The sequence below is a fragment of the Falcatimonas sp. MSJ-15 genome (genome assembly GCF_018918265.1).
In the GTDB taxonomy this organism is placed as follows: Bacteria; Bacillota; Clostridia; order Lachnospirales; family Lachnospiraceae; genus Falcatimonas.
Window position 1 is genome coordinate 115,344 of the sequence record NZ_JAHLQC010000003.1, and the last position, 57,671, is coordinate 173,014.

Below are 57,671 nucleotides of genomic sequence, written 5' to 3' on the forward strand. Positions count from 1 at the left end.
CAAAAGGAATCATAGGATTTGAAGAATGTAGACATTTCGTGTTGATGCATGGAGATGACGGTGAGAAAGAACACTTAATTAAGTGGCTTCAATCAGTAGAAGACGGAGAACTTGCATTCCCGGTAATAGATCCGTTAAAAGTTAACGAGAACTACAATCCGATAGTAGAAGACGAACTGTTAAAAGTAATAGGACAATTTGAACTTGAAGATCTATATGTATTAACAGTAGCCACAGTTCCAAAAGACATAGAGAAGATGACAGTCAATCTTAAAGCACCGGTAATAATCAATACAGCAACAATGAAGGGAATACAGCTTATAGTAGACAACGAGGAATATAGCGTCCGCCAATCTGTATATAACCTGATAAAAGCTAGAAAAGAGAAGGCGGGTGAATAACTATGTTAGCGTTATCAAGAAAGAAAGACGAATCAATAATAATTAACAACAATATTGAGATAACAATACTAGAAGTAAAAGGTGATCAGGTAAAAATCGGTGTAAAAGCACCAAAATCTGTACCGGTATACAGAAAAGAGATATATGTACAAATGGAAGAATCCAACAAAGAAGCAGCCAAATCAGCATCCCAGGACAATGTTGAAATTCTTAAAAAACTATTAGATGTATAAATTATAAGTCTGTATTTCCGATATAGTGGTAGGTAACAAATGAAGAGGAAGAGTGTAAACTCGTATTAGTCACATGGAGGTGATAGGGTATGGCAATGGAAGGAACCGGAGTCAGTATGTCAAGAAACAGTAAATTAATGACATACACATCTTCAAAGTCAGCTTCCATAAGTAACACACAAAAGGCTGACATACAAACAGATACAGCAAAAATAAAAGACGACGAAATCGGAAATCAGACAGAACTAAAAATTAAAAATACCAATAAAGCATTAAAAGAAGCAGTAGAGAAGATAAATGAGAATATGAAAGACACCAGATGCGAATATGGTATTGATGATGAGACAAATCGTGTAACAATAAAAATAGTAGATAAAAAAACAAAGGAAATACTCAGAGAATACCCACCGGAGGAGACACTTGATATAATCGCAAAAGTGTGGGAACTTGCCGGCATTAATGTCGACAGGAAACTTTAGGAGGTAATAGTATGGGAGTAAGAGTAACAGGGCTTAACTCTGGAATGGATACAGATTCAATCGTTGAAGCACTCGTATCTGCCCAGAGAACCAAAGTAGATAATCTGAAAAAGAAACAGACAAAACTGTCATGGACACAGGATGCATGGAAATCACTTAATACCAAGATATATTCATTCTATAGTAAGACACTTAATAATGCGTGGCTTTCAACAACATTCAACCTTAAGAAAAATGTTGTATCAGACACATCGATAGCAACAGTATCAGGAGGTTCAGTTAACGGAACGCAGTCACTTGAAGTTAATAAACTTGCACAGAATGCATATCTTACAGGTGGCAAGATGACAAGAGCAGATGGTGCTGCACTTACAGACGCCACTAAATTATCAGAACTTACAGGATATGCAGGTGGCAGCAGTACAATAACAATTAATGGCAAAGACATAGAACTTACAGATGATATGACTCTGTCATCACTTACAACTAAGATGAAATCAGCAGGAGTTAATGTAAGCCTTGATGTTAATAACGGAAGAATGTTCGTATCAGCGAAAAAAGATGGCGAATCAGGTAACTTTACAATAAGTGGAGATACGACAGCACTTGCAGCATTAGGACTTGAGACAATAGATAGCACTACAACATCACATGATGCGACAACATCAACAGGAGCTTCATTCATAAGAGGTCAGGATGCAGAGATTAAGTTAAACGGTGCGATATTCACATCAGATACTAACAACTTCTCAGTAAATGGAATGTCAATAACAGCACTTAAAGAGACTAATGGAACATCAGTATCAGTATCTACTAATACAGATGTAGACGCCATCTACGATAAAGTAAAAGATTTCTTCAAAGAATACAATTCACTTATAAAAGAGATGGAAAAACTCTACAATGCAGATTCAGCAAAAGGATACGAGCCACTTACAGATGAAGAAAAAGAAGCACTCTCAGATGATGAAGTAGAGAAATGGGAGACTAAGATAAAAGATGCACTTTTAAGAAAAGACACCACATTATCAGACATAACAACTACACTAAAGACAGCAATGATGCAGTCAGTTACAATCGGAGGCAAAGATTATAACTTAAGTTCATTTGGAATTAATACACTTGGATATTTTGAAGCATCAGACAATGAAAAGGGAGTATATCATATAGATGGCGACAAAGATGATGAATCAACAAGTGGTGAAACAGACAAACTAAAAGCTGCAATAGCATCAGACTCAGATACATTCATAAGTTTCTTCAATAAACTTGCAAAAAGCGTATATGATGACCTTGGCAAGAAGATGAAAGCCATTAAGAATGTAAGAAGTGCATATACTGTATACAATGATAAAGAGATGCAAAGACAGTATGATGACTACGCAGATCAGATAAGCACATGGGAAGACAAACTAAAAGATCTTGAAGATAAATACTACAAACAGTTCTCAGCAATGGAGACAGCACTTGCAAAGATCAATTCACAGTCATCATCACTTGTAGGATTACTAGGAACAGGAACATCAGCATAAAGCATAGAGAATTCATAAGAAATATAGATATATGTATAAGAGATGAAAGAGCCTATGCGATTATATAGTTATATCAAAGATTAATATAAAAATACAGATTTAATTTAAGTCATAAGTTCATAATAGGAGGAATTAAGGACAGTATGATAAATAGAAACCCATATGCAACATACGCTAATAACAAAGTAATGACAGCATCACCGGCAGAACTTACACTTATGTTATACGAAGGTGCAATCAAATTCTGCAATATTGCGGTAAAAGCAATCGATGACAAAGATACGACTACAGCACACAATAACATAATGAAAGTCGAGAACATAGTAAGAGAATTAAGAGGTTCACTTAATCATAAATATCCTGTAGCCAAAGACTTTGAAGCTGTATACAAATATGTTGAGCAAAGACTTATCGAAGCTAATATAAAAAAAGATAAAGAGATACTTGAAGAAGTACTTACACATCTTAGAACAATGAGAGATACCTGGAAAGAAGTTATGAAAACAGGCAGAAGTGCAGTATCATAACATCCCCCTGTATTGATATAATACAGAATTCTTAATAGATATGCCTAACAGTCTGATTGTAATACAGTCAAACTGTTAGGTTATTTTATCTCTGGTTTTAGAACTTTTAGTATAATATGCAGCCCCCACTTCTATAGATAGAAATATCATCAATAGAGGTGGAAATATCATCAATCATAGAATATACGAATATGTTCGGGAGGAATAGACATGGACAATAATAATAATTATGTAAATATACTAGTAGATAGCCTTCAGAAGAAGATGGAGATACTAAGCGAGATAATAGAGCTTAATGAACAGCAAAAAGAGATAATAACCAAAGAAAAACTCGATATGGATAAGCTTGATGAGAATATGCGTGACAAAAGTGAACTTATAAGCCGTCTTAACATGTTAGATGATGGTTTTCAGTCAGTCTTTGACAGAGTAAAAGATGAACTTACTACTAATAAAGACAAGTATCAGGAAGAGATTATAAGAATGCAAAACTGTATCAAGAAGATAACTGAACAAAGCATGAATATACAAGTAGAAGAACAGCGTAATAAAGTTGCACTCGAAAAACAGTTTAAGAATACAAGAGATGGAATTAAGAAAGCCAGAATGAGCAGCCGGATGGCATCAGACTATTACAAAGGAATGACAGGAATGAAAGCACCGGTAGAACCACAGTTCTTAGACTCCAAAAAATAGAAGAAACCGAACAGAATATAATTAAAATGTATCAAAAATAGCTAAAACATAAATAATATAAACAAAAAATTAAATAAAGAAAAGTCACTAAAGTAACAAAAGTCATCGCCGATATAATAGACAAGTAAGCAGAATGCTTACATACTTATAATGGAGTTTGGGAGCGTACGGCCCGGTAGACTTCATTACATATCGGAAGACTAAGAGAAAAATAATAACAATGTCACAAGTAGCAAGGAAGCTACTTCGAATTCAAGGAGGAAATTAATTATGGTAGTACAGCATAACCTTACAGCGATGAACGCAAACAGACAGTTAGGAATCACAACTTCAGCTCAGGCTAAGTCAAGCGAGAAGTTATCATCAGGATATAAGATTAACAGAGCAGCAGATGATGCAGCAGGTCTTGCAATATCTGAAAAATTAAGAAGCCAGATCAGAGGCCTTAACCAGGCATCAGATAACTGCCAGGATGGTATCTCACTTATTCAGACAGCTGAAGGTGCTTTAAATGAGACACATTCAATCCTTCAGAGATTAAATGAGTTAGCAGTTAAATCATCAACAGATACTAATACAACAGAAGATAGAGGATACATTCAGCAGGAAGTTACTGCTCTTACAACAGAGATTACAAGAATATCAACAGATACAGAGTTCAACAAGATGAAACTCTTAAGTGGTGGTATTAAGAACTTCAAACTTCAGGTTGGTGCTAATGCAGGACAGGAGATACAGTTTGATATCTCAAATATGTCAGCAGGTGCATTAAAAGTAAGTGGTCTTTCAATGTCAACACAGGCTAAAGCAAGTACAGCTATTACAACACTTGCAAGCGCAATTAAGAGCGTATCAAATCAGCGTTCACAGTTAGGTGCTTTACAGAACAGATTAGAGCATACAATTGCTAACCTTGATACAGCAGCAGAGAATGCACAGTCATCTGAATCAACAATCCGTGATACAGATATGGCATCAGAGATGGTTAACTACAGCAAGAATAATATTCTTGCACAGGCAGGTCAGTCAATGCTTGCACAGGCTAACCAGTCAAGCCAGGGTGTATTATCATTATTACAGTAGTAATAATAGTAATAGATAAGTTATTTTGTTTGAATCTTCAGACAAAGACTAAATTTAATCAAATAATAACAATGTAATATAATAACAATATCACAAGTAGCAAGGAAGCTACTTCGAATTCAAGGAGGAAATTAATTATGGTAGTACAGCATAACCTTACAGCGATGAACGCAAACAGACAGTTAGGAATCACAACTTCAGCTCAGGCTAAGTCAAGCGAGAAGTTATCATCAGGATATAAGATCAACAGAGCAGCAGATGATGCAGCAGGTCTTGCAATATCTGAAAAATTAAGAAGCCAGATCAGAGGTCTTAACCAGGCATCAGATAACTGCCAGGATGGTATCTCACTTATCCAGACAGCTGAAGGTGCTTTAAATGAGACACATTCAATCCTTCAGAGATTAAATGAGTTAGCAGTTAAATCATCAACAGATACTAATACAACAGAAGATAGAGCATACATCCAGCAGGAAGTTACTGCTCTTACAACAGAAGTAACAAGAATATCAACAGATACAGAGTTCAACAAGATGAAACTCTTAAGTGGTGGTATTAAGGACTTCAAACTTCAGGTTGGTGCTAATGCAAAGCAGGAGATACAGTTTAGTATCTCAGATATGTCAGCAAAAGCATTAGGAATAAGTAAACTTTCATTATCATCACAGGCAGGTGCAAGTGGTGCGATAACAACACTTGCAGATGCTATTAAATCAGTATCAAATCAGCGTTCACAGTTAGGTGCTTTACAGAACAGATTAGAGCATACAATTGCTAACCTTGATACAGCAGCAGAGAATGCACAGTCATCTGAATCAACAATCCGTGATACAGATATGGCATCAGAGATGGTTAACTACAGCAAGAATAATATTCTTGCACAGGCAGGTCAGTCAATGCTTGCACAGGCTAACCAGTCAAGCCAGGGTGTATTATCATTATTACAGTAGTAATAATTAGAATTAAAAATTATAAATAAATAGTTTTTTGGGGCTGTTGCTTTAACGATTAATAAATCGTAAAGTAGCGGCCTCGTTTTGTATATTTTGGAATATTAAGAAAAAACAATCTTCACCGATATATTATTCGGATAAGTTAACATAGGATATATCCGTCAAGTCAGAGTGTATTATCATTATTACAGTCTTAATTAATAATATTCATAAGCACTTGATATCGGGTGCGGTATGATAATTGGCCGGTCCCAGACAGGGATCGGCTTTTTGAATAGGGGGAAGAATAAGAATGGTATTAGCTAAGAAGACAATGGAGAATATAGAGAATACAGCGGCATTATATTATAAAGGCAGAGATGAAGAAGGCAATCAGGCTATGAGTGAACTTATTAAGAATCTGTCAGAATTAATCGGTACATTAGGTGATGAACAGAAAGTTAATGAACTTCTTAATATACTTAAGACAGCACTTAAGGCAATGGAAGAGAAAGATTATGTATATCTTGCTGATATATTGAATTATGAGATAGCAGGAAGAATTGAGGAATATGTTAAGAACAAATAATCTGAATAAAATGCTAAAAATGTTGTGGTAGAAGATATCAGATATTAATATTTATAAACTGTAATATTAACAATAATATTGAATAAAAACAGGAGAAAAAATATGAACAGTATATTAGAAAAAAATATTAAATTATTATCAGAAAAACAGGATAAAAAATTTGGCGAAGTACTTAATGATTATACCGGACAAAATGAAAATTGTGCAGTAATTAAGAATCTAAGTAATGAAGATATAGTAGGATATATAAAAGATGGAAAAGAAATATATCTTAATAGCAGATATAATGCGGAATATGAGACTGAATTATGGGTAAGTGACAGAGTTGATGAAGTTAACAGACCTTATTTTATATATGGATTTAGTAATGGTATGGCTGTTAATAAATTCAAACAAAAAGTCAGTAACAAATCAGTACTAATAGTATATGAACCAAGTTTTGAGATATTTTACAATGTTATATCTAATATTGATCTTACAGATATATTTGAGAATAGCAGAATAATTCTGTATGTTAATGGAATTAATGATAATTATTTAAAATCATCACTTGAATATATTGTAGGATTTGAAAGTATACAAAAGGCAAGATATATAATATTAAGACAATATGATTTGTTATTTAATGAAGAATATGAAAGGTATATAGATATGCTTAGACAGGCTGTTGATATTATTGTAGCAGATGCTGTATACTTTTCGCAGAATTCAAAAAAAATTCAGAATATAATAGCAAAGAATATGAGTGAATTTCGTAATTTTAGAACAGTTAATCAATATATAGATAAGTTTGAAGATAATAGTATTGCTATACTCGTAGGAGCAGGTCCATCGCTTTCAAAAAATGTGGAATTATTAAAGCAGGCAAAAGGAAAAGCATTTATTCTTGCAACAGACTCAGCAGTTAAGAAGATGGCAAAATATAATATAAAACCGGATGCGTTTATGTCAATAGATACTGACAAAACTGGTATAGAGTATAATGAAATATTAATTAATACACCACTAATTATGGATATTGATATTAAACCTGAATTATTAGAACGCAATAAGTCTGTTAAGATAATATCATCAAAAAATGCATTATTAATATCACAGATATATCAGAAGATGGATATCCCGTTAGATTCGGCAGAGTCCGGTGGATCTGTAAGTTGTTCTGCGTTTTCGGTATTGAAATTGTGGGGATTTAAGAAAATAGTATTAATAGGACAGGACTTCGCATATACAGATGGGATGATACATGCAGAAGGAATATTTGATATAAATAATGCACAACAAAGAAAAAAAGAAGTATGTTATGTGGAAGACAATAATGGAAATCTGATAGAAACAGGATTTGATTATGAAGTATATCTGCGTTGGTTTGAGAATGCCATAGCAAAATGGAAAGATGGTGAAGTAATTAATGCTACAGAAGGTGGTGCGAGAGTAAAAGGAGCAACCGTTATGACATTACAACAGGTTATAGATAGATATCTTAAAGATAAGAATATAGTTGATTATGAAGCTCTAATGAAGAATATGCCACCGGTGCTTGATGATATGCAATATGAAAAGGCTAAAAAACTCATAATTGAAAAAGACAAAAAGATTGAAGAATTATTGCAGAAGATAGAAGATGGAATCAGTATACAAAGTAAATTAAAAAAAATACTGAGAAAAGGAACTTCTAATCAGATGTTATTAATATCATTGCAGGCAAAGATGAAAAATATAACAACGTATATAGATAATTATCCGGATTTGGAAATTCTTTATTTTTATAAAGGCGAATTAGTGGATTCTATGAATACGGAAACAGATGAGACAGATACGTTTGTAATTATAACCAAATCAATAGAATGGCTTACAGCAATGAAGCAGGCAGCACAGGAATATAAAAAAGATATGGAGACTATAATTCTAGGATTATAAAAGGGAGTAAGGAAGAATTAATCATTATCTGAAAAGGATGAGAGAAAATGAACGAATTATTTATTGCGAATACAAGTGTGATTGATAGTGCAAGAGTAATAATAGCTGCAGCAAGGCATCAGGATTATAGAAAAGCAATGGTCGAGCTTACCAAAATTACAAGAATGTTGTTAAAAAGCAGTGACTTCATATTGCAAAATATAGAATATTATAACCAATATGGCATAATAGTTACAGAAGATAGTTATATTAGTCTTATTAAGATTATAACAGATGCCCAGGAAACCGAAGATTACCTTTATCTGGCAGACATTCTTCAGACAGAACTTATACCACTCTTTGAGAAGATGCAGGATGTTATTAAAAAAACCGAAGCTAATCTATATGATGAATATGATTATATGCAGAGTAATAAGATGCATTTAGAAGTGTTATTAGAGTCATTACAGACAGAATATAGTAAGATGGATGATACTGATAATAATGAATCACAAAAGATATTATCAAAGATAAAAAAAGTCAAAGAATTGCTGACAATAATAGAATCATATAAAATCGATAATATAGACTATTCGGAATACATTATTCAGTCTGCGATTAATGGTGAACTTACTATGCAGATGGGAACGACAGGAATTCATATACATAGCACAGTTAATCCGACAGCTGAGGGGCGTAACTTTGCACAGGAATACTACAGAATAGAATATAATAGCTATATAGTATTAGGAATTGGTCTTGGATATCATGTAAAAGAACTGCTTAATATGTATGCACCACAGATAATAGTTGCAGAATCAGATATTAATATGCTTATGCTTGCACTTATTAATATGGAATTTGAAGAATTAGAGGACGGCAGGCTGCAGATAATATATGACAAAGACTATACAGAGCTTGCAACTTATATAACCGGAGAAAGAGATGAGAAGATAGTAATCTATGCACCGGAATTAAAGAATGCAATGAAGATAAATGAACAACAGTTAAGTATATTATCAGACATAAAATCAGAGAATGATATCTCAGATATTTTAAAAGAAGAATTATTAAAAAAGAAAAGAATATACGAAAAAATTAAGCAGATATTTATTAGAGAAAGCTCTGTTAGAAACAATGAGAAGAGAATGAATCTTAACTTTAAATACAATATAGCGAATTGTACACACTATGTGGATGAGATTGAAGACAGATTCAAGGGTAAGAAAGTAATAATAGTAGCAGCGGGTCCGTCTCTTGATAAGAATGTGGAACAGCTAAAAACAATAGATAGAAAAACTGATGAATATGTAATTCTTGCAGTAGGAACAGTATATAAGAAATTATTGAATATGGGAATAAAGCCGGATTATGTAATAATAATTGAGGCAAACGAGAATATAATAAGTCAGATAAGCGGTGTAGAAGATAAGGAAGTACCTTTATTAATTCTTTCAACAGCATATAGAGAGCTTGCGAGAAAATACCAAGGGAAAAAATATCTAATAGATCAATATGAATATGACCATGCAGAAGACCATGCCCAAAAATATGGCTATAAATTATATTCAACCGGAGGTTCAGTGACTACAACAGCAACAAGTGTAGCAATAACATTAGGAGCAAGAACTATTATATTCATAGGATTTGACTTATCATATCCGGATGGCATAAGTCATGCAGATGGGACATTAGGTAAGAAGAAACTTGACACTACAGGATTCGTTGGAGTTGAAAGTATAGATGGTACGATAGTATATGCTACGAATGTATTCATCATCTACCGCAATTGGATAGAAAACGAGATTAAAAAGCACCATGATATCGAATTTATAGACGCAACCGAAGGTGGTGCAAAGATTGCCGGAACAAAGATAATGTCACTTGAGAATGCACTTAAGAAAAAATAGAATGTATAAAAATTACCTGAAAGGTTAAATTTATATTGACTAATATTGCTCTGAATGATATTCTAAAATTACCTTTGAGGTAAATTTAGAAAGAGGTGATGTGTTGGAAATTTCGTACAAAAATAACAAGATTAAAAAGGTTTGTACGGATGCCAAAACTTCAGATAGAGCTTATGGCAAAGAAATGTCAGAGAAAATACAGATGAGAATTGATGAAATCAGAGCAGCTGATACAGTTGAAGACATGATTAAATTTAAGATAGGAAGATGTCATTCTTTGCACAATAATCGAAAAGGTCAATATGCAGTCGATTTGGTTCATCCGTACAGATTAGTATTTGAAAAACATGGTAATGAGATACAGGTAGCTCATATCATGGAAATAGTTGATTATCATTAAGAAAAATAGATAGGAGGTAGCACTATGGTGAGAAGTCGCAGTTATATCGCAACACCACCTGGAGCAACAATTAAGGAGCAGCTTAATGACAGAAAAATGAGCCAGAAAGAATTTGCAGCTAGGATGGATATGTCGGAGAAACATATTAGCAAATTGATAAATGGAGATGTACAGCTGACTCCGGATGTAGCTGTAAGATTAGAAATGGTACTTGGAGTTCCAGCAAAATTTTGGAATAATCTAGAGGCTATTTACAGAGAAAAATTAATTAAAGTCGAAGCTGAGAATAAAATGGAAGAAGATGAGAGGTTAGTAAAACAACTTCCATATAATGAGATGGCAAAATATGGATGGGTTAAAGAAACACGAGATTCAAAAGAAAGAGTAGTAAATTTGAGAAAATACTTTGAAGTGGTTGAATTATCTTTGCTTGAAAATAGTCAAATTACAAGAATTGCATGTAGGAGACTAGCAGTTACAGAAAAGGGAGATTTCGCATTATTAGCATGGGCACAAGAAGCCAAGTTAATAGCAAGAGATATTCAGACAGAAGCTATAGATATTAAGAGTATGATAAAAGTTATTCCACAGATTAGAAAAATGACATTATTAAAGCCAGAAGAATTTGCTGTGCAACTTAAATCATTATTAGCTAAATGTGGAGTAGCACTTGTTTTTTTACCTCACCTGAAAGGCTCTTTTTTGCAAGGAGCTTCCTTTATAGATGGTAGCAAAATAGTAGTTGGATTAACCGTTAGAGGAAAAGATGCAGATAAATTTTGGTTTAGTCTGTTTCATGAGTTAGCACATATTGTACTAGGACATATTGGTAAACCTAATGGTACAAGTGAGGAAGATGAGAAAGATGCAGATATATGGGCAAGAGATATTTTGATATCAAAGGAAGAATTTGAAAAGTTTAAGCAAAAAAAAGATTATTCTCAAACAAGCGTTTACAAATTTGCAAAACAGCAAGGGATAGCATCGGGAATTGTTGTTGGGCGCTTACAAAATGAAGGCTGTATAAAACATAGTATGTTAAATGATTTAAAAGAGCATTATGAGATTGTCATATAATAAGTAAAGATGTTAATAACTTTAAAAGTATGGTAAAAATAATTGTTTATATATTTTTAATCATATCAATAATGACAAAAGACTCAACATATTGTATACTATATTTATAAGGCGTAGTGTCACTGTCAGTAATTCTATATTTATAATATAGAGATATAGGCATGTACACTACAATGGTAAGGTGTAGGTCCCTAAAGAAAAAACCGTCTTTGGGGTGAGTTATTTGGTTCCACATGGAGGTGGATAGAGTTATGATTAGCAGTGTATATAATTATTATATGGATACATATTATGGAAAGAGATATAATACCCGTAATGTGTCCACAAGACCGGAAGAGCTTAAGAAACTCTGTGTTTCAATTGCTAAGAATAATCAGAACTCTTTTTTATATAGATTTGAACCATCAGAATCTTTTTGCAAGTATGCAATAGATCTAAAAGAATGTGGAATAGGATTAAAAGCACTGACTAATGAACTTAACACAAGTAACCCGGACTATGTGATGCAGAAGTACAAGGCATTTTCTGGTGATGAAAGTGTAATAGAGGCGGTTTTTACAGGTAATGACAGCGAACAAAGTGATGACATAAGTGTAAGAGTAGAACAACTTGCCACAAGCCAGGTTAATACAGGATATGTGTTAAAAGATGATGAACTGGATTTTACACCTGGTAAGCACAGTTTCAAAGTAGAATGTGGAAGTTCGATATATGACCTTCAGTTTACTGTTAGGGAGAATGAACGTAATCAGAATATACTTAACAGAGTCGGTGCACTTATAAACCGTAACCATATAGGAATTAAAGCGAGCGTTGTTCATGGTGAACAAGGTTCAGCATTACGGCTTGAATCGGAGAATACAGGCACAGGAATAACAGAACCATATCTTTTTGGTATTAATTATGAAGACGATGACGAAGCAGATATACTTGGAATAGACTATATAAGCAGATATCCGTCAAACAGCTCATATTATATTAATGGAGAACACTATACATCTTCTGATAATATAGTGCATTATAGAGATATGTACATTCTGAAACTTAATGGTATATCACAGGATGCAATCGATATACACACATCGTATGATTCAGAATCAATACTTGGTAACATAGGAAGTCTTATAGGAAGCTTCAATCATTCTGTGCAGCTTGCAAAAGGTAGTGAAGATACATCATTAAAATCATCGTTACTTCTTAAGAATCTTACAGACATAGCAGATGAATCGCTAAAGACAATGGATATATATGGAATTGATGTAGATGATGCAGAGGGTATTAAGATAGACAGCGATAAGCTTAAGAGCTATCTTGACAGCGAAGAATGTAAGAATATTCTTGCAAAGCTTGACCAATTCAAAGAGCAGCTTTCCAAAAATGCAGATAACCTGATTATAGATCCACTTAATTATGTTAATAAAGTGCTGATATCATATAATAATCCATCAAAACCATACTTTTCAGCTTATAAGATATCACTGTATGCAGGAATGATGTTTAATTATTATTTATAGATATGGAATGACAAAATAGCTATGAGTTTGTTGCTCATAGCTATTTTGTCTGATATGGAATTCGTATTATAAAACAATTATAAACTCTACTTACAAGACTTGACGATGCTTGCAATGTATGATATATTAGACTAGCATTGGAAGAAGTCTTTTTTTTATGCCCAAAAATAGAGGCATGGAAAAATTGCAAATTTGAATTAAAGCGGAGGTGGAAGTTGTGCGCGTAAAGATAACATTGGCATGTACAGAATGTAAACAGCGTAATTACAACATGACAAAGGATAAGAAAACTCATCCAGACAGAATGGAGACTAAGAAGTATTGTAAGTTCTGTAAGTCACACACATTACACAAAGAGACAAAGTAATAATCTTATTATTTAATTACGAGGTGAGAATATGAGTGAGACAGCAGCAGCTAAGGAAAAAGCTCCAAAAAAGAGCTTTTTTAATGGCCTTAAGGCTGAATTTAATAAGATAATTTGGCCTGATAAGAAGTCACTTACCAAGCAGAGTATAGCAGTAACAGTTATCTCAGTAGTACTTGGTCTGATTATCGCACTGTTAGATTTGGTAATTAAATTCGGTGTAGAAATTTTAGTAAAATAAAAGAAAAGGTGATTTTATGTCAGAGGCAGCTAATTGGTATGTAGTTCATACCTATTCAGGCTACGAAAACAAGGTTAAGATTGACATTGAGAATACAATTAGAAACAGAAAACTTGAAGACCAGATCTTGGAAGTAACCGTACCAATGCAAGATGTGGTTGAAGTTAAGAACGGTGCTAAGAAGCAGGTTCAAAAGAAGATGTTTCCGGGATACGTTCTTATCAATATGATAATGAACGATGATACATGGTATGTAGTTCGTAACACAAGAGGTGTTACAGGTTTCGTAGGACCTGGGTCAAAACCGGTTCCCCTGACAGAAGCCGAGATGAAGCCACTTGGTATCAAGACAGTCCGAGATGCAGAAGTTGATTATGGTGTTGGTGACAGCATCCTTGTTACATCTGGGGTATGGAAAGATACAGTTGGAATCGTCACTCGTATTAGCCAGGAGAAACAGATTGTTACAATCAATGTCGATATGTTTGGTCGTGAAACACCAGTAGAATTAAGTTTCACAGAAGTTAAGAAAATGTAGAGTGTATATTCACACAAGGCAATGCGTCCGGATAACGGAACGTGGGAGGGAAATCCCCGCCAATACCACATAATTTAGGAGGTGCCTAAAATGGCAAAGAAAGTTACAGGTTATATTAAATTACAGATTCCTGCAGGAAAGGCAACACCTGCTCCACCAGTTGGTCCAGCATTAGGTCAGCATGGTGTTAACATTGTACAGTTTACAAAAGAGTTCAATGCTAAGACAGCAGATCAGGACGGAATGATCATTCCTGTTGTTATTACAGTTTATGCTGATAGAAGCTTCAGCTTCATCACAAAGACACCACCTGCAGCAGTTCTTCTTAAGAAAGCTTGCAACATCAAATCAGGTTCAGCTGTACCTAACAAGACTAAGGTAGCTACAATTTCAAAAGCAGAAGTTCAGAAGATCGCTGAACTTAAGATGCCTGATTTAAATGCTGCATCATTAGAAGCTGCAATCAGTATGATTAGCGGTACTGCAAGAAGTATGGGAATCACAGTAGAAGAATAATCTACTGCCCGGTATAATTAACTATTAACAACAAAAAAAACGTGGGAGGGTTTACTCCCGATAATACCACTAGGAGGTTATTTAATTATGAAACACGGTAAAAGATATGCAGAAGCTGCTAAATTAGTAGATCGTGCAACTCTTTATGAAACAGCAGAAGCAATTTCTTTAGTTAAGAAATCAGCTGGTGCTAAATTTGATGAAACAATCGAAGCTCATATCAGAACAGGTCTTGACGGACGTCATGCTGATCAGCAGATTCGTGGTGCTGTAGTACTTCCACACGGAACTGGTAAATCAGTTAGAGTTTTAGTTTTCGCTAAAGGTGATAAAGCAGCAGAAGCAGAAGCAGCTGGTGCAGAATTCGTAGGCGGAGAAGAATTAATTCCAAAGATTCAGAACGAAGGATGGTTCGATTTTGATGTTGTTGTTGCAACTCCAGATATGATGGGTGTTGTTGGTCGTTTAGGTCGTGTACTTGGACCAAAAGGCTTAATGCCTAACCCAAAAGCTGGTACAGTAACAATGGACGTTACAAAAGCTGTTAACGATATCAAAGCTGGTAAGATTGAATACAGACTTGACAAGACTAACATTATCCATGTGCCAATCGGAAAAGCTTCATTTGATGAAGAAAAATTAGCGGACAACTTCCAAACGCTTATGAATGCAATCGTTAAAGCTAAACCAAGCACAGTTAAAGGTCAGTACTTAAAGAGTATTACTTTAACATCAACAATGGGTCCTGGTGTAAAACTTAACCCTAATAAGTTTCTTGCTTAATTAGTAAAAAACGATTGACAAATAGAGATTAATATGCTAGAATAACATAGCATTATGACTGCCGTAGACAGTAGGTGCCGCAAGGCTTAAGGTGAGAACGCCTACCGAGGAATGATTGATATGCTCATTTAATTATGATATATATCAGCCTCTCTGTCTAAGGACAGAGAGGTTTTTTTGTGCTATTCATGTCAGACATGAACACATATATCGGCGTCACGCAAATATATAAGGAGGTGCACAATAATGGCAAAAGTAGAATTAAAGAAACCAATAGTTGAAGAGATCAAAGAAGCTCTTAATGGAGCACAGGCAGCTGTAGTAGTTGACTATCGTGGACTTACAGTTGAACAGGATACAGCTCTTCGTAAACAGTTAAGAGAAGCTGGTGTTGTATACAAAGTATATAAGAACACAATGATCAATTTAGCTGTTAAAGGTACAGAATTCGAAGCTTTAGTTCCACATCTTGAAGGACCTACAGCTATCGCAATTTCTAAAGAAGACGCTACAGCTCCAGCAAGAATTTTATATAACTTCGCTAAGACAGCAGAAGCTCTTGAATTAAAAGCTGGTGTGGTAGACGGTACTTACTATGATAACGATGGAATCAAAGTTATCGCAACTATCCCATCAAGAAACGAATTACTTTCAAAATTACTTGGAAGTATTCAGTCACCAGTTACAAACTTTGCTCGTGTTATTAAGCAGATCGCTGAGAAGAACGAAGAAGTTGCATAATCTAAGTTTATGCATGTAACAAAACTATAAGAACAATAAGTAAATTATCGTAGATATACGAAATTTTGAAATGGAGGATATTAATAATGACAACTCAGGAAATTATTGAAGTAATCAAAGGTTTAACAGTATTAGAATTAAATGATTTAGTAAAAGCATGTGAAGAAGAATTCGGCGTATCTGCAGCAGCAGGTGTTGTAGTTGCAGCAGCAGGCGGTGCAGCAGCAGCTGAAGAAAAGACAGAATTCGATGTTGAATTAACAGAAGCTGGCCCTAACAAAGTTAAAGTTATCAAAGTAGTTCGTGAAGTAACAGGACTTGGCTTAAAAGAAGCTAAAGAAGTAGTTGACGGAGCTCCTAAGGTAGTTAAAGCTGGTGCTAGCAAAGAAGAAGCTGAAGAAATCAAGACAAAACTTGAAGCTGAAGGCGCTAAAGTTACTCTTAAATAATTTTAGTTATAAAGTTAATAAAGAGAATTCCAGGGGATATGCGAAAGCATATCCCCTTTTTGAACTTAAATCTCATATCTTGGCTCTTTGCGGGGAGTGGGGTAAAATCCATTTTTTATAAAACTTCTGCAAGAAGTATTGACACTACAAAAAACTTGTGTTAATATGGAAAATGCACTATTGTGGTAATGTGTGCCTGTTTGTAGAAAGATATTCATAATTCAGTTGTATATCATTAGTTTCAAAAATGATATATTGCTGAGTTATGAAGTGATTTATAACAAAATTGTACCAATAATTAGTGCAAGAACCTAATATTAATAATAAATTTCAATATCAAATAAGGGGTGAAACGTCAATGGAGAAAAACAGAATGCATCCAGTCAAAGTTGGAAAAAGTATCAGGATGAGTTACTCTAGACAAAAAGAGGTTCTAGAGATGCCGAACCTGATTGAGGTTCAGAAGAACTCATACCAGTGGTTTCTGGATGAAGGTTTAAAAGAAGTATTTGAAGATATATCTCCAATTGCTGATTACAGTGGTCATTTAAGTCTTGAATTCGTAGATTTTACACTTTGCGAAGACGATGTTAAGTATTCTATTGAAGAATGCAAGGAAAGAGATGCAACGTATGCTGCACCTTTAAAGGTTAGAGTTAGACTCTATAATAAGGAAAGCGATGAAATTAGTGAACATGAGATATTCATGGGCGATTTACCTCTTATGACTGCAACAGGTACATTCGTTATCAACGGCGCAGAGAGAGTTATTGTTAGCCAGTTAGTTCGTTCTCCTGGTATATACTACGAGATAGGTCATGATAAGATTGGTAAGGAATTATATTCATGTACAGTTATTCCTAACCGTGGTGCATGGCTTGAATATGAGACAGATTCTAATGACATATTCTATGTGCGTGTAGACAGAACAAGAAAAGTACCTGTAACTGTTCTTATTAGAGCATTAGGTTATGGTACTAACGAGCAGATTATCGACCTGTTTGGTGAAGAACCTAAGATTATGGCAGCATTTGCTAAAGATCCATCAGATAATTATCAGGATGGTCTTCTTGAATTATATAAGAAGATTAGACCGGGCGAACCACTTTCAGTAGATAGTGCAGAGAGCCTTATCAATGCGATGTTCTTCGATCCAAGAAGATATGATCTTGCCAAAGTAGGTAGATACAAATTTAATAAAAAGTTACATCTTAAGAATAGAATCAGAGGACATGTTCTTGCTGATGATGTTATAGATGAGACAACAGGAGAGGTTCTTGGCGAGAAGGATGCAATAGTAACAGAAGAGATGGCTATTGAGATCCAGAATGCGGGAGTTCCTTATGTATGGGTTAAGAATGAAGAGAGAAGAATTAAAGTTCTTTCTAACGTTATGGTTGATATTAAGCATTGGATTCCTGAACTTACAGATGAAGATCTTGTAACTCTTGGTATTAATGAGAACGTATTCTATCCTGTATTAAAACAGATCTTAGAAGAAAATAATGGATTAGAAGAGATTAAGGAAGCAATCAAGAAGAATATTGCTGACTTAATTCCAAAACATATTACAACAGAAGATATTATCGCTACAATCAACTACAACATTCATCTTGAACATGGAGTTGGTACTAAAGATGATATCGATCACTTAGGTAACAGACGTATCAGAGCTGTTGGTGAATTACTTCAGAACCAGTATAGAATTGGTCTCTCAAGAATGGAAAGAGTTGTAAGAGAAAGAATGACAACTCAGGATTTAGATGGAATATCACCACAGTCATTAATTAATATTAAGCCAGTAACTGCAGCTGTTAAAGAATTCTTCGGAAGTTCACAGTTGTCACAGTTCATGGATCAGAATAACCCTCTTGGTGAGTTAACACATAAGAGACGTCTTTCAGCATTAGGACCTGGTGGTCTTTCACGAGACAGAGCCGGATTCGAAGTTCGAGATGTTCACTATACTCACTACGGAAGAATGTGTCCTATCGAGACACCTGAAGGTCCTAACATCGGTTTAATTAACTCTCTTGCATCTTATGCAAGAATTAACCAGTATGGATTTATCGAAGCACCATATCGTGTTGTAGATAAGACAGATCCTAAGAATCCTAGAGTAACAGATGAAGTTAGATATCTTACAGCAGATGAAGAAGATAATTATTATGTAGCACAGGCTAATGCCGCTATTGATGAAGAAGGACATTTTGTTCGTAATTCAGTATCTGGACGTTTCAGAGAAGAGACAACAGAATTTGAGAAGAGCAAGATTGACTTAATGGACGTATCTCCTAAGATGGTATTCTCAGTAGCTACATCAATGATTCCTTTCCTTCCTAATGATGATGCTAACCGAGCACTTATGGGATCTAACATGCAGCGTCAGGCGGTACCACTTCTTACAACAGAAGCTCCTGTTGTTGGTACAGGTATTGAAGCAAAAGCAGCTGTTGACTCAGGTGTATGTGTTGTTGCCAAGAATGCAGGTGTTGTTGAACGTTCAACATCCAAAGAGATTGTAATCAGAAGTGTAGATGGTAACAGAGATGTGTACAAACTTACTAAGTTCTCACGTTCTAACCAGAGTAACTGCTACAATCAGAGATCAATTGTATTCAAAGGTGATAAGATTGAAAAAGGTCAGGTTATCGCAGATGGACCTTCAACATCTAATGGTGAGATAGCCCTTGGTAAGAACCCACTTATCGGTTTCATGACATGGGAAGGTTATAACTATGAAGATGCTGTATTACTTAGCGAGAGATTAGTAGAAGATGATGTATATACATCAATTCATATAGAAGAATATGAGGCAGAATCAAGAGATACTAAGCTTGGACCAGAAGAGATTACAAGAGATGTTCCAGGTGTTGGTGATGATGCACTCAAAGACCTTGACGAAAGAGGTATCATAAGAATTGGTGCTGAAGTTCGTGCAGGTGATATACTTGTAGGTAAAGTTACACCAAAGGGTGAGACAGAACTTACAGCTGAAGAAAGACTCCTTAGAGCAATCTTTGGTGAAAAAGCAAGAGAAGTAAGAGATACTTCACTTAAAGTACCTCATGGTGAATATGGTATTATCGTTGATGCTAAAGTATTCACAAGAGAGAACGGAGATGAACTTCCACCAGGAGTTAACCAGACAGTTCGTATCTATATCGCTCAGAAGAGAAAGATCTCAGTTGGTGATAAGATGGCTGGTCGTCATGGTAACAAGGGTGTTGTTTCAAGAATACTTCCAGTAGAAGATATGCCATTCTTACCTAATGGACGTCCTCTTGATATAGTACTTAATCCACTTGGTGTGCCTTCACGAATGAACATCGGACAGGTCCTTGAGATTCATTTAAGTCTTGCTGCAAAAGCATTAGGATTTAATATATCAACTCCTGTATTCGATGGTGCAGATGAAGATGCAATTATGGATACACTTGATTTAGCTAATGATTATGTTAATCTTGAGTGGGATGAATTCAAAGCAAAACATGAAGATACACTTAATCCAGAGATTATGGAATATCTTGGTAATCACCTTGAACATAGAGAATTATGGAAAGGTGTTCCAATCTCAAGAGATGGTAAAGTAAGACTTCGTGATGGTAGAACAGGTGAATATTTTGACAGTCCTGTTACAATTGGTCACATGCATTACTTAAAACTTCATCATCTTGTTGATGATAAGATCCATGCACGTTCAACTGGTCCTTACTCACTTGTTACACAGCAGCCACTTGGTGGTAAAGCACAGTTTGGTGGTCAGCGTTTTGGTGAGATGGAAGTTTGGGCACTTGAAGCTTATGGTGCATCATATACTTTACAGGAGATTCTTACAGTTAAGTCTGATGATGTAATCGGACGTGTTAAGACATATGAAGCTATTATTAAGGGTGAGAATATCCCTGAACCAGGTATTCCTGAATCATTCAAGGTACTCTTAAAAGAACTTCAGTCATTAGCACTTGATGTAAAAGTACTTAAAGATGGCAACACAGAAGTTGACATTATGGAATCTGTTGATTATTCATCAGATGACACAAGAACTAACTTCGATGAAGATATGAAGTATGATGATAATTCACTTGCTGACAATGGATTCACACAGCAGGAATTTGACGGTGAAGAACTTGTTGACATAGATGATGATAACACAGACGAAGATTTATTTAGTGATTTTGAAGACGAATTTCCAGAAGAATAGTTAGAAGGGAGTGCCAGTAATGCAGGATAACAATAATAATGAAGCATATCAACCTATGACGTTTGATGCAATTAAGATTGGTCTTGCTTCACCTGAAAAGATTCTTGAGTGGTCAAGAGGCGAAGTTAAGAAGCCCGAAACAATTAATTATAGAACATTAAAACCAGAAAGAGACGGTCTGTTCTGTGAAAGAATATTTGGACCAAGTAAAGACTGGGAATGTCATTGTGGTAAATATAAAAAGATTAGATATAAAGGTGTAATTTGTGACAGATGTGGTGTTGAAGTTACTAAAGCAAGTGTACGTCGTGAACGTATGGGACATATCAAACTTGCTGCACCTGTATCACATATCTGGTATTTCAAGGGAATCCCAAGCCGTATGGGATTAATCCTTGATATATCACCTAGAACACTTGAAAAAGTATTATACTTTGCAAACTATATTGTCCTTGATAAGGGCAATACAGATTTGCAGTATAAACAGGTTCTTTCAGAAAGAGAATTCAAGGATGCTTATGACAAATGGGGTAATAACTTCAGAGTTGGCATGGGCGCAGAAGCTATTAAAGAATTATTAGTAGCAATTGACTTAGAAAAAGAATCACAGGAACTTATGAGAGATCTTGAAGATTCATCAGGACAGAAGAGAGCAAGAATAATCAAGAGACTTGAAGTGGTTGAAGCATTCAGAGAATCAGGTAACAGACCAGAATGGATGATCCTTGATTATATTCCTGTAATTCCACCAGATCTTAGACCTATGGTACAGCTCGATGGTGGTAGATTTGCAACTTCTGACTTAAATGATCTTTACAGAAGAATCATTAATAGAAATAACCGTCTTCAGAGACTTTTAGAGTTAGGTGCTCCTGACATTATTGTTCGTAATGAGAAGAGAATGTTACAGGAAGCTGTAGATGCTCTTATAGATAATGGTAGAAGAGGACGTCCTGTAACAGGTCCTGGTAACAGAGCACTCAAATCTCTGTCAGACATGTTAAAGGGTAAACAGGGACGTTTCCGTCAGAACTTACTTGGTAAACGAGTTGACTATTCAGGTCGATCAGTTATCGTTGTAGGACCAGAACTTAAGATATACCAGTGTGGTCTTCCAAAAGAGATGGCTATCGAATTATTTAAGCCATTCGTTATGAAAGAGTTAGTTGCTAATGGAACAGCTCACAATATTAAAAATGCTAAGAAGATGGTAGAGAGACTTGAGACAGAAGTATGGGATGTACTTGAAGATGTAATTAAAGAACATCCAGTAATGCTTAACCGTGCTCCTACACTTCATAGACTTGGTATTCAGGCATTTGAACCAATCCTTGTAGAAGGTAAAGCTATTAAGTTACATCCACTTGTATGTACAGCTTTCAATGCCGATTTCGATGGTGACCAGATGGCTGTGCATCTTCCACTTTCAGTTGAAGCACAGGCAGAATGTAGATTCTTACTTCTCTCACCTAACAACCTCTTAAAACCATCAGATGGTGGTCCTGTTGCCGTTCCTTCACAGGATATGGTACTTGGTATCTACTATTTAACACAGGAGAGACCAAATGTTACAGGTGAAGGTAAATTCTTTAAGAGTGTTAATGAAGCAATGCTTGCTTACGAGAATCAGGTAATTACACTTCATTCAAGAATTAAAGTTAAGAATACAAGAACATTACCAGACGGAAGAACAGTTACAGGTATTACAGAGTCAACACTTGGTAGATTCTTATTCAATGAGATTCTCCCACAGGATCTTGGATTCGTAGATAGAACAGATCCAGCTAATGATTTAAAACTTGAAGTTGATTTCCATGTTGGTAAGAAACAGTTAAAGAAGATACTTGAAAAAGTTATTAATACACATGGTGCATCAAAGACTGCAGAAGTTCTTGATGATATCAAAGCTATGGGTTACAAATATTCAACTAGAGCAGCTATGACAGTTTCTATTTCAGAGATGGAAGTGCCAAAGCAGAAGAAAGAATTAATATCTAATGCAGAAGCTACAGTTGAGAAGATTATGAGAAACTTCAGACGTGGTCTTATCACAGAAGAAGAACGTTATAAAGAAGTTGTTGAGACATGGAAAGTTACTGATGATGAGCTTACACATGCACTTTTATCAGGACTTGATAAGTACAATAACATCTTCATGATGGCTGACTCTGGTGCACGAGGATCAGATAAGCAGATCAAACAGCTTGCCGGTATGCGAGGACTTATGGCAGATACATCAGGACGTACTATCGAACTTCCTATCAAGTCTAACTTCCGAGAAGGACTTGATGTACTGGAATACTTCATCTCAGCTCATGGAGCTAGAAAAGGACTTTCAGATACAGCACTTCGTACAGCCGATTCAGGATACTTAACAAGACGTCTTGTTGACGTATCACAGGAACTTATTGTTCGTCAGATAGACTGTTGCGAAGGTAAAGAGATTCCAGGTATGTGGGTTAAAGCATTCATGGATGCTAATGAGACAATCGAAAGTCTTGAAGATAGAATATCAGGAAGATTCGCAGCTGAGACAATCACAGATGATAATGGTGAAGTGCTTGTAAAAGCTAATCACATGATTACACCAAGAAGAGCAGCTAAGATCGTAAAATATCTGAATGCTCTTGAGAATAAAGATGCAGAAGTTAAGATTAGAACAATCTTAACATGTAAGTCACATGTAGGTATCTGTGCTAAATGTTACGGAGCTAACATGGCTACAGGTCAGGCAGTTCAGGTAGGTGAAGCTGTTGGTATTATCGCAGCTCAGTCAATCGGTGAACCTGGTACACAGCTTACAATGCGTACGTTCCATACTGGTGGTGTTGCCGGTGGTGATATCACACAAGGTCTTCCTCGAGTAGAAGAACTCTTCGAGGCAAGAAAACCAAAGGGACTTGCAATTATCGCAGAATTCGGCGGTGTTGCTGAACTTAAAGATACTAAGAAAAAACGTGAAGTTATAATAACAGATCATGAAACAGGTAACTCTAAGGCATATTTAATACCTTATGGTTCAAGAATCAAAGTAACTGATGGTGCAGTACTTGAAGCCGGTGATGAACTTACAGAAGGTAGTATCAATCCACATGACCTCTTAAAGATTAAGGGTGTTCGTGCAGTACAGGATTACATGATTCGTGAAGTTCAGAGAGTATACCGCTTACAGGGTGTTGATATCAACGATAAGCATATCGAAGTTATCGTTAGACAGATGCTTAAGAAGATTAAGATTGAAGAAAGTGGAGATTCAGAATATCTTCCAGGTACATCAGTTGACGTACTTGACTTCAATGAGACTAACGAAGAACTTAGAGAAAAGGGATTAAAAGAAGCAGAAGGTACGCAGGTAATGCTTGGTATTACTAAGGCATCTCTTGCAACTAACTCATTCTTATCAGCAGCTTCATTCCAGGAGACTACTAAAGTTCTTACTGAAGCAGCTATTAATGGTAAGGTTGACCCTCTTATCGGTCTTAAAGAGAACGTTCTTATCGGTCAGCTTATCCCAGCTGGTACAGGTATGAAGAGATACAGAAATGTAAAACTTGATACAGATATCAACGAGACAGATGAATTAATGTTCACAGAAGATTTTGATGAATTATCTTTTGCAGATGATGTACAGAATTCAGAAACAACTGCTGATGCAGATGCAGTAAAGCCTGAAGATACAACAGAAGAATAGAATATATAGTATATATCAGAATGTAATATGCTGATATATACAGCAAATGCCACACTTTACAGTCGGAATAGACTTGTAGGGTGTGGCATTTTTTATGTCTATAAAAACTCTCTAAATAAATTCTAAACACTTTCCGATACACATTGTAGTTAATGGTCACACATACAGAAGAAGTTAATTATAAGGCTGAAACTGTTAGAAAACGTATATTGACTTGAATATTACATTGGAGGGACAGAATCATGAAGGATAGGTTATTAAATGCAATTAGATATAAAACATTCATAGATAATCCGAGATATCTCAATCTCTATGTAAACCACAATGAAGAAAAAATAGTATACGACCAATAGAAATAAGCCACAATAAAAAATTGTGGATTTTTTAGATCTAAAAAATATGGGGATATAACAATGTGTGACAGTTATGCGTGAGAATAAAAGAATTATATAGGACAATATTTATAAGTGTTATTACTAGGCAGAATGAGGAGGATTAAGATATGCTAAATGGAAAAACAATATTGATTACAGGTGGAACAGGTTCATTTGGTAATCATTTTGTGGATTATGTGTTAAAGCACTATACACCAAAAAAAATCATCATCTATTCGAGAGATGAATTTAAACAATTCAATATGGCTAATAAATATAAAGAATATAAAGATATATTTAGATTCTTTATTGGAGATGTAAGAGATAAAGAAAGATTTACAAGAGCTTTAAATGGTGTTGATTATGTTATACATGCAGCTGCATTGAAACAGGTTCCGGCATGTGAGTATAATCCTATGGAAGCTGTAAAGACAAATATTAATGGTGCAATGAATATTGTTGACGCAGTATTAGATTCACCAAGTGTTAAGAAAGTTGTAGCTTTATCAACAGATAAAGCAGTTAATCCGGTTAACTTATATGGTGGAACAAAACTTGTATCAGATAAACTATTCATAGCAGCTAATTCATATGTTGGTGATAGAGATCTTACATTTTCGGTTGTCAGATATGGTAATGTTGCAGGAAGTAGAGGCTCTGTAATACCATTCTTTCAGAACATTATTGATAATGGTGGTAGAGAGTTACCTATAACCGATTACAGAATGACAAGATTCTGGATAAGCCTTGAACAGGGAGTTGAACTAGTTATTAAGGCATTACAGGATTCTCATGGTGGAGAGACTTTCATATCTAAGATACCATCATTCAAGATAACAGACCTCGCACAGGCTATGTTACCAGGATGTGAGATGCCGGAAGTTGGAATAAGAGAAGGCGAAAAATTACATGAGATTATGGTAACAAAGGAAGATTCAGCTACTACTTATGAATATGATAAGCATTATATTATATATCCACATTATAGTTGGTGGGCTGGAAGCAGTAAAGTTCTATCTGGTGGCAAAAAAGTGCCGGAGGGATTTGAATATAGTTCTGGAAATAATAAAGAATGGCTTAGTGTGGAACAGATACAGGAATTGTTAAAATCAAAAGATATTTTTCATTAATAGTTAATTAGAAAATATTAATTAGGTTATGCTTTTTGATTATTAGGAGGAATAATATGTACATACCATACGGAACACAGTCAATTTCAGAAGAAGATATTCAGGCAGTGGTTAATGTACTGCGTTCTGATTATCTTACAACAGGACCATCAGTTGGAGAATTTGAGAAAAAAGTAGCAGACTATATAGGAGCAAAACATGCAGTTGCAATATCTAATGGAACGGCAGCGCTTCATGCTGCTTGCTTTGCGGCTGGTGTTGGTAAGGGAGATGAAGTAATAACAACTCCTATTACATTTGCAGCATCATCAAATTGTGCATTTTATTGTGGAGCAACACCAGTTTTTGCAGATATAGAAGCTGATACCTATAACATATCTCCAGAAGATATAGAACGTAAGATTACAGCTAATACAAAGGCTATAATTCCTGTTCATTACACAGGTCAGCCATGTGATATGGATAAGATTATGGATATAGCTAAGAGACACAATCTTATAGTTATTCAGGATGCGGCTCATGCACTTGGTGCAGATTATAAGGGGAAGAAGATAGGAAGTTTTGGAGATATGACCACATTTAGTTTCCATCCGGTTAAACATATAACCACAGGTGAGGGTGGAATGATAATGACTAATGATGATGAATTATATAAAAAACTTATGCTATTTAGATCACATGGAATTACGAGAGATCCTGAATTATTGCTTAATAATGAGGGTGGTTGGTACTATGAACAACAGGAACTTGGCTATAATTATAGGATTACGGATATGCAATGTGCACTTGGCATATCACAGATGAACAGATTGGATGAATTTGTTAAGAGAAGACGTGAACTTGTAGCGAGATATAATAAGGCATTTGAAAATGTCAAAAATGTAACAATACCATTTACAAAAGAGGGATGTAACAGCAGTTGGCATCTATATGTTGTTCAGGTTAATAACAGAAAAGAAGTATATGATAAGTTACATGAAGCAGGGATTGGTGTTAATGTGCATTATATTCCTGTATATAAGCATCCTTATTATCAGCAGAACGGATATGATAAGGTATGCTGTCCTAATGCAGAGGAATTGTATAAGCATATATTGAGTCTGCCATTGTATCCGAAACTTACAGATGAACAGCAGGATTATGTAATTGAAAAAGTAATTGAATTTGCAAAATAAAATAGTAGGGGGAGTATTAATGAATAAAGAAATTAAGATTGAAAATCATGTAATATCAGAAAACAGTCCAACGTATATAGTTGCAGAAATGTCTGCTAATCATAATATGGACTTTAATCGAGCTAAAGAGATAATAAAGGCAGCTAAAGAATCTGGTGCAGATGCAATTAAAATACAGACATATACTCCGGATACTATTACGATAGATAGTGATATGCCTGCATTTAGAACAAAGGGAATATGGGAAGGACGTACACTATATGAATTATATGGAAAAGCTTATACTCCATGGGAATGGCAGCGAGATTTGAGAGACTATGCAAGAGAACTTGAAATAGATTTTTTTTCATCACCATTTGATCTTACAGCAGTAGATTTTCTTGAAGATTTAGAAGTTCCGGCATATAAGATTGCATCATTTGAGATAAATGATATTCCATTTATTAGAAAAATAGCACAAAAGGGAAAGCCAATTATAATGTCAACGGGAATAGCTCATCTTGAAGATATAGATTTAGCAGTTAGAACATGTAAAAAAGAGAAAAATGAAAATGTTATTCTTTTAAAGTGTATTTCAGCATATCCAGCACCTTATGAGAATATGAACCTTAAAGTTATTCCTAATATGGCAGAGACTTTTGATTGTATATGTGGATTATCTGATCACTCAATGGGAAGTGAAATAGCGGTATGTGCTGTTGGACTTGGAGCGAAAGTTATAGAGAAACACTTTACGATTAGGCGTGCAGATGGTGGTGAAGATTCAAAATTTTCAATGGAACCACATGAATTTGAAAAAATGGTGAATGAGATCCGTAATGTCGAAAAAGCCTTAGGAAAAGTCACATATGAATTAAATGAAGCACAGATGGAGAGTAGGATATTTTCAAGATCACTATTCGTAGTAGAAGATGTTAAAGCTGGTGAAATATTTACATCAGAGAATGTAAGATCTATACGTCCCGGAATAGGAATGCATACTAAGTATTGGGATGATGTACTTGGAAAGAAAGCAAGGTGTGATGTAAAAAAAGGAACACCAATGGATTGGAAATATATAGAATAAAGGGGAATAAGAATGACAGATTTGGAACAGGAGTTATGCAAAATATATGGAAAAAAGTATTCTGTATTTACAGGGAGTGGAACAACTGCAATATATTTGGCATTAAAGGCTTTAGGTACAGAACATAAAAAAATTATATTTCCAGCAATATCATGTACAAACCCTGTGAACGCAGCAATAGCAGCTGGTTGCGAAATCGATTTTTGCGATGTAAATTTATCTAATTATACAATGGATTTAGAGTATTTAAGTACAATGTTAGAAAAAGAAAAATATGAGGTTGTTGTGCCAACACATATATATGGGCATTTTTGTAATATGAGTGATTTAAAAACTATATGTGAACGACATAATATTAAGATACTAGAAGATGCAGCACAGACATCATATTTATCTGGTGGAGATATATCAATTACTAGTTTTGGACATACGAAGATATATGAAACGCAATGTGGTGGCGGAGCAGCATTTACAGATAATATAGAGTTATACTTAAAAATGAAAGAGATAGTAGGTCTATTGCCATTAAAACCATATGATATTAATGATAGATTTAATAAATATCGTGAAGAATATTATAAAATAGTACATAGCAAAGACAGTACAGATAAAAAGAATATAAAAATGCGGGAATTACAAATAAGCAATGCATTTTCATTTATATATCATATGGATGAAAATTCAGAATTATTGCAAAGACTATATTATAAAGATGAAATTAATAAAATGCGACAAACGAAACAGCTGATATATTGTAGTAATTTGAATAAAAAATATATAAGCATACCTAATGTTCAGTTTGACAAAGAAGTTGTATGGCGTTTTTCTTTTTTGTATTTAAAGGATAGAGATAAATTATTAGAGAATGTTAGAGAACTTAATATAGATATTAGTAATTGGTATCCTTCATTAGCAATGATTTATAAAAATCAAAAGATGAAAAATGCAGATATAGTTAGTGATAAGATAGTAAATTTATGGGTATCGGAAGAACATAACGTAGAACAAATAATTGAAGAAATTAAAAAAATCAATAGATGTATGGAGGAAGAATAGTTATGGTAGATAGCAAAGAAGCATGGACTAATTTACATAAGGAATCGAGATACAGACCGAAATATCCATCAGAACCAGTTGTACAATTTGTATTTAGAAATTTTAGACGTGATGGTAAAGAAAAAGTATTGGATTTGGGATGTGGAGCAGGAAGGCATATTTTCTTCATGGGAAGCGAAAAGATACAGCCATATGGCTTAGACTTTTCAAGTGAAGGAGTTAATTATACAAAAAAAATGTTAGATAATTTAGATATGCAGGAATATGTAGATAATATTAAGGTAGGTTCCATGACGGAGATACCATTTAAAGACAATATGTTTGATGGAATTGTAAGTTATGGTTCATTGTATTATTTGAGTATGACTGACATAAAAAAGACAATAAGTGAGATGAAACGTGTGTTACGTCCCGGTGGAAAAATATTTTGTGTTACAAGAAGTATTGAAGATTATAGATGCAGCAAAGGAAATTGTATAGAAACAAAAGAAAAAAATACATATTATGTGGATGTTGACAATACAAAGTTATGTGCAAATAGTGAAAATGGAATGCTGATGCATTTTTTGGATAAGCAGGAAATAGAAGAATTATTTTCAGATTTTAAATGTTTGGAGATAAATAAAATGGTAGAAACACATAGTAATGGAGAAATTGCTGATAGTAGCTATATTGTTACATGTGAAAGAGGGTGAGATGATGAGTAGTGAATTTATAATGAAGAGAGCACAAAACTATTTTTGGGAAAGAACATTAGTTGAAGTTGTAAAACGTCCAGTAAGATTTTTAGTTAATACACCTATAACTCCCAACATGGTTACTGTGACAAATATGATTCTTAATACAGGAATATGTTGCTATTTGGCAATTAATAACAAATATGTGCTTACTGCATTATTCATTCAGATTTATATGCTATGTGATGTATTAGATGGAAATTTGGCAAGAAATAAAAAAATGTGTTCATCATTGGGAAAAAGATTAGATCAAATATCAGATTTTTTATTTTTTACAGTTTTTTTCTTAGTACTTGGATGGAATATGGACATACCATTTTGGTGGGCAATTTGTGCTGTTTTAATGCAAAATATATATGGATTAATAGCAACATTTTATATCGCTCCATTTATAAGAAAGAGTGAGAATTTTAAGAGAACAAAATTAAAACAGTATTTTTACGATAGGGGTATTTTGTTTGGAATGGATGTTACATTACAATGTCTTGTTAGCAGTATATTTTTGCTTACACCCTACAGAAATTATTTATTTTTGGCATACATGGGACTTTGGTTGATTGATTTGATATATAGATTATATGAAATTAAACAACAGTAAGGAGGATTATTATTATATGCAAAAAATGGGAAATGTGGCAATAATCACAGCACGAGGTGGGAGTAAGAGAATTCCTAAAAAAAATATTAGAAATTTTTGTGGAATTCCAATTATTGCATATTCTATAAGAGCTGCTATTGCCAGTAAAATATTTGATGAAGTTATGGTATCAACCGACAGTGAAGAAATCGCAGAAATTGCAAAAAAATATGGAGCTAGTGTTCCGTTTATGCGAAGCAAAAAAAATGCTGATGATTATGCAACTACAGAAGATGTGATTTTGGAAGTATTAGAAGAATATAAAAAAATAGGAAAAACATATGAATATGTATGCTGTATATACCCGACAGCACCGTTCATAAACGAACATATAATAATAGAAGCCATGAAGAAAATGAAAGAATTTAATCCAAAAGTTGTTATACCACTAGTGCAGTTTTCTTATCCACCACAACGTTGTTTGATTATTGATGAGGATGGCTTTGCTAAGTTTAAAAATCCAGAATATGTAACTACACGTTCACAGGATTTAGAAAAACAATATCATGATGCGGGACAGTTTTATGTATATAATGTAGCTGATTTGATTAAAAGTAAAGGAATAATAGAAACTGGCTTTATGCCTATAATATTGTCAGATATACAAGTACAGGATATTGATACAGAGGAAGATTGGAAAATTGCAGAATTAAAATATCAAATATTAAATAAGTAGGAGATGATAATTATTATTACTTATATTAGAACAGATGCAAATGAAACGATTGCAACTGGTCATGTTATGAGATGTATAACTATATCAAAGATATTAAAAAGTAAAGGTATGCAGGTATGCTTTGTTGTATCGGATGAGAATTCAACTAAAATGATTAGACAAAACGGTTATGACTTAATTGTATTAAATACTGATTGGAAAGTATTGAATGAAAAATATGAGTATGATTTTTTTAAGAGAATTAAAGCAGAAGGTATATTGATAATAGATACATATTCTGCAACGGATAAGTATGTAGATGAAATGAGTAGAATTTTTAAAGTAGCAGTATTTGATGACTTGTTTAAAGAATACTATTCTGCACAGATAATAATAAATTATAATCTATATTATCCAATATTTGATTATTATAACAGATATAAAGATGTAGATGTAAAATTGCTGTTAGGAGATAAATATGTTCCGCTTAGAAGTGAATTTATGCAAATAGAACAGAATAATAGGGATAGTAGTAGAATAGAAAAAATTATGATGATTTGTGGAGGCGGTGATATATTAAATAGCATGTATAAGATACTAACATATATAAGACAGGAAAAAATACAACTATTTATGTCGGTTAAATGGAAAATAATTGTTGGTGCGTATAATTCTAATATAGAATGTTTGAAGCAATTAGCAGAAGGAAATGATAATGTTGAATTAGAGATAAATGCTAATAATATAGCAGAGATAATGAGTGAGAGCAATTTATGTATATCAGCAGCTAGTACAGTATTATATGAATGCAGTGCTATGCAATTACCAACTATTTTTTATTGTACATCGGATGATCAAATATATGATGTAAAATCATTTGGAAATGGTAGGGGTATGTTTTATGCAGGTGATTTTAGAAATGATGAAATTAAGACTATAAATAGAATTGTTGAATATTTAAGTAAACTCACAAATAATTCTATTGATTATTTAAATATGTTAGTTGAAGCTAAAAATAGTGTAAATAAAAATGGAGCTGAAAATATAGTTACTGAAATTATTAAGTTAGTATGATGATTAAAGGAGTATTTGCAACGGTTAAATATGTTTAAATGAAATTTTTAATAAATGGGAGGTTTTATAATGTTAACAATACATCAACCAAATTATTGGGCATATCCAGGTTTGATAGGAAAAATAATGAGAAGTGATAAGTTTTTGTATTTGACAAAAGTTCAGTTCGATAAGAGTTCATGGCAAAATAGAAATAGAATAAGAGTAAAAGAGGGATGGAAGTATATTTCTGTTCCTGTGGAGAATAAGGGGAAAGATGGACAGTTGATAGCTGATGTTAAAATTAGTAATATGACAAATTGGAGAAATCAACATCTTAATGCAATAAAATTTGCATATCAAAAGGCACCGTATTATGACGAATACTTTCCATTTTTAAAAGAACTTTATTCAAAAAAATGGAGTGAACTTCAAGAATTAGATATTTTTATTACTAATTTTGTATTAAAAGAATTAGAAAGCAAAACAGAGATATTATATGATAGAGATTTTAATTTTGAAGGTGAAAAGAATGAATTATTAATTGACATATGTCATAAGTTAGGTGAAAAGGAATATATGTCTAATAAGGGAAGCGAGAATTATGTTGATATAGAAAAGTTCAACGAAAGCGGAATTCAACATATATATATAAATTATGATGGTGCTGAATATTCGCAAGTGTATGAGGGTTTTGAACCAGGATTATCAGTATTGGACATGTTATTGAATTGTGGACCAGAAAAAACAAAGCAAATTATTATGAATGATAACAATTATACATTTAGCGAGTGGAATAAAAAAATAGGCGAATAATATGGATGCCTATTATATATTGTTATGACATATAGGGGGGAAAATAATGAAAAAAACAGCGATTATACTAGCAGCAGGCAAATCAAACCGTTTTGCACCATTTACATATGAGAAACCAAAGGGATTATTTGTAGTAAAAGGTGAAAGATTAATAGAACGCCAGATAGAGCAACTTAGAACAGCGGGAATAGCTGACATATATGTTGTTGTGGGCTTTATGAAGGAGAGATATTTTTATCTTGAAGATAAATATGGTGTTCACCTGATAACTAATAATAAATATGAGAGTAAAGGAAACTTGTATTCGTTATATGTTGCAAGAAAATATCTTGCTAACACATTTATATGCTGTGCGGATCATTATTTTGTTCATAATCCATTTGTTATGGATTATAAGGAATCATATAGAGCGTGTGTGTGGAAAAATGGAGATTTTAATGAGTTCGCAATAAAAAAGAGTAACAGCGATGTTATAACAGAATTTTCTGTTGGTGGAAGAGATTCCTGGGCTATGGTAGGACATGCGTATTTTTCAGAATCTTTTTCAAGAGTTTTTTGTGAACTCATGGAGAATGAGATTAATGATTTTAGAGTTGCTAATATGTTTTGGGAAGAATTCTACGGAAAACATATTAGGGAACTCACAATGTATGCAGTAACATTTGAAGAAAAAGATATTGTAGAGTTTGAGTCTATTGAAGATTTGAGACGATTTGATTCAGAATTTCTTAACAATATTGATTCATCGATTGTCGAGAATATATGTAAGTGTCTTGGTGGAAAAGCTAATGACATTGGTGAGATAGAAGTCATTGAAAAGGGACTTACAAATGTGTCTTTTAAATTTATGATGCATAACAGATTATATGTATACAGACATCCGGGAAGCACATCAGATAGTTTGGTCGATAGGAAGACGGAGTGCTATGCACAGAATAAAGCTAAGGAGATAGGAATAGATAAATCTGTTATTTACATAGATAAATCAGGATGGAAGATATCGGATTATGTAGATAATAATGTTCAGCTTGATTTAAAAAAATCAGGAAAATTAAGAGATAAAGCAATCGAGTATATAAGAAGACTTCATGATGCTAATGTAAGTGGAGATATTAAGTATTTTGATACTTTTTTGGAAGCGGAAAAATTAATGAGGATTGCTATGCATTATAAGGGAAATCTTTTGACAGAGTTTGCAGAACTTAGAAGAAAGGTTGTTGAGATTAACAATTATGTGAATAATGATGGAATTGGAAAAAAAGTATTATGCCACAATGATACATATGAACCTAATTATCTTATTACAAATGGTGATGAGATGTACTTGATTGATTGGGAATATGCAGGGATTAATGATGAAGCAGCGGATATAGCTTGTATCTGCTGTAGAGATGATTATTCAGTGGATGAGATTAGAGAGATTGTTAGGATATATCTTGGAAGAGAACCTGATTTTAGAGAATTTTGTCATTATCTTGGATATGTTGTCGTGACGGGATATTATTGGTTCTGTTGGGGGCTTTATAAGGGAGCAGTTAATGATGATGACGGATTTTTTTTCTTGACGGCTTATAGGAATTGTAAAAAATATATTCCAGTAATGCTTGAATATATGGAACAGCTTGTTAGAGGAGATGATTTGAATAATGATTAGTGCTTTGATACTTGCAGGTGGTAACGGAACGAGAGTAGGAGAGAGTATACCTAAACAGTTTGTTGAGATTCTTGGAAAACCGATATTGGCATATACAGTTGAAATATATCAAAATAATAGAGAAATTGACAGTATAGAAATTGTGTGCCATGGTGATTGGATTGATTATGTAAAAGATATGGTTAAGCAATATGGATTAAGCAAGGTTAAGTGGATTGTTAAAGGTGGAGATACTTTTCAACAATCTGTTATTAATGGTGTTAATAATCTTAATAATAAATTATCAGATGAAGATATTGTGATGATTCATTATGGAGCTTCACCTTTTACAGAACAGATAATAATTGAAGATGCGATTAGAGTATGCAAAGAGAAAGGAATGTCTGCTTCGTGTATACCTTGTTATCAGCTTATAGGCAGTAATGATGATAATAATACAAGTCTTAATTGGATTGACAGAGATAAGTGTATACAGGTTACATGTCCACAAAGTTTTAGATATGGCTATCTTAAAGATATCTATAGGAGAGCAGAGGAGAAGAATCTTCTTGATACAATAGAACCACATACGACAAGTCTTATGTATGCACTTGGAGATACTGTATATCAGTCTTATGGTAATCAAGGCAATATTAAGATTACTACTAAGGATGATTTGAGGTTGTTTGAAAGATTCGTGAGATAAGTGAAGTATAATATTGTTAATTGAGAAGGGATAGGTCATATATGAATGAAGACAGATCTAAGGAATGGATTAAAGCTGTTTTGCAATTAATTGTAGAAGTGATAAATGGAGTAGGAGATAATGAAAGAGTAGTATGTGATCTTGTAGGTAATTTAACTAGAAGATATTTAGAGAATTTATTGGAAAAGATAAGTTTACAACAAAAGAAAGCGACTAGATAAATCAAAACAATTTATTACTCCCCCCCTCCAACCACTTCGCTCGATAGCTCTCCTCTATCGACTGACTATTCAATAGTTTTTGTCAGCTCACCAAGCATAAAACATCTTATATTTATCCACAAGTAGAACAAATATAATTGATAAAAAACAATTGTATAAACTATTTCAAAGCATTATAATTACACTAATTACAATTTTTCGATTTTACAATTGGTTTGCATATAAGAAGGGATGAGTGTAGATGTTTAATAATCATGATATTTCAAAAAATCAATACATGCTTGATGGCAGTTTTGCATATCAGGGATATGACTGGTGGTGGCATTCTTTTACAGCAAGACGTGAGTCTGATGGTGAAGAAGTTCCATTTTTTATTGAATTTTTCCTGTGTAATCCTGCACATGGTGGTAATAAAGCAATTCTTGGACAGAGTGAGAAAGCGAGAGAAAGACATCTTAAGCCTTCATATCTAATGGTTAAAGTTGGCTGCTGGGGTAAGAATAAAGTTCAGCTTAATAGGTTTATTCCATGGAGTGAAGTTAGTATTAAGAGAAAAGGGTCTTTTGAGATTAGTGCACTTGACTGTTATGTGAGTGAGAAGAGATTGTTTGGAAGTGTACATGTAAGTGAGGATGAAGCAGCAGATAGTGCATATATGTCTGATGCTGGAAGTATGATATTTGACTTGACTCTTGATAAGAAGATTGCTTTTAATGCAGGTTATGGTACAAGTGAGCCATTTCGAAGAATGAAGGCTTTTGAGATGTATTGGCATGCTGAAGGTATGAAGACGTATGTAGCCGGTGATATATGGCTTAACGGTGAGAAGTATAAAGTTATTCCGGAATTTTCTTATGGATATGCAGATAAGAATTGGGGCAGGAATTTTACAACACCTTGGATATGGCTGTCATCTAACTGTCTTAGAAGCAGAATAACAGGTAAAGAACTTAAGAATAGCGTATTTGATATTGGTGGTGGAAGACCAAAAGTATTTTTTACGTCACTGGGAAGGAAGCTTCTTAGTGCTTTTTATTATGAAGGAAAAGAGTACGAATTTAATTTTTCTAAAGTCCTTGATGCTGTTAATACACGTTTTAAGAGTTATGAGGATGATGAGTATGTCTATTGGAAGGTATGGCAGGAGAGTAGAACTGCATTGGTAAAAGTATCTGCGAGATGTCGTAAAGAGGATATGCTTTTTATTAATTACGAAGCTCCTGATGGAACGAAATGGCATAATCATCTGTACAATGGCGGAAATGGTGAAGCAAGAATACGCCTATATGAGAAGAAGAAAGGTACATTGTATCTTGTTGATGATATTGATGCAACTCATGTTGGGTGTGAATATGGTGAGATGGACAGATGATGAAAGATTATGCTGATTATATGACTGGTATAACACAAGATATGCCGGATGAGATTATTAAGATTGCTGAACTTATTGAACTTAGTGTATTTGAACCTGTTTTTAAGGAGAATATGTCTACCGGCAATAGAGAATGTCATGTAGTATATCTTATGAATGATGCAGTGGAGAGCTATATTGTTCTTGAAGATGCTATTATGACGGGAGAGTATCTTAGAGGCGATAATGTTAAGGATGTGAATAAGTCTGGCAGTAGTGATTATGTCAAAGATATTAATTGTGACAGTGAAGAAGAGATAGAATATATAGAGACTGCGGGCATACAGCGTATTGATGGTGGATATATGCTTATTGTTAATCAGGAGAATAATGGTTTTGTTAATACCTTTACTATAAAATTTTCTAAGATATATCTAAAAGCAGAGTATTATAATTATGGAGATATAGGACATTTTTGGATAAAAGATTATGAGTATATGCGCCAGCTTGAATATGAACTTGCTACACTGCGAGATAAGAGACGTTTTATGGGAGATAGTGTCTGTAATGAAAAAGAGAAAGTGTTGTCACTTCTTGCAGATTATCCACCGATTAAGGCTTATCCGTCTGTTCCAGATAAGTATTATGTTCCATATCCGGATTCCGTAGATAAAGATGCGACAGAATATCTTCTTGCACTTTGCACACATGCAGCAGACAAGAAACTGTATAATGTGGTTAAAGCCTATGGCGAGTCTGAGAGTATGAGGCTTATGAAGAAGATTACGAAGATGCTTGTTAGTAAAAAACATAGTAAGGTTGTGTTCTTGCTTATTAATGAACTTCGTGATGCGACTAAGTGTTATAACAGACGTAAGTTTGCAGAGAATGAAGTTGATATTAACAGGATTCATAATGAGACACTTAAGGTTGCACTTGAGTACAGAGAGAAAGGAAGAGAAGTTCTAATATATAGAGAAGAACCTTTTATATATGAGAAGGATTCAGTTACATATAAGGAGCAACTATTGGTATTTGACAGAGGTTTTCTAAGAAATAGATGTAGTGTTATTACTATCAGTTGATAGAAAATAAAAGTGAAAACTGTGTGAACTTTTGCAAAATGCTTTATTTTTTCAAATATCTGTGGTAGACTTAGTTGGTGCTTTTTGCACTGGAAGCTAACTTATGACGGTTTATGAATTATGAGTGCATTTAATTGTATGCATAAGTGATTTGCTGCTGTCTGTTATTTTTAGAAAAAAGGGAATGGAGAATTATAATGTTTAAAAAGAGATTAATGAGTTTTGCACTTGTAATGGTAATGGGATTATCATTAGTTGCATGTAATTCAAAAGATAAGAACACAACTGATGCTACAGATACAACAACTGTTGCAGCTGGAGAGGAGACAACAACAGCTCCTTTTAATAAGATTGATACTTCTAATCTTGTATGGAGTGATTATGTAACTCTTGGTGAATACAAAGGCATTGAAGTTCAGGTTAAGAGTGTCGAAGTTACTGAGGATGATATTCAGGCTAAGGTTGATTCTCTTTTATCATATTATGCAACTTCAACTGATGTAACTGACAGAGCTGTTCAGGATGGCGATGTTGTTAATATTGATTATACAGGATATATTGATGGAGTTGCTTTTGACGGTGGATCAGCTACAGGTGCTTCACTTACAATTGGTTCAGGTCAGTTTATTGATGGTTTTGAGACAGGTCTTATTGGTGCTAATATTGGTGATGAAGTTAAGCTTAATTTAACTTTCCCTAATCCATATCTTAATAATCCTGATTATGCTGGTAAGGCAGTTCAGTTTGATGTAAAAGTTAATTCTATTCAGGTTAAAGAGACTCCAGAATTAACTGATGAATTTATTGCTAATAATACATCTTATAAAACTGTTGATGAGTATAAGGCTTCTGTAAAAGAGAGTCTTGAAGCTTCAAAAGCTGAAGATGTTAAGAGTGATAAGTTAAATAATGTATGGAATACTATTATTGATAACTGTACAGTTATATCATATCCTGAAGAACTTGTAGCCCAGTATCAGACTGAGATGAATGATTATTATGAGCAGATTGCAACTAATTATTATGGAAAGACTCTTGAAGAATATATAACAGGTAATGGTTCAACTATGGATGACTTTAACAAGAAGACTCTTGAATATGGACAGACTTCTGCTATATCTGAGATGATTGCAAGAGGTATTGCTGAGAAGGAATCAATTACAGTTTCTGATGATGAAGTTAAGGAATATGCACAGTCTCTTATTGATGATGGCACAGTTACAGGATTTGATGATGTAGATGCTGTAATCGAATATTATAGCCAGAATTATTTAAGATTAAGCTTAACATTCCAGAAAGTTCTTGAATATGTAGAAGAACAGGCTGTTGAAAAAACTGCAACAGTTACAGAATAAAGAGTTATAGATTATATTTTATAAGATTAATATAATGGATTAGTATATAGTGATTTTTTAAATATAACATAGTAACCCTGATGGTGACAGATATGAAAGATTTTATAGAATCTCTTATATGGAGAATTTTAAAGATTTATTTATCATATCTGTTACCACTAGGGTTACTATTATTTTATGTATCTTTTATTTTGGTTTTTAATTATAGAACATATATATCATACGATATCTTATTATATGGCTTTTAATTAAAAGTAAGTTATTATACTTAAGCAAAATTCTGATATTGTATGTTATTTATATTTTGACAATCTAATTTACGTTGTCTGGATTGTGTTCATCAATTGCATTATTTATGTTATTCTCTATCTTGTTTAACAATGTTATTAGTGTAGTTATCTCAGTTTCTGACAGATTGTTGATAAATATCTCATCGGTCATGTTGAATATCTCTATAACTTTGTCAGCGAGAGAGTTACCTTTTTCGGTAAGGCTTATAAGCCATGAACGTCTGCACTGTGGGTTAGTGCTTCGTTTTAGAAGTCCCGACTGTTCTAGTTTATCAAGAGCTCTGGACATAGTTGTTACATCAAGTATACATATATCAGCAAGTTCTTTTTGAGTTACAGGTCTGTTAAGTGTTCTTAGCGTTTTAAGAATTCGTGGAAATCCTTGTCCGACTGTAAGCCCAAGTTCAATAAAATAAGGGCGTATGAACTTACGTCTTAGAAGCTCGATATTTAAAAAACGCATTCCAATGCTTAAATTAGTATTATCTTTTGCAGTATTAATATCATTTTGTACAGCTATATCAATAGAACTTTCAATGTTATTATTCGTATTGGTTTTCTGATTATTAGTGTTCATAACAATTCCTCCATGAGTATATTCAAATCTATTTAATCACTAATGTCAATGTTGTTGATTACTTAGGAATTCTACTATTTATATATCAGGGCTAATAGTGGAAAATGGAATCTGCAACTTGCATTATTTATTCCAGTTCGAATTGTCCTGTATAAAGTCTGTAATAGCGTCCTTTTTGTGCAAGAAGTTCTTCGTGCTCTCCTCGTTCTATTACTTCGCCTTTTTCTAGTACCATTATAGCATTAGAACCACGAACTGTTGAGAGTCTGTGTGCAATTACAAATACAGTTCTGCCTTGCATTATAGCATCCATGCCTTTTTCAATAAGTCGTTCGGTTCTTGTATCTATTGAACTTGTAGCTTCATCAAGGATTAGAACAGGTGGTTTGGCAACTGCCGCTCTTGCTATAGCGAGAAGTTGTCGTTGTCCCTGAGAGAGATTATTTCCATCTGCATATAACATTGTATCATATCCATTTGGAAGACGCTCTATGAAGGAGTCTGCTCCTGCGATTATAGCAGCTTCATGTATCTCTTCATCTGTGGCAGAAGGATTGCCATATCGTATATTCTCTGTTATTGTTCCGGTGAATAGATGTGTATCTTGAATTACCATTGCAAGGGAACGTCTTAAATCATCTTTTTTAATGTCTTTAATGTCTATGCCGTCATAGGTAATGCTTCCTGACTGTATCTCATAGAAACGGTTTATAAGGTTGACGATTGTTGTCTTACCTGCACCTGTTGAGCCTACAAAAGCGATTTTTTGTCCTGGTTTGGCATAGAGTGAGATGTGATTAAGGATAGTCTTGTGAGGAACGTATCCGAATACAACATCGTTAAAACGAACATCACCTTTTAGTTCTACATATCTGTATGAGCTTGTTGATGGAGAAGACTTTGATGATTCTGCAATTTTCCATGCGAATATACCTGTTCTTTTGTCACATTCTATTATCTCACCATTAGAGTTTTTTACTATGTTACAAAGTGTCACATTACCGTTGTCAATTTCAACTTCTTCATCCATAAGTTCAAATATTCGCTCTGCACCAGATAATGCTGAGAGAAGAAAATTAACCTGATTAGTAAATTGGTTAAGTGGCATTGCACTTTGTCTTACATATACAAGATAGGCAGACAGGCTTCCAAGGTCGAGTAATCCGTTAATAGCCAGAAATCCACCAACACATGCAGATACAGCATAGTTAAAATATGAAAGACTTACGACTGTTGGAACCATCATTCCAGAGAATGTGAGTGCATTAGTTGATTCTATACGAAGTCTTTCATTCATCTCACAGAATTTTTTAAAGTTATAGGATTCATGATTGAAGACTTTTTCAACTTTCTGTCCAGCCATCATCTCTTGTATGAAACCGTTTAATTGTCCAAGTTCTTTTTGCTGTTTTGAAAAATATTTTTTGCTGTGTTTACCATTGAATTTTATAAGAAATCCCATAATTATGAGAAATATAACTACTATCATTGACAGTCTTAGGCTTAGCACCATCATCATAATTATTGTTCCGAGCAATGTTATAAAACTTTGTATAATCATAGCAAAGCTGTTGTTCATAGCTTCTTGAAGTGTGTCTACATCATTAGTAAAACGACTCATGAGTTCTCCATGTGTATGCGAATCGAAGTATTTTAGAGGGAGTTTCTGTACATGGGCAAACAAGTCATTTCGTATGTCTTCAATTACTTTTTGTGATGTCTTAATCATAAGACGATTGTAAAAAAGTGTTGAGAGAGCACCACACAGATACATTATTCCCATCTTTATTACAGCGTTTGTGAGTCCTTGAAGATCACCCGGAAGAATGAAGTGATTAATTACAGGTTTTAATAGGTATGTTCCTGCAAGGCTTGCACTTGCACTTATTAGTACAAGTATGGCAACGATGACAAATGACCATTTGTGCATGCCAAGGTATGATAGTAGGTGTTTAAATGTTTTTTTAGTATCTTTAGGTCTTTTATATCCAACATATTTTGCCATTATAGATCAGCTCCTTCCTTCTGTGATTCATATATTTCCTGATATATGCGATTATTTTTCATAAGTTCTTCATGAGTACCTATTCCGTTAATGTAACCTTTGTCAATAATTATAATCTGATCGGCATGACGTACTGATGATATTCTTTGCGCTATTATGATCTTAGTCATATCCGGAAGTTCGGTTGCAAGTCCTTCTCTAATCTTAGCTTCTGTGGCGGTATCAACGGCACTTGTTGAATCGTCAAGTATCAGGACTTTTGGCTTCTTTAATATGGCTCTTGCGATACATATACGCTGTTTTTGCCCACCGGACACATTCACACCTTCCTGCCCCATCTCGGTATCATAACCACTAGCAAGTCGGTCTGCGAATTCGTCTACACATGCTATATGGCAGGCTTTTTTAATCTCCTCCATTGTAGCATTTTCATCGCCCCATTTTAGATTATCTGTCATTGAGCCTGAGAAAAGAGTATTTTTTTGAAGTACAACTGCTATTGAATCACGAAGATGACGTACAGAGTAGTCTTTAATATCTCTGCCATCGATTAATATATTGCCCTTGGTTGCGTCATATAATCTTGGGATAAGTTGTACAAGTGTGGTCTTTGCAGCACCGGTTTGACCGATGATACCGATTGTCTGTCCGGGTTCAATATGGAATGATACGTCTGAGAAAACGTATTCTTTAGCATTTTTGTTATATTTGAACCATACATGATTGAATTCAATCTCGCCTTTTTCTACAGTTAAGAGAGAATTACTATTATCTCTTATATCAATCTCTTCATCAAGAATCTCTATGATTCGTGCTGCAGATGATAATGAACGTGTCATCTGCAGGAAGACACCTGACATCATCATAAGTGAGTTTAAGATAAGAAGTACATAACTTAGAAAACTTGTAAGCTGCCCTATCATAAGCTCTCCGTTTTTAACAAGCCTGCCGCCTATAAGTAAAAGTGAAAGTATAGTTCCATACATGACAAATTGCATTGAAGGCATATTTAAAACAGCTGTTTTGAATGCTTTTTCTGACTCATTTTTTAAGTTTGAGTTAACATCTTTGAATTTGTCTATCTCATAATCGCCACGGACATAGGATTTGACTACACGAATAGCGGTAAGATTTTCTTGAACAGTTCTATTTACAAGATCTATGGCATATTGCATCTTAGAGTACAGAGGTCGTATTGTAATTATGATTGCAATAAGCATAATTGCAAGTATTGGAAGAGCAACTAAGAATACAATTGCAAGTGTGCTATTAATCTGAAAAGCAAACGTGGTTGCGACTATCAGCATGATGGGGCTTCTTCCAAATGGACGCATTCCGGTTGATACAGCATTCTGAATGTTAGTTACATCACTAGTAAGTCTGGTGACAAGTGATGACACTCTGAAATGGTCTATATTGGAAAAAGAAAATGTTTGTAATTTTTCATATTCTGCCTTACGTATATTAGCACCAAGCCCTTGACCGGCAAGTGCTGAAAATCTTGAACTTAAACCTCCAAGTATAAGTGCAATTATAGCACAGATTCCCATCTGTATACCTTTTTGATATATGTAAGAAGTATTAGCATTAGCAACGCCGACATCTATGAGATCTGCCATTATTCTTGGCACAAGAAGTTCAAGAGTTGCTTCAACTGCGATACATATAAGTGCAAGGTAAGCGTATTTTTTATATTCTTTCATATAAGAGAATATTCGTCTTAACAATTAGATACACGTCCTTTCCTATAATTATTATTGTAACATCATATTAAATTGGATATTGATTGCATATACAATAGTTGCATATACAACTATTGTATTTATATTCTAGTACGAAATTCACGATTGTCAAGATTAAAAAGTATACATTTAAAAATCTCTGAAAAACATACATTTGCTACGTCCGGATTAATATGTATCAAAAGAAAACAATGTGGTAATCGTCGGCACTTAGTGCGTTGGAAGGCAACGCCTTACAACAAACTTAGTACCGTTACGATGTACACTTAGCGAGAGCGTGTTTTTGTTGATACATATTAATTCGGACGTAGTTCATAGACTTCCTTGTGAGATTTTTAAATGGATTACTGGCTTATGGTATACGATTATGCTGAATATTATTGTCATGGCAGCCTTGCTTTGTAAAAAAAATTTTTACAAAAATGATTGAGATTTATAAAAAATGATATATACTATAAATAGAGGTGATATATATGGAATTAAATGAAGTATTTGAATATAGAAAATTGTTTGGTGAGAAATTGAAATTGTATTTAAAGAAAGACGGATATACAAAAATATCATTTGCTAAAAAAGCAGACATTTCACGTCCGACACTTGATAGAATTTTAAAAGGTGAATTAGATAGTAAAAGTACATTTGATAAGCATGTGCAAAAAATATTCGAGGTCTTGAGAGTAAACGTGGATGAAGTAATGAACTGGAATCAAAAAGATGAAGATACAAATGTGATAGATGCAGTATATTCTATGAATGAACCAAAAGATTATATAATGTCAGATGAAGGAAAAAAGGAATTGCAATTACTAAAGGATATTTTGGACATTTGTGCGATTTATTATTAGAATTCTAAGATAATATAATGATTGAGTATAGGAGAAAGGTATTATGAGCGAAAAGATAACAGCAGATAATCTTGATGAAGTGGTTAAAAAGAATGCAGCGATAAGGGCGGAAACGGAAAATTTGGTGTTACAAATAAAAACAAAGTGTAATAAATTATCTGTTCAATCAACTGCTTTATTAGCAATACAGATGTTGAGAGAAAATGGATTGATAATGATGCCGGTCGATAATCCTTATTTTGGAGGTGCAATATATGTAAAAGATGGAAAAAAAATTCCTTTTATTAACACAGCACAACCGAGAGCAAATCAGTATTTTACTGCATGGCATGAAATATATCATCTTATATTCGATAAAATATCATTTGATCATGTTATAAATGTTGATGCATATATGGAGGAGCGAAAAGCTGAAAATTTTGCGTCTCAGATGTTACTTGGAAATCTGCTCCCTTATTATCTTGAACTTCCTAAAGAGATGGAATTCATATCTAAGGTTTGTTGTTGCATGGATGTATTTCAGGCACCATATAAAGCTATTATGATTAGCCTTTATGAAACAGCAGTTCAAAGTTCAAATGAAATATTAAAATCAAATATAAAAGCTAATTTTGATAATAGCTTGAAAAACATTTCAATACTGTTTGAAAAAAATGGATTAGACTCAAACCTGGTATTACCATCTAATGTAATAAATTTAGGAATGATAGAGATGAAAGTAAGAGAAGCGATATGCGAAGAAGATGAAATAAAATATCATAGAGATAATTTGAGATCACTTGAAAAAATAAAAGAAGAAATATATAAAATCAGTAATAAAAAATCTATACATCTATAGAAGTCAAGCACTTGTAATATATAAGAATAACAATAATAACATTCAGAATAATCGTATACCCAAAGCCAGTAATCCATTTAAAAATCTCTGAAAAACATACATTTGCTACGTCCGGATTAATATGTATCAAAAGAAAACAATGTGGTAATCGTCGGCACTTAGTGCGTTGGAAGGCAACGCCTTACAACAAACTTAGTACCGTTACGATGGACACTTAGCGGGAGCGTGTTTTTGTTGATACATATTAATCCGGACGTAGTTCATAGACTTCCTTGTGAGATTTTTAAATGTATACTTTTCATGTATATATTTCCAAAAATAAATGCTTGATTTCTTGAACAAATGTTTGTATAATGAAAGTATGTTCGAGATAGATAATGGTTATACAACTATGGATAAATTGAAGATATTAGCTGATGCAGCGAAATATGATGTTGCCTGCACCTCAAGTGGAGTGGATCGCAAGGGTAAGAAAGGAGCTCTTGGTAACAGTGCAGCATGTGGTATATGTCATAGTTTTGCTGCAGATGGAAGATGCATATCACTACTTAAAGTTCTTATGACTAATCACTGTGTATTCGACTGTAAGTACTGTGTGAACAGACGCTCTAATGATGTGGAGAGAGTAGCATTTGAACCTGATGAGCTGTGCAGACTGGTTATAGAATTTTACAAACGTAATTACATAGAAGGGCTTTTCTTAAGTTCAGGTGTGCTTAAGAGTCCTGAATATACTATGGAGAAGATGTGCGAAGTTCTCAATCTTCTTCGCAATAAATATATGTTTAATGGATATATTCATGTTAAGACGATTCCGGGAGCACCGGATGAACTTCTCTCTGCAGCAGGTTATCTTGCAGATAGAATAAGTATTAATCTGGAACTTCCAACCAGAGAGAGTCTTGAGAAGCTTGCACCGAATAAGAAGTTTGAGAATATACTTGAACCTATGGGCAAAGTTACGGATACAATAGCAGCACACAGGCTTGCAATAGGTAAGAATGCCAAGATGGAGAGAGGTAAGATTAATAGCTATCTTGAGAGAGGAATATTCTCGGATAGTCAATATATTAGTGAGAATACTAGTAGCTATCGTAGTAATACTAGTGAATATAGCAGTAATACTAGTGAATATAGCAGTAATACTAGTGGTTATTGTAGTAATACTAGTGAATATAACAGTAATGCTGATAATGGTATTATAGATATAGGCAGTGATAATATAGATATAGGCAGATCATCATCTGCAAGTAAGATTCTTCTTCCACAGGAGATAGGTAAGACTAACTTAAAACGTGCATTTGCACCGGCAGGACAGAGTACACAGATGATTATTGGAGCTACACCAGAGACAGATCTTACACTTGTTAAGACTACAGAACAACTATATAAGACTTATGATCTTAAGAGAGTATTTTATTCTGCATATATACCTGTTAATGAAGATTCAGTTCTTCCAGATAAGATGACAGAAGTTCCACTACTAAGAGAACACAGACTATATCAGGCAGATTGGCTTATGCGATTCTATGGATTTAGGGCAGATGAACTTTTGACTAAGGAACGTCCTAATTTTAATGAACAGGTAGATCCAAAGTGTGATTGGGCACTTAGACACCTTGATATATATCCGGTAGAAGTACAGAGAGCTTCTTATGATGATTTATTAAGAGTTCCAGGGATAGGACCTAAGTCTGCGATGCGAATAGTGAATACAAGACGTTATGCAAGACTTGATTTTGATACACTTAAGAAGATTGGAGTAGTGTTAAAGAGAGCACATTATTTTATCACTTGTAATGGTAAGATGATGTATAACACGCCTATTGAAGAGAATTATATAACAAGACAATTAGTTGATGATAATAGAAAAGATAATTGGAAGACGAAGCACCAGAATGATTCATATAGTCAGATGTCATTATTTGATGATTTTAATATGAATTAAATGATAATTATAATATGCGTTAAATAATAATTATAATATGCGTTAAATGATAATTATGATGATATGCGTTAAATAATAATTATAATATACGTTAAATGATAGGCTTAATATGAGTTAAATGAAAGGATGGCGAATATTTTATGTACATATATACTGCAAGAAATAATATTGAAGACATGCTATGCTGCATATACACAGCATGGGAAAGAGCACTTACCTGTGGACATAATAATATCTGTCTTATGAAAGAACCTGTCGTACAGAATACACTTTTTGACGAATATATACATGTTGATTATAGTGAAGAGCAGTATGAAAAAGTAGTGAGAAGCATAAAACGTAAGATATCTGATAATGCCTTTTTTCATATATATTATGCACTTTTATCTTATGAAGAAGATTCTCTTGATGCAGTATATAGATTTCTTATAAGAGCTTTTAAAATAGGTGCAGATATCATGTATCAGTATAATATTCCGGAAGTTGCAAGAATTCTTGAACTTAGAAGGAATGTTGGTAATGAAGCACATTATTTTAGAGAGTTTGCAAGATTTAATTCAATAGATAATAGATTATATATATGCCATCTTGAGCCTAAGAACAATATTACAGAGATTGTTGCTAATCATTTTGCAGACAGGATGCCATCTGAGAACTGGATGATTATAGATGATAATAGGAAGACAGCAGTTGTTCATGCCGCAGATTGTGAGAATTATATAAGAATACTTAGTGATGATGAGATGGAAAAGCTTAAGAAGACAGAACTTGTTAATGATGAGTATACAGATATGTGGAGAGCATTTTTTGATGCGATTGCAATAAAAGAGAGAACGAATTACAGCTGTCAGCGTAATATGATGCCGCTTTGGATGAGAAAACATGCTACAGAATTTATGTAAGAACAAGTTTGATAGTTGTATAATGCCAGATGATAATAGTATTGATTGTAATAGTGCTATTATCATCTGGTAATAATTGATAAACAGCCGCCGCACACTCGTGACTTTAGTCGTGTGAGGCTTCACAAATATAGATTAATATCAGCTGCTGAAAGTCACATTAGCGCTTGTCAGCAGAATTAACTAATCTGTATATTTTATTATATACAGATATTCGACCTTTTCCGGTGAGGTCACACAGACAATCGCATAGACATTCATCTGAGTTAAGAAGTTCTACAATATCAGAAGAATATCTTGTTCCTTTATCTTTATTAAGTTCTTCAAGAACATCATAGAAAGTCTTGGATTTGGCGTAATTACGTCCAAGAGTGTCTGTTGCGGCATCTATGCAGTCACTAATAGTAATAATATCAATTACAATACGCATCTGCGATTTGGTATTATCAAAATCCTTAGGATAACCACCTTTGCCATTAGCAAATTTGTGATGACCTCTTGCAATGTCAGCATAGAGTCGTAGTCTGTTATTATTGTATAATATATCATAACCAATATCAGGATGAGTCTTTATAATCTCGAATTCCGTATCAGTGAGTTTTCGTGTCTGTAAATTTATCATAGAACCAATTGCAATCTTACCGGTATCATGGCAAAGAGCAGAATTCTTCATATGATAATATAATTCTTTTTTACGTTTTTTAACATCATCTATACAATTAATCTCAGGAAGTCCAATAAGAAGTTCTGGTCTGTGTATTATTATAGAACGCAGAATCAGATCTGATATGCGACTTACCATAGAGATATGTATGCCGGTTGATATCTGTCTGTTGATGCTGATCTTACTGATTATATCAATCATCTCATCACGAGTATCAATGTGCTTAAGGCAGAGTTTTAACAGTTCATATATAAGAAGATTAACCTGACTTGTCTTATGAGAATGAGGAATAGAACCAACAAATTTGAGCACTTCTCTGCTAAGTTCAAGTCTGAAAAGATGTGCATCTTCCGGGTTATCAAAAGCATATTCGGCATATTCGATAAGCGATGGTACAATACGATGCAAAGTTTCTATGTATATATGATCAGTGAAGTCAGGATCATCAAAAACTATAGTCCTGTCAATATGCTTATAATAATTAAGTAGTATATTGAAGTACATTGATTTTGTGATCTTTCCCTGTGACAGCAGTGTCTTATTATAGGATAAGAATATAGATGCTGTCATAGAGTATATGTTAGTATGATGATTGCAGAATTTACTATATAAGCTTGTCGCAAGTTTTGTAGCATAATCAGTCGTATAATCATCCGATATGACATTATTATAACAAGGTGATAATTTTAACAAAACTGAGCATACAATAGAGGATGACCAGAACTCAAACTCTTCATCGGTAAATAGCTTATGTGTATACTTGGCATATTGTGGATTATAAAAAAAAGCAGAAGCTTCTTCATAATATTTTATCATCGTATAGGCATCAATGTTAGTCTGGCGTGATAAGGCAATCAACCTATTATAATAACTTGCAACAATTCTTATTCTGGCATCATCTGAGAGAAAATCGAATTTGTCAATATAACTTATAGCTTCATTATAATATTCTATAGCACGCTCAGGATGATCAAGCCTTATAAGAATAGACTCAAAATATCCGGAATATGAACAGCTAAGGCATAGAAGATTGTAATTAGTGCTATTATTTTCTATAAGATAATTATGAATAGTACTGCATATATCAAGTGTTACAAGCGAATCCATATATCTGAGTTTAATAAAAGGCTTCATATTAGATAGGAAGCACTCACACAATTCGGGTGTAAGAGAATGTGTTCCGGATATAAATGGACGTATATATCTATTAAGTTCATCCTCGTTAGTAGAGAATAGCTGTCGAAGTTCATTAGACTTATTATATAACAGATCTATCCATTTAGAAGAATCAGGATTTTTTCGAAGTAATTCATTTTCAATAGAATGATTTTTGGAGATATTATTAATATACCGTTTATAAAAATTATTAATATCTTCACAAGTTAAATTATACATAACACACACTCCCCTGCAACAGTATAAATTATAAATAATTTATCTGCAATTTTAGTCATAAATACTCATATCATAAAACTATTATCGTCATGAGAAGGATTAATCAATATATGCCAAAAGTACCAAATAAGCACTCTTTAGTATGATATACAGTGATATATATATATAACTGTAACATAGAATTATCTTGCCCTTTTTCATCAAATAAGATATTATGGTGTATGCTAAAAAATATGAAAATGATAATTACTAAATAATATCAGACAGACATCAGATTAGAGCATACTAAGATGAATTATGTTGTAATTATTAGGAAAGATTAGATTTAATGAGGTGTATTTATGAGTATAGTAGTATCAGGAGCAATTTTTATTGATATTAAAGGATTTCCTAACAGCAAGTATATTCCGGATGGAAGAAATGCAGGTTATGTTGAATATATTCATGGTGGTGTGAGTAGAAATATAGTAGAAGATATAGCGAACCTTGAATTAAGACCAACATTCCTTGGCATTGCTGATGAATCGGCACTTGGCGATGACGTAATCCGTAAGCTTGAGAATCATAAAGTTAATACCAGATATATGAGAAGAATTCCTAACGGAATGGGAACATGGCTTGCTGTGTTTGACGAAAAAGGAGATCTTGCAGGCTCAATATCACAAAGACCGAATCTTATGCCTATTCTTGATGTGCTTGAAAAACATGGTGATGAGATATTTAAGGATGCAGACTCTGTTGTACTTGAAATAGATATGGATAAAGAGATTGTAAAGAAGTTCATACAGTTATGTGAGAAACATAATACAAAACTTTATGGTGCAGTCAGCAATATGGCAATAGCAATAGAGAGAAGAGATTTTTTACAGAAATTTGACTGTTTTATATGCAATCAATTAGAAGCAGGAATGTTCTTCTCAGATGATTTTGCAGATAAGACACCAGAAGAATTATGCGAGATAATATCTAAGAAAGTTATAAGTGGCAAGATTCCGTCAATGATTGTAACAATGGGTGAAAAAGGTGCAGTATATGCAGATATGAATGGTGACAAAGGCTGTGCTCCGGCTAAAAAAGTATTTGTAAAAGACACAACAGGAGCAGGCGATGCATTCTGTGCCGGTGTAGTAAGTGGACTTACTTATGGTAAGTCATTAAAAGAAGCGATAGAGATAGGAACAAGATTGTCATCATCAGTGATTATATCATCAGAGAATGTATGCCCACGATTTCTTCCTGAAGAACTAGGAATTGAACTTTAAGCTAAAATATATTTGATGTAAGTAAGAATTAGGAATTGAACTTTAAGTTAAAAGATATTTGATGTAAGTAAGAACTAGAAATTGAACTTTAAGCAAAAAGATATTTGGTGTAAGCAGGTTGTTTAATAAGAGAATAGACAATGCGTTTCAGATATAGGACTTACGTTAATAAAAAAAATCATCAGTAAGCATTAAAATTATTAACAAATTTGCAGTGTTATGTTATTATAATAAAGCAAATGAAAAAAAGGAATTTATTCGGAGGAAAAAACACAATGAGAGTTGGAATTTTAGGTTATGGTAACCTTGGACGTGGCATTGAATGTGCCATCAGACAGAATGCAGATATGGAACTTACAGCAGTATTCACAAGAAGAGATCCTAAGACAGTTAAGATATTAACAGAAGGTGTTAATGTATATTCAGTTAATGATATTATTGAACACAAAGATGAGGTAGATGTTCTTGTATTATGTGGTGGAAGTGCAACAGACCTTCCAAAGCAGACACCAGAATATGCTAAATATTTTAATGTAATTGACAGCTTTGATACACATGCAAGAATTCCAGAACATTTTGCTAATGTAGATAAATCAGCTAAAGAAAGTGGACATGTGGCCCTTATATCATGTGGATGGGACCCGGGAATGTTCTCACTTAACAGATTATATGCTAATGCTATCTTACCAGAAGGTAATGATTATACATTTTGGGGTAAAGGTGTAAGCCAGGGACATTCAGATGCAATTAGAAGAGTACCTGGAGTAAAAGATGGCAAGCAGTATACAATTCCTGTTGAAAGTGCTCTTGAAGCTGTAAGAAATGGTGAGAATCCAGAACTTACAACAAGACAGAAGCATATAAGAGAATGTTTTGTTGTACCGGAAGAAGGAGCAGATCTTAAGCAGATTGAAGAGACAATCAAGAATATGCCTAATTACTTCTCAGATTATGATACAACAGTTCATTTCATAACAGAAGAAGAATTAAAAGCTAATCACAGTGGAATTCCACATGGTGGATTTGTATTCCGTACAGGTGTTACAGGCTTCAATAAAGAGAATAAGCATGTAATTGAATATAGTTTAAAACTTGATTCTAATCCTGAATTCACATCATCTGTAATTCTTGCATTCGCAAGAGCAATTAACAGATTGCATGCAGAAGGTGTAAGTGGATGTAAGACAGTATTTGATATTGCACCAGCATATCTTACACCATTATCAGCAGAAGAGATCAGAGCACATTTATTATAATAAGCGATTAAAATTAGTATAGCATAATGCTATAGGATAGAGAAAACATATAGAATAATGTAATGAATTGCCTTATAAAATAAAGTGCATACACACTATAGGATAGAGAAAATATAAAGACTATTGCCATAAATTAAGTGAAAGCAATAGTCTTTTTTTTGTGTTCACAAAAAATTCACAAAAATTATTAGCACTCACTCTTGACGAGTGCTAATATAAGTGCTATATTACAACTAGAACAAAGGAAACGAATTAGATAAATCAAAAAGAATAACGTGACCGGTTCTGGGTAACAATGATAATAATGATTCCTAAGTGTGATAAGCACTTAGTATAGATGGAAAGGAAGAATGACTTATGTTAATGCCTAGTATTTTTGGAGAAAATATTTTTGATGATTTTATGGAGCCTTTTGGAAGTTACAGAAGCAATGGTTCATTAATGAAGACAGATGTTGAAGAGACCGATAGTAACTATATAATTACAATGGATGTTCCTGGTGTTAAAAAAGAAGATATACATGCAGAACTCAAAGATGGATATCTGACAGTTAATGCAACAACAGATACATCTAAGGAAGAAAAAGATGAAAAAGGCAGTTATATCAGACGTGAGAGATATGCCGGCAGTGTAAGCAGAAGCTTCTATGTTGGTGAAGCTATCACAGAAGAAGATATAAAAGCTAAGTTTGAGAATGGAATATTAAGACTTACATTACCTAAGAAAGAGCTTAATAAGATTCCAGAGACTAAGAGATATATTGCAATCGAAGGCTAATATTATTGCAATTGAAGGCTAATATTAAAATTAATGGCGATAGAAGTTAATATTTCCAACAATTATATATAGCAGTAAAAAGCATATATTTTGGTAGATTAATCAACAGCATTTGACAAACAGCCAGAACTTACGTGTGATATCGTAAGAAATTGTAAGAATATATTAATACTAAAAAATATATATTCGTGTTATACTCTTTTAGTACAGTGTATTAAGTAATAAAAAATAATTGCAACACTGTATCGGTGTGTGATATGAATAAGAGATGCAAAGGCATATCGTGAGGCACGCGGTATGCCTTTTTGGCGTTTAGATAATATAAGGTGATAAGAGGATAGATAAGAGTTTCATAAACATCTTTTGCAAAGATACCTTGATTACCTAAAAAATAATATATAATGGGGAGATACAGATGAGAGATATAAAAGACAAGGTTGTCAAAGCTAAGAAAAAAGTAGATATGAAAAAAGTACTTTTAGATGGAATATTTTTTGCATTAGTATTTATTCTTACGATATATGGAATATTTCATGGCGAAGATATGTCGGAAGTTGGCGATGTAATAAAAGAATGTAATATAATGTGGCTTATTCCGGCTGTAATATGTGTATTTGCTTTTATCAGTGGTGAGTCAATTATATTATGGTATCTTTTTAGAAGTTTTGGAATAAAGGTAAAAGAGAGAATATGTCTGTTGTTTTCATCAGTAGGTTTTTTCTTTAGCTGTGTGACACCTTCAGCAAGTGGTGGACAGCCTATGCAGATGGTATTTATGAAGAAGAAAAAGATTCCAATGGCTATTGCAACAGTGGTTCTTATGCTTGTAACAATATTGTACAAACTTGTTCTTGTGCTTACAGGAATTGCACTTATGATCTTTGCAGGTGATTTCCTTGACAGATACGTTGGAAGATATATGTGGATATTTTATCTTGGAATTGTACTTAATGTAGGATGTGTGGCACTTATGTTGTTGGTAACATTTCATCAGACATTTGCAGGTAATCTTGTGACAGGGATATTTAAGCTTTTAGAGAAGATGCATATACTAAAACATAACGAAAAAAGAAATGAACGAATTGCACGTTACATAAGCCAGTATAATGGAGCAGCAGCATATATAAAAGAACATATTGGTATAACAATTCATATGTTTATAATTACTATATTACAGAGATTTGCGATGTTTATGGTAACATATTTTGTATATAGGGCGTTTGAGTTAAGCGGAACTGATGCATTGACGATTGTGATGTTGCAGGCTGTAATATCTATATGTGTAGATATGCTTCCACTTCCTGGTGGAATGGGAATAAGCGAAATTTTATTCAAAGGTTTTTATGCAGTAATATTTGGAGCAAAACTTATTCCAGGACTTGTATTAAGCAGAGGACTTGGATATTACAGTGAACTTATAATGTCTGCAATATTAACTATAGTAGCAATGTTTGTCATTAAAGAAGAATAGTAAAAAGTGAAGAACACAGAACCAGGAATATAGAAACAGAAGAAAGTGAAGAACACAGAACTAGGAATACAGAAACAGAAAAAAATGAAGAATATAGAAACAGAAATACAGAAAAAGTGAAGAATATAGAAAAGAAACAGTGAGAATACAGAAACAGAAACAGTGAAGAATACAGAAATAGAAAAAAGCGTATCAGACAGGGCAGAGTCTAATACGCTTTTTGTTTTTATTCTATTTTTTAAAATAATATGTGCTTTTATACTTAAAAAATATCTTTAACATATATAGAGTATGATTGGCGATTCACACTCTATTATATAGCTTATGCGTAGTGTGATAATATGATACTGATAACTATCATACAGTGCCATATATAAGTATGTGGTGTTTGATATATGACAACTGTATGAATTGGGTATGTGTGTTGTATGGTCACTTTATAATACCCTGTAGTTATATATATAAGCTATATATGGTGAACAAATTCGTACATACCAGAATATGGCAGTAACGCAAATTATTTTGTTGTAACTCGTATATTAGTGATAGAAGCATTATTGCTATTCCACCACATATACAGATTGATGTTACCAATGTTTTTGTATTTAGATAAATCAATTGTTACAGTTTTTTCATTAGTATAGGAATAATCAGCACTTCCAAGCCAGCTTCCGTCAGTACCTGAAAGGTGGGCAGCACCATTTCCAGTTGACTTTGAAGTAAGGTCGAAAGTTATTGCTGTTATTGTCTTTCCGGCTACCGGTGACAGATCAAGTGTTGAACCATTCATTGTAACAACAGTTTCTGAGGCGGAAGCAGAGTTTGAAGATGAAGAACTGCTTGAGTTACTGCTGTTTGAACTATTTGAATTATTTGAACTTCCAGATGATGGCGCATCGCAAGTTTCAAATATCCATAACTGATTAGACTGAGCACCGTAAGAATACTGCTGAACGTTAGTACCGTCAGTTTTACCATATCCTGCACAGTCAAGACCTTTTGAGTCACCTGTAACTTTAGTTAGAATACCATATTGGTTATTAGTCTTACTTGTTGCAATCTTGAATAACTGAGGATCAAGATTGTTGGCACTCCAAAGTCCGATATTAGTTCCGTTATCTTTTTTGCCATTAGTAAGATCAAGCATGTATCCTGTTCCATTCTTAAGAGTAACATATCCGTCACCTTTGTTCTCAAGATACCATCTCTGACCAGTTGCACCAGTACCTTTGCTTATCTCAACATTAGCACCGTCAGAACCAGTTGTTCCACCAGCAACCTGAAGATATTTCTGTGCATTAACATTCTTGATATAATACCATCCGTCAGATAATGAAGCAGCAGTTACTGAAGATGAAGAACTTGAACTGTCTGAGCCTGAATTACCTGAGTTGGAAGAATTGTTATCTGAACTTGAACTGCCTGAATTAGAAGAATTATTTCCGGAAGAACTTTCAGAATAACTTGTTTTTTCAAATATCCATAACTGATTAGACTGACTACCATAAGAATACTGCTGAACGTTAGTACCGTCAGTCTTACCATATCCTGCACAGTCAAGACCTTTTGAGTCACCTGTAACTTTAGTCAGAATACCATATTGATCATTAGTTGAAGATTTGGCAATCTTAAATAACTGAGGATCGAGATTGTTGGCACTCCAAAGCTCGATATTAGTTCCATTATCTTTTTTGCCATTAGTAAGATCAAGCATGTATCCTGTTGCATTCTTAAGAGTAACATATCCGTTACCTTTGTTCTCAAGATACCATTTCTGACCGGCTGCACCTGTACCAGTGCTTATCTCAACATTAGCACCGTCAGAACCTTTGCCACCAGCAACCTGAAGA

General features: G+C 33.8%; 51 protein-coding genes and 1 other annotated feature (2 of these 52 cut by a window edge). Of the genes, 46 read left to right on the forward strand and 5 right to left on the reverse strand.

The features are described from left to right. The 38 genes from fliW to tig all read left to right on the forward strand — a co-directional run. Positions 1-401, forward strand: the 3' portion of a protein-coding gene (gene fliW / locus KQI85_RS02875) for a flagellar assembly protein FliW (protein ID WP_216574594.1). Its footprint begins 64 nt before the window's first position; only the last 401 of its 465 coding nucleotides appear in the window; its start codon lies off the left edge, out of view; its stop codon occupies positions 399-401. 2 nt (positions 402-403) lie between these two features. Then, the gene (gene csrA, locus KQI85_RS02880) at positions 404-634 is read left to right on the forward strand and encodes a carbon storage regulator CsrA (protein ID WP_216574595.1); all 231 of its coding nucleotides are present in this window, start codon (positions 404-406) and stop codon (positions 632-634) included. 89 nt (positions 635-723) lie between these two features. After that, the gene (locus KQI85_RS02885) at positions 724-1,113 is read left to right on the forward strand and encodes a flagellar protein FlaG (protein WP_216574596.1); all 390 of its coding nucleotides are present in this window, start codon (positions 724-726) and stop codon (positions 1,111-1,113) included. Positions 1,114-1,124: 11 nt separating this feature from the next. Further along, entirely contained in the window at positions 1,125-2,645 is a 1,521-nt protein-coding gene (gene fliD, locus KQI85_RS02890; protein ID WP_216574597.1) for a flagellar filament capping protein FliD, read from the forward strand. A gap of 143 nt (positions 2,646-2,788) precedes the next feature. After that, positions 2,789-3,172 (forward strand): flagellar export chaperone FliS, encoded by a 384-nt coding sequence (fliS, locus tag KQI85_RS02895; protein WP_216574598.1) that lies wholly within the window; start codon positions 2,789-2,791, stop codon positions 3,170-3,172. 210 nt (positions 3,173-3,382) lie between these two features. After that, entirely contained in the window at positions 3,383-3,868 is a 486-nt protein-coding gene (gene flgN, locus KQI85_RS02900) for a flagellar export chaperone FlgN (protein ID WP_216574599.1), read from the forward strand. Between the two features lie 270 nt (positions 3,869-4,138). Further along, positions 4,139-4,951, forward strand: coding sequence for a flagellin (locus KQI85_RS02905; protein ID WP_216574600.1), 813 nt, complete (start codon positions 4,139-4,141; stop codon positions 4,949-4,951). 137 nt (positions 4,952-5,088) lie between these two features. After that, on the forward strand, positions 5,089-5,901 hold the full coding sequence (locus KQI85_RS02910) for a flagellin (protein ID WP_216574601.1): 813 nt from the start codon (positions 5,089-5,091) through the stop codon (positions 5,899-5,901). Between the two features lie 295 nt (positions 5,902-6,196). After that, positions 6,197-6,472, forward strand: a complete 276-nt coding sequence (locus KQI85_RS02915) for a hypothetical protein (protein ID WP_216574602.1) — start codon at positions 6,197-6,199, stop codon at positions 6,470-6,472. A 102-nt stretch (positions 6,473-6,574) separates the two neighbouring features. Then, positions 6,575-8,389 carry a motility associated factor glycosyltransferase family protein gene (locus KQI85_RS02920; protein ID WP_216574603.1) on the forward strand — a complete coding sequence of 605 codons (1,815 nt, stop codon included), beginning with the start codon at positions 6,575-6,577 and terminating at the stop codon, positions 8,387-8,389. A 47-nt stretch (positions 8,390-8,436) separates the two neighbouring features. Beyond that, the gene (locus KQI85_RS02925) at positions 8,437-10,278 is read left to right on the forward strand and encodes a motility associated factor glycosyltransferase family protein (RefSeq protein WP_216574604.1); all 1,842 of its coding nucleotides are present in this window, start codon (positions 8,437-8,439) and stop codon (positions 10,276-10,278) included. A 100-nt stretch (positions 10,279-10,378) separates the two neighbouring features. Continuing rightward, positions 10,379-10,678 (forward strand): type II toxin-antitoxin system RelE/ParE family toxin, encoded by a 300-nt coding sequence (locus KQI85_RS02930; protein WP_371820524.1) that lies wholly within the window; start codon positions 10,379-10,381, stop codon positions 10,676-10,678. A 24-nt stretch (positions 10,679-10,702) separates the two neighbouring features. Beyond that, on the forward strand, positions 10,703-11,755 hold the full coding sequence (locus tag KQI85_RS02935; RefSeq protein WP_216574606.1) for a HigA family addiction module antitoxin: 1,053 nt from the start codon (positions 10,703-10,705) through the stop codon (positions 11,753-11,755). A 251-nt stretch (positions 11,756-12,006) separates the two neighbouring features. After that, positions 12,007-13,269 carry a hypothetical protein gene (locus KQI85_RS02940; RefSeq protein WP_216574607.1) on the forward strand — a complete coding sequence of 421 codons (1,263 nt, stop codon included), beginning with the start codon at positions 12,007-12,009 and terminating at the stop codon, positions 13,267-13,269. 217 nt (positions 13,270-13,486) lie between these two features. Beyond that, positions 13,487-13,636, forward strand: coding sequence for a 50S ribosomal protein L33 (gene rpmG / locus KQI85_RS02945; protein WP_022262710.1), 150 nt, complete (start codon positions 13,487-13,489; stop codon positions 13,634-13,636). 31 nt (positions 13,637-13,667) lie between these two features. After that, entirely contained in the window at positions 13,668-13,877 is a 210-nt protein-coding gene (secE, locus tag KQI85_RS02950; RefSeq protein WP_216574608.1) for a preprotein translocase subunit SecE, read from the forward strand. Between the two features lie 16 nt (positions 13,878-13,893). Beyond that, positions 13,894-14,415, forward strand: a complete 522-nt coding sequence (gene nusG, locus KQI85_RS02955; protein ID WP_216574609.1) for a transcription termination/antitermination protein NusG — start codon at positions 13,894-13,896, stop codon at positions 14,413-14,415. A gap of 90 nt (positions 14,416-14,505) precedes the next feature. Beyond that, a complete protein-coding gene (rplK, locus tag KQI85_RS02960; protein ID WP_216574610.1) occupies positions 14,506-14,931 on the forward strand; it encodes a 50S ribosomal protein L11 in 426 nt (141 codons plus the stop codon). An 87-nt stretch (positions 14,932-15,018) separates the two neighbouring features. Continuing rightward, complete coding sequence (gene rplA, locus KQI85_RS02965) at positions 15,019-15,714, forward strand: 50S ribosomal protein L1 (RefSeq protein ID WP_216574611.1); 696 nt, start codon at positions 15,019-15,021, stop codon at positions 15,712-15,714. A gap of 43 nt (positions 15,715-15,757) precedes the next feature. After that, positions 15,758-15,901 (forward strand) — a sequence feature (ribosomal protein L10 leader region). A gap of 59 nt (positions 15,902-15,960) precedes the next feature. Beyond that, on the forward strand, positions 15,961-16,455 hold the full coding sequence (rplJ, locus tag KQI85_RS02970; RefSeq protein ID WP_216574612.1) for a 50S ribosomal protein L10: 495 nt from the start codon (positions 15,961-15,963) through the stop codon (positions 16,453-16,455). An 86-nt stretch (positions 16,456-16,541) separates the two neighbouring features. Next, positions 16,542-16,904 (forward strand): 50S ribosomal protein L7/L12, encoded by a 363-nt coding sequence (gene rplL / locus KQI85_RS02975; protein WP_216574613.1) that lies wholly within the window; start codon positions 16,542-16,544, stop codon positions 16,902-16,904. Positions 16,905-17,262: 358 nt separating this feature from the next. Next, positions 17,263-21,108, forward strand: coding sequence for a DNA-directed RNA polymerase subunit beta (locus tag KQI85_RS02980; RefSeq protein WP_216574614.1), 3,846 nt, complete (start codon positions 17,263-17,265; stop codon positions 21,106-21,108). A 19-nt stretch (positions 21,109-21,127) separates the two neighbouring features. Next, positions 21,128-24,799, forward strand: a complete 3,672-nt coding sequence (rpoC, locus tag KQI85_RS02985) for a DNA-directed RNA polymerase subunit beta' (RefSeq protein ID WP_216574615.1) — start codon at positions 21,128-21,130, stop codon at positions 24,797-24,799. 502 nt (positions 24,800-25,301) lie between these two features. Next, a complete protein-coding gene (gene pseB / locus KQI85_RS02990) occupies positions 25,302-26,303 on the forward strand; it encodes a UDP-N-acetylglucosamine 4,6-dehydratase (inverting) (RefSeq protein ID WP_216574616.1) in 1,002 nt (333 codons plus the stop codon). A 56-nt stretch (positions 26,304-26,359) separates the two neighbouring features. Continuing rightward, on the forward strand, positions 26,360-27,478 hold the full coding sequence (gene pseC, locus KQI85_RS02995) for a UDP-4-amino-4,6-dideoxy-N-acetyl-beta-L-altrosamine transaminase (protein WP_216574617.1): 1,119 nt from the start codon (positions 26,360-26,362) through the stop codon (positions 27,476-27,478). Between the two features lie 19 nt (positions 27,479-27,497). Further along, positions 27,498-28,544, forward strand: coding sequence for a pseudaminic acid synthase (gene pseI, locus KQI85_RS03000; protein WP_216574618.1), 1,047 nt, complete (start codon positions 27,498-27,500; stop codon positions 28,542-28,544). Between the two features lie 12 nt (positions 28,545-28,556). Beyond that, positions 28,557-29,600 (forward strand): DegT/DnrJ/EryC1/StrS family aminotransferase, encoded by a 1,044-nt coding sequence (locus KQI85_RS03005; RefSeq protein ID WP_216574619.1) that lies wholly within the window; start codon positions 28,557-28,559, stop codon positions 29,598-29,600. Between the two features lie 2 nt (positions 29,601-29,602). Beyond that, complete coding sequence (locus KQI85_RS03010; RefSeq protein ID WP_216574620.1) at positions 29,603-30,295, forward strand: class I SAM-dependent methyltransferase; 693 nt, start codon at positions 29,603-29,605, stop codon at positions 30,293-30,295. Position 30,296: 1 nt separating this feature from the next. Beyond that, a complete protein-coding gene (locus tag KQI85_RS03015; RefSeq protein ID WP_216574621.1) occupies positions 30,297-30,935 on the forward strand; it encodes a CDP-alcohol phosphatidyltransferase family protein in 639 nt (212 codons plus the stop codon). A 16-nt stretch (positions 30,936-30,951) separates the two neighbouring features. Beyond that, positions 30,952-31,650 (forward strand): pseudaminic acid cytidylyltransferase, encoded by a 699-nt coding sequence (gene pseF, locus KQI85_RS03020; protein WP_216574622.1) that lies wholly within the window; start codon positions 30,952-30,954, stop codon positions 31,648-31,650. A gap of 3 nt (positions 31,651-31,653) precedes the next feature. Next, a complete protein-coding gene (gene pseG, locus KQI85_RS03025; protein WP_216574623.1) occupies positions 31,654-32,703 on the forward strand; it encodes a UDP-2,4-diacetamido-2,4,6-trideoxy-beta-L-altropyranose hydrolase in 1,050 nt (349 codons plus the stop codon). 69 nt (positions 32,704-32,772) lie between these two features. Next, positions 32,773-33,498, forward strand: coding sequence for a WbqC family protein (locus tag KQI85_RS03030; protein ID WP_216574624.1), 726 nt, complete (start codon positions 32,773-32,775; stop codon positions 33,496-33,498). A 46-nt stretch (positions 33,499-33,544) separates the two neighbouring features. Continuing rightward, complete coding sequence (locus tag KQI85_RS03035; protein WP_253293719.1) at positions 33,545-35,152, forward strand: NTP transferase domain-containing protein; 1,608 nt, start codon at positions 33,545-33,547, stop codon at positions 35,150-35,152. Beyond that, complete coding sequence (locus KQI85_RS03040) at positions 35,145-35,837, forward strand: IspD/TarI family cytidylyltransferase (RefSeq protein ID WP_216574625.1); 693 nt, start codon at positions 35,145-35,147, stop codon at positions 35,835-35,837. The genes KQI85_RS03035 and KQI85_RS03040 overlap by 8 nt, the downstream gene beginning before the upstream one ends. A gap of 41 nt (positions 35,838-35,878) precedes the next feature. Then, entirely contained in the window at positions 35,879-36,058 is a 180-nt protein-coding gene (locus KQI85_RS03045) for a hypothetical protein (protein ID WP_216574626.1), read from the forward strand. A gap of 241 nt (positions 36,059-36,299) precedes the next feature. Then, the gene (locus KQI85_RS03050) at positions 36,300-37,430 is read left to right on the forward strand and encodes a tocopherol cyclase family protein (RefSeq protein ID WP_216574627.1); all 1,131 of its coding nucleotides are present in this window, start codon (positions 36,300-36,302) and stop codon (positions 37,428-37,430) included. Then, complete coding sequence (locus KQI85_RS03055) at positions 37,427-38,494, forward strand: DUF3878 family protein (RefSeq protein WP_216574628.1); 1,068 nt, start codon at positions 37,427-37,429, stop codon at positions 38,492-38,494. The genes KQI85_RS03050 and KQI85_RS03055 overlap by 4 nt, the downstream gene beginning before the upstream one ends. Positions 38,495-38,691: 197 nt before the next feature. Then, on the forward strand, positions 38,692-39,849 hold the full coding sequence (tig, locus tag KQI85_RS03060) for a trigger factor (RefSeq protein ID WP_216574629.1): 1,158 nt from the start codon (positions 38,692-38,694) through the stop codon (positions 39,847-39,849). A 312-nt stretch (positions 39,850-40,161) separates the two neighbouring features. Here tig and KQI85_RS03065 read toward each other — a convergent pair whose 3' ends face one another. From KQI85_RS03065 to KQI85_RS03075, 3 genes are all read right to left on the reverse strand, one after another. Further along, positions 40,162-40,716, reverse strand: coding sequence for a MarR family winged helix-turn-helix transcriptional regulator (locus KQI85_RS03065; RefSeq protein WP_253293720.1), 555 nt, complete (start codon positions 40,714-40,716; stop codon positions 40,162-40,164). A 127-nt stretch (positions 40,717-40,843) separates the two neighbouring features. After that, a complete protein-coding gene (locus KQI85_RS03070; protein ID WP_216574630.1) occupies positions 40,844-42,721 on the reverse strand; it encodes an ABC transporter ATP-binding protein in 1,878 nt (625 codons plus the stop codon). Then, entirely contained in the window at positions 42,721-44,424 is a 1,704-nt protein-coding gene (locus KQI85_RS03075; protein ID WP_216574729.1) for an ABC transporter ATP-binding protein, read from the reverse strand. The genes KQI85_RS03070 and KQI85_RS03075 overlap by 1 nt, the downstream gene beginning before the upstream one ends. Positions 44,425-44,936: 512 nt before the next feature. On the opposite strand from KQI85_RS03075, the gene KQI85_RS03080 reads away from it, so the two are divergent. The 4 genes from KQI85_RS03080 (at position 44,937) to KQI85_RS03095 (ending at position 48,996) form a co-directional block, all read left to right on the forward strand. Beyond that, complete coding sequence (locus tag KQI85_RS03080) at positions 44,937-45,308, forward strand: helix-turn-helix domain-containing protein (RefSeq protein WP_216574631.1); 372 nt, start codon at positions 44,937-44,939, stop codon at positions 45,306-45,308. Positions 45,309-45,351: 43 nt separating this feature from the next. Next, the gene (locus KQI85_RS03085; RefSeq protein WP_216574632.1) at positions 45,352-46,146 is read left to right on the forward strand and encodes an ImmA/IrrE family metallo-endopeptidase; all 795 of its coding nucleotides are present in this window, start codon (positions 45,352-45,354) and stop codon (positions 46,144-46,146) included. A gap of 391 nt (positions 46,147-46,537) precedes the next feature. Next, on the forward strand, positions 46,538-48,094 hold the full coding sequence (locus KQI85_RS03090) for a putative DNA modification/repair radical SAM protein (RefSeq protein WP_253293721.1): 1,557 nt from the start codon (positions 46,538-46,540) through the stop codon (positions 48,092-48,094). A gap of 140 nt (positions 48,095-48,234) precedes the next feature. After that, positions 48,235-48,996 carry a TIGR03915 family putative DNA repair protein gene (locus KQI85_RS03095; protein WP_216574634.1) on the forward strand — a complete coding sequence of 254 codons (762 nt, stop codon included), beginning with the start codon at positions 48,235-48,237 and terminating at the stop codon, positions 48,994-48,996. A 160-nt stretch (positions 48,997-49,156) separates the two neighbouring features. Here the strand turns inward: KQI85_RS03095 and KQI85_RS03100 are convergent, their stop codons facing one another. After that, positions 49,157-51,055: an HD-GYP domain-containing protein gene (locus tag KQI85_RS03100; RefSeq protein WP_216574635.1), complete on the reverse strand. Its 1,899-nt coding sequence runs from the start codon at positions 51,053-51,055 to the stop codon at positions 49,157-49,159. Positions 51,056-51,396: 341 nt separating this feature from the next. On the opposite strand from KQI85_RS03100, the gene KQI85_RS03105 reads away from it, so the two are divergent. The 4 genes from KQI85_RS03105 to KQI85_RS03120 all read left to right on the forward strand — a co-directional run bounded on the left by KQI85_RS03105 (position 51,397) and on the right by KQI85_RS03120 (position 55,821). After that, positions 51,397-52,317 (forward strand): carbohydrate kinase family protein, encoded by a 921-nt coding sequence (locus tag KQI85_RS03105; RefSeq protein ID WP_216574636.1) that lies wholly within the window; start codon positions 51,397-51,399, stop codon positions 52,315-52,317. A 275-nt stretch (positions 52,318-52,592) separates the two neighbouring features. Next, positions 52,593-53,573 carry a diaminopimelate dehydrogenase gene (locus KQI85_RS03110; RefSeq protein ID WP_216574637.1) on the forward strand — a complete coding sequence of 327 codons (981 nt, stop codon included), beginning with the start codon at positions 52,593-52,595 and terminating at the stop codon, positions 53,571-53,573. Between the two features lie 357 nt (positions 53,574-53,930). After that, complete coding sequence (locus KQI85_RS03115; protein ID WP_216574638.1) at positions 53,931-54,350, forward strand: Hsp20/alpha crystallin family protein; 420 nt, start codon at positions 53,931-53,933, stop codon at positions 54,348-54,350. Positions 54,351-54,765: 415 nt separating this feature from the next. Then, positions 54,766-55,821, forward strand: a complete 1,056-nt coding sequence (locus tag KQI85_RS03120; protein ID WP_216574639.1) for a lysylphosphatidylglycerol synthase transmembrane domain-containing protein — start codon at positions 54,766-54,768, stop codon at positions 55,819-55,821. Between the two features lie 517 nt (positions 55,822-56,338). On the opposite strand, the gene KQI85_RS16870 is transcribed toward KQI85_RS03120, so the two are convergent. Next, positions 56,339-57,671: the 3' end of an RICIN domain-containing protein gene (locus KQI85_RS16870; protein ID WP_216574640.1), read on the reverse strand. It continues 1,997 nt past the right edge of the window; the window shows 1,333 of its 3,330 coding nt (coding positions 1,998-3,330); its start codon lies beyond the right edge, outside the window; its stop codon occupies positions 56,339-56,341.

What these genes read in the sequence shown, in the direction of transcription:
- csrA (WP_216574595.1), top strand. Translation starts at nt 404, where the DNA reads ATGTTAGCGTTATCAAGAAAGAAAGACGAATCAATAATAATTAACAAC.
- KQI85_RS02885 (WP_216574596.1), top strand. Translation starts at nt 724, where the DNA reads ATGGCAATGGAAGGAACCGGAGTCAGTATGTCAAGAAACAGTAAATTA.
- fliD (WP_216574597.1), top strand. Translation starts at nt 1,125, where the DNA reads ATGGGAGTAAGAGTAACAGGGCTTAACTCTGGAATGGATACAGATTCA.
- fliS (WP_216574598.1), top strand. Translation starts at nt 2,789, where the DNA reads ATGATAAATAGAAACCCATATGCAACATACGCTAATAACAAAGTAATG.
- flgN (WP_216574599.1), top strand. Translation starts at nt 3,383, where the DNA reads ATGGACAATAATAATAATTATGTAAATATACTAGTAGATAGCCTTCAG.
- KQI85_RS02905 (WP_216574600.1), top strand. Translation starts at nt 4,139, where the DNA reads ATGGTAGTACAGCATAACCTTACAGCGATGAACGCAAACAGACAGTTA.
- KQI85_RS02910 (WP_216574601.1), top strand. Translation starts at nt 5,089, where the DNA reads ATGGTAGTACAGCATAACCTTACAGCGATGAACGCAAACAGACAGTTA.
- KQI85_RS02915 (WP_216574602.1), top strand. Translation starts at nt 6,197, where the DNA reads ATGGTATTAGCTAAGAAGACAATGGAGAATATAGAGAATACAGCGGCA.
- KQI85_RS02920 (WP_216574603.1), top strand. Translation starts at nt 6,575, where the DNA reads ATGAACAGTATATTAGAAAAAAATATTAAATTATTATCAGAAAAACAG.
- KQI85_RS02925 (WP_216574604.1), top strand. Translation starts at nt 8,437, where the DNA reads ATGAACGAATTATTTATTGCGAATACAAGTGTGATTGATAGTGCAAGA.
- KQI85_RS02935 (WP_216574606.1), top strand. Translation starts at nt 10,703, where the DNA reads ATGGTGAGAAGTCGCAGTTATATCGCAACACCACCTGGAGCAACAATT.
- KQI85_RS02940 (WP_216574607.1), top strand. Translation starts at nt 12,007, where the DNA reads ATGATTAGCAGTGTATATAATTATTATATGGATACATATTATGGAAAG.
- secE (WP_216574608.1), top strand. Translation starts at nt 13,668, where the DNA reads ATGAGTGAGACAGCAGCAGCTAAGGAAAAAGCTCCAAAAAAGAGCTTT.
- nusG (WP_216574609.1), top strand. Translation starts at nt 13,894, where the DNA reads ATGTCAGAGGCAGCTAATTGGTATGTAGTTCATACCTATTCAGGCTAC.
- rplK (WP_216574610.1), top strand. Translation starts at nt 14,506, where the DNA reads ATGGCAAAGAAAGTTACAGGTTATATTAAATTACAGATTCCTGCAGGA.
- rplA (WP_216574611.1), top strand. Translation starts at nt 15,019, where the DNA reads ATGAAACACGGTAAAAGATATGCAGAAGCTGCTAAATTAGTAGATCGT.
- rplJ (WP_216574612.1), top strand. Translation starts at nt 15,961, where the DNA reads ATGGCAAAAGTAGAATTAAAGAAACCAATAGTTGAAGAGATCAAAGAA.
- rplL (WP_216574613.1), top strand. Translation starts at nt 16,542, where the DNA reads ATGACAACTCAGGAAATTATTGAAGTAATCAAAGGTTTAACAGTATTA.
- KQI85_RS02980 (WP_216574614.1), top strand. Translation starts at nt 17,263, where the DNA reads ATGGAGAAAAACAGAATGCATCCAGTCAAAGTTGGAAAAAGTATCAGG.
- rpoC (WP_216574615.1), top strand. Translation starts at nt 21,128, where the DNA reads ATGCAGGATAACAATAATAATGAAGCATATCAACCTATGACGTTTGAT.
- pseB (WP_216574616.1), top strand. Translation starts at nt 25,302, where the DNA reads ATGCTAAATGGAAAAACAATATTGATTACAGGTGGAACAGGTTCATTT.
- pseC (WP_216574617.1), top strand. Translation starts at nt 26,360, where the DNA reads ATGTACATACCATACGGAACACAGTCAATTTCAGAAGAAGATATTCAG.
- pseI (WP_216574618.1), top strand. Translation starts at nt 27,498, where the DNA reads ATGAATAAAGAAATTAAGATTGAAAATCATGTAATATCAGAAAACAGT.
- KQI85_RS03005 (WP_216574619.1), top strand. Translation starts at nt 28,557, where the DNA reads ATGACAGATTTGGAACAGGAGTTATGCAAAATATATGGAAAAAAGTAT.
- KQI85_RS03010 (WP_216574620.1), top strand. Translation starts at nt 29,603, where the DNA reads ATGGTAGATAGCAAAGAAGCATGGACTAATTTACATAAGGAATCGAGA.
- KQI85_RS03015 (WP_216574621.1), top strand. Translation starts at nt 30,297, where the DNA reads ATGATGAGTAGTGAATTTATAATGAAGAGAGCACAAAACTATTTTTGG.
- pseF (WP_216574622.1), top strand. Translation starts at nt 30,952, where the DNA reads ATGCAAAAAATGGGAAATGTGGCAATAATCACAGCACGAGGTGGGAGT.
- pseG (WP_216574623.1), top strand. Translation starts at nt 31,654, where the DNA reads ATGATAATTATTATTACTTATATTAGAACAGATGCAAATGAAACGATT.
- KQI85_RS03030 (WP_216574624.1), top strand. Translation starts at nt 32,773, where the DNA reads ATGTTAACAATACATCAACCAAATTATTGGGCATATCCAGGTTTGATA.
- KQI85_RS03035 (WP_253293719.1), top strand. Translation starts at nt 33,545, where the DNA reads ATGAAAAAAACAGCGATTATACTAGCAGCAGGCAAATCAAACCGTTTT.
- KQI85_RS03040 (WP_216574625.1), top strand. Translation starts at nt 35,145, where the DNA reads ATGATTAGTGCTTTGATACTTGCAGGTGGTAACGGAACGAGAGTAGGA.
- KQI85_RS03045 (WP_216574626.1), top strand. Translation starts at nt 35,879, where the DNA reads ATGAATGAAGACAGATCTAAGGAATGGATTAAAGCTGTTTTGCAATTA.
- KQI85_RS03050 (WP_216574627.1), top strand. Translation starts at nt 36,300, where the DNA reads ATGTTTAATAATCATGATATTTCAAAAAATCAATACATGCTTGATGGC.
- KQI85_RS03055 (WP_216574628.1), top strand. Translation starts at nt 37,427, where the DNA reads ATGATGAAAGATTATGCTGATTATATGACTGGTATAACACAAGATATG.
- tig (WP_216574629.1), top strand. Translation starts at nt 38,692, where the DNA reads ATGTTTAAAAAGAGATTAATGAGTTTTGCACTTGTAATGGTAATGGGA.
- KQI85_RS03065 (WP_253293720.1), bottom strand. Translation starts at nt 40,716, where the DNA reads ATGAACACTAATAATCAGAAAACCAATACGAATAATAACATTGAAAGT.
- KQI85_RS03070 (WP_216574630.1), bottom strand. Translation starts at nt 42,721, where the DNA reads ATGGCAAAATATGTTGGATATAAAAGACCTAAAGATACTAAAAAAACA.
- KQI85_RS03075 (WP_216574729.1), bottom strand. Translation starts at nt 44,424, where the DNA reads ATGAAAGAATATAAAAAATACGCTTACCTTGCACTTATATGTATCGCA.
- KQI85_RS03080 (WP_216574631.1), top strand. Translation starts at nt 44,937, where the DNA reads ATGGAATTAAATGAAGTATTTGAATATAGAAAATTGTTTGGTGAGAAA.
- KQI85_RS03085 (WP_216574632.1), top strand. Translation starts at nt 45,352, where the DNA reads ATGAGCGAAAAGATAACAGCAGATAATCTTGATGAAGTGGTTAAAAAG.
- KQI85_RS03090 (WP_253293721.1), top strand. Translation starts at nt 46,538, where the DNA reads ATGGATAAATTGAAGATATTAGCTGATGCAGCGAAATATGATGTTGCC.
- KQI85_RS03095 (WP_216574634.1), top strand. Translation starts at nt 48,235, where the DNA reads ATGTACATATATACTGCAAGAAATAATATTGAAGACATGCTATGCTGC.
- KQI85_RS03100 (WP_216574635.1), bottom strand. Translation starts at nt 51,055, where the DNA reads ATGTATAATTTAACTTGTGAAGATATTAATAATTTTTATAAACGGTAT.
- KQI85_RS03105 (WP_216574636.1), top strand. Translation starts at nt 51,397, where the DNA reads ATGAGTATAGTAGTATCAGGAGCAATTTTTATTGATATTAAAGGATTT.
- KQI85_RS03110 (WP_216574637.1), top strand. Translation starts at nt 52,593, where the DNA reads ATGAGAGTTGGAATTTTAGGTTATGGTAACCTTGGACGTGGCATTGAA.
- KQI85_RS03115 (WP_216574638.1), top strand. Translation starts at nt 53,931, where the DNA reads ATGTTAATGCCTAGTATTTTTGGAGAAAATATTTTTGATGATTTTATG.
- KQI85_RS03120 (WP_216574639.1), top strand. Translation starts at nt 54,766, where the DNA reads ATGAGAGATATAAAAGACAAGGTTGTCAAAGCTAAGAAAAAAGTAGAT.